General features: G+C 34.8%; 47 protein-coding genes, 1 tRNA gene, 1 other RNA gene, 2 pseudogenes and 1 riboswitch. Of the genes and pseudogenes, 33 read left to right on the forward strand and 18 right to left on the reverse strand.

Going from position 1 to position 55,257, the window contains the following annotated elements; genetic code table 11:
• Positions 1 to 105: 105 nt before the first annotated feature.
• Positions 106 to 339: a hypothetical protein gene (locus KA878_RS04630; protein WP_193839775.1), complete on the reverse strand. Its 234-nt coding sequence runs from the start codon at positions 337 to 339 to the stop codon at positions 106 to 108.
• A 455-nt stretch (positions 340 to 794) separates the two neighbouring features.
• Here KA878_RS04630 and KA878_RS04635 point away from each other — a divergent pair, with 455 nt between their 5' ends.
• Positions 795 to 1,424 (forward strand): LysE family translocator, encoded by a 630-nt coding sequence (locus KA878_RS04635; RefSeq protein WP_193839774.1) that lies wholly within the window; start codon positions 795 to 797, stop codon positions 1,422 to 1,424.
• 23 nt (positions 1,425 to 1,447) lie between these two features.
• On the forward strand, positions 1,448 to 2,026 hold the full coding sequence (locus tag KA878_RS04640) for a histidine phosphatase family protein (RefSeq protein ID WP_193839773.1): 579 nt from the start codon (positions 1,448 to 1,450) through the stop codon (positions 2,024 to 2,026).
• A 241-nt stretch (positions 2,027 to 2,267) separates the two neighbouring features.
• On the opposite strand, the gene KA878_RS04645 is transcribed toward KA878_RS04640, so the two are convergent.
• The 5 genes from KA878_RS04645 to KA878_RS04665 all read right to left on the reverse strand — a co-directional run bounded on the left by KA878_RS04645 (position 2,268) and on the right by KA878_RS04665 (position 8,227).
• Positions 2,268 to 2,894: an NDxxF motif lipoprotein gene (locus KA878_RS04645; RefSeq protein WP_053030267.1), complete on the reverse strand. Its 627-nt coding sequence runs from the start codon at positions 2,892 to 2,894 to the stop codon at positions 2,268 to 2,270.
• A gap of 136 nt (positions 2,895 to 3,030) precedes the next feature.
• A complete protein-coding gene (locus KA878_RS04650; RefSeq protein WP_193839772.1) occupies positions 3,031 to 4,716 on the reverse strand; it encodes a hypothetical protein in 1,686 nt (561 codons plus the stop codon).
• 185 nt (positions 4,717 to 4,901) lie between these two features.
• A complete protein-coding gene (ahpF, locus tag KA878_RS04655) occupies positions 4,902 to 6,425 on the reverse strand; it encodes an alkyl hydroperoxide reductase subunit F (RefSeq protein ID WP_193839771.1) in 1,524 nt (507 codons plus the stop codon).
• A 14-nt stretch (positions 6,426 to 6,439) separates the two neighbouring features.
• Entirely contained in the window at positions 6,440 to 7,009 is a 570-nt protein-coding gene (gene ahpC, locus KA878_RS04660) for an alkyl hydroperoxide reductase subunit C (protein WP_053030264.1), read from the reverse strand.
• A gap of 438 nt (positions 7,010 to 7,447) precedes the next feature.
• Positions 7,448 to 8,227 (reverse strand): 2-keto-4-pentenoate hydratase, encoded by a 780-nt coding sequence (locus KA878_RS04665; RefSeq protein WP_053030263.1) that lies wholly within the window; start codon positions 8,225 to 8,227, stop codon positions 7,448 to 7,450.
• A 157-nt stretch (positions 8,228 to 8,384) separates the two neighbouring features.
• Here KA878_RS04665 and nfsA point away from each other — a divergent pair, with 157 nt between their 5' ends.
• Complete coding sequence (gene nfsA, locus KA878_RS04670) at positions 8,385 to 9,140, forward strand: oxygen-insensitive NADPH nitroreductase (protein ID WP_193839770.1); 756 nt, start codon at positions 8,385 to 8,387, stop codon at positions 9,138 to 9,140.
• 89 nt (positions 9,141 to 9,229) lie between these two features.
• On the opposite strand, the gene KA878_RS04675 is transcribed toward nfsA, so the two are convergent.
• The 4 genes and pseudogenes from KA878_RS04675 to KA878_RS04690 form a co-directional block, all read right to left on the reverse strand.
• Entirely contained in the window at positions 9,230 to 10,618 is a 1,389-nt protein-coding gene (locus KA878_RS04675; protein WP_075108943.1) for an L-cystine transporter, read from the reverse strand.
• Between the two features lie 429 nt (positions 10,619 to 11,047).
• A pseudogene (locus KA878_RS04680) lies at positions 11,048 to 11,551 on the reverse strand (DNA-binding protein); the annotation flags it as partial.
• A gap of 118 nt (positions 11,552 to 11,669) precedes the next feature.
• Positions 11,670 to 12,338, reverse strand: a complete 669-nt coding sequence (locus tag KA878_RS04685) for a hypothetical protein (RefSeq protein WP_053030259.1) — start codon at positions 12,336 to 12,338, stop codon at positions 11,670 to 11,672.
• A 148-nt stretch (positions 12,339 to 12,486) separates the two neighbouring features.
• A complete protein-coding gene (locus KA878_RS04690) occupies positions 12,487 to 12,894 on the reverse strand; it encodes a general stress protein (protein WP_075108940.1) in 408 nt (135 codons plus the stop codon).
• Positions 12,895 to 13,111: 217 nt separating this feature from the next.
• Positions 13,112 to 13,214: riboswitch (purine riboswitch) on the forward strand.
• Positions 13,215 to 13,472: 258 nt separating this feature from the next.
• Between KA878_RS04690 and xpt the strand changes: the two are divergent.
• The 5 genes and pseudogenes from xpt (at position 13,473) to KA878_RS04715 (ending at position 19,048) form a co-directional block, all read left to right on the forward strand.
• A pseudogene (xpt, locus tag KA878_RS04695) lies at positions 13,473 to 14,053 on the forward strand (xanthine phosphoribosyltransferase).
• On the forward strand, positions 14,050 to 15,318 hold the full coding sequence (gene pbuX / locus KA878_RS04700; RefSeq protein ID WP_053030256.1) for a xanthine permease PbuX: 1,269 nt from the start codon (positions 14,050 to 14,052) through the stop codon (positions 15,316 to 15,318). Before xpt ends, pbuX begins: the two are co-directional and overlap by 4 nt.
• A gap of 39 nt (positions 15,319 to 15,357) precedes the next feature.
• Positions 15,358 to 16,824: an IMP dehydrogenase gene (gene guaB, locus KA878_RS04705; protein WP_053030255.1), complete on the forward strand. Its 1,467-nt coding sequence runs from the start codon at positions 15,358 to 15,360 to the stop codon at positions 16,822 to 16,824.
• A gap of 172 nt (positions 16,825 to 16,996) precedes the next feature.
• Positions 16,997 to 18,538 carry a glutamine-hydrolyzing GMP synthase gene (gene guaA / locus KA878_RS04710; protein ID WP_053030254.1) on the forward strand — a complete coding sequence of 514 codons (1,542 nt, stop codon included), beginning with the start codon at positions 16,997 to 16,999 and terminating at the stop codon, positions 18,536 to 18,538.
• A 78-nt stretch (positions 18,539 to 18,616) separates the two neighbouring features.
• On the forward strand, positions 18,617 to 19,048 hold the full coding sequence (locus KA878_RS04715; RefSeq protein WP_193839769.1) for a GNAT family N-acetyltransferase: 432 nt from the start codon (positions 18,617 to 18,619) through the stop codon (positions 19,046 to 19,048).
• Positions 19,049 to 19,054: 6 nt separating this feature from the next.
• On the opposite strand, the gene KA878_RS04720 is transcribed toward KA878_RS04715, so the two are convergent.
• Both KA878_RS04720 and KA878_RS14635 read right to left on the reverse strand, forming a co-directional pair.
• Positions 19,055 to 19,483, reverse strand: coding sequence for a GNAT family N-acetyltransferase (locus KA878_RS04720; protein ID WP_193839768.1), 429 nt, complete (start codon positions 19,481 to 19,483; stop codon positions 19,055 to 19,057).
• A gap of 540 nt (positions 19,484 to 20,023) precedes the next feature.
• The gene (locus KA878_RS14635) at positions 20,024 to 20,086 is read right to left on the reverse strand and encodes an alpha family phenol-soluble modulin (RefSeq protein ID WP_089046351.1); all 63 of its coding nucleotides are present in this window, start codon (positions 20,084 to 20,086) and stop codon (positions 20,024 to 20,026) included.
• Between the two features lie 519 nt (positions 20,087 to 20,605).
• On the opposite strand from KA878_RS14635, the gene KA878_RS04730 reads away from it, so the two are divergent.
• From KA878_RS04730 to KA878_RS04770, 9 genes are all read left to right on the forward strand, one after another.
• On the forward strand, positions 20,606 to 22,105 hold the full coding sequence (locus tag KA878_RS04730) for an NADH dehydrogenase subunit 5 (protein WP_193839767.1): 1,500 nt from the start codon (positions 20,606 to 20,608) through the stop codon (positions 22,103 to 22,105).
• A gap of 15 nt (positions 22,106 to 22,120) precedes the next feature.
• Complete coding sequence (locus tag KA878_RS04735; RefSeq protein WP_193839766.1) at positions 22,121 to 24,691, forward strand: DUF2309 domain-containing protein; 2,571 nt, start codon at positions 22,121 to 22,123, stop codon at positions 24,689 to 24,691.
• Positions 24,692 to 24,760: 69 nt separating this feature from the next.
• Complete coding sequence (locus tag KA878_RS04740; protein ID WP_011276808.1) at positions 24,761 to 25,123, forward strand: Na-translocating system protein MpsC family protein; 363 nt, start codon at positions 24,761 to 24,763, stop codon at positions 25,121 to 25,123.
• Positions 25,124 to 25,324: 201 nt separating this feature from the next.
• Positions 25,325 to 26,017 (forward strand): GNAT family N-acetyltransferase, encoded by a 693-nt coding sequence (locus KA878_RS04745; protein WP_193839765.1) that lies wholly within the window; start codon positions 25,325 to 25,327, stop codon positions 26,015 to 26,017.
• Between the two features lie 60 nt (positions 26,018 to 26,077).
• Positions 26,078 to 26,767, forward strand: coding sequence for a phosphatase PAP2 family protein (locus KA878_RS04750; RefSeq protein WP_193839764.1), 690 nt, complete (start codon positions 26,078 to 26,080; stop codon positions 26,765 to 26,767).
• A 32-nt stretch (positions 26,768 to 26,799) separates the two neighbouring features.
• Positions 26,800 to 27,657, forward strand: a complete 858-nt coding sequence (locus KA878_RS04755; RefSeq protein ID WP_193839763.1) for a patatin-like phospholipase family protein — start codon at positions 26,800 to 26,802, stop codon at positions 27,655 to 27,657.
• Positions 27,658 to 27,724: 67 nt separating this feature from the next.
• Entirely contained in the window at positions 27,725 to 28,456 is a 732-nt protein-coding gene (locus KA878_RS04760) for an alpha/beta hydrolase (protein ID WP_193839762.1), read from the forward strand.
• A 14-nt stretch (positions 28,457 to 28,470) separates the two neighbouring features.
• Positions 28,471 to 28,719, forward strand: coding sequence for a hypothetical protein (locus KA878_RS04765; RefSeq protein WP_053030242.1), 249 nt, complete (start codon positions 28,471 to 28,473; stop codon positions 28,717 to 28,719).
• A 646-nt stretch (positions 28,720 to 29,365) separates the two neighbouring features.
• On the forward strand, positions 29,366 to 30,694 hold the full coding sequence (locus tag KA878_RS04770) for a sodium-dependent transporter (RefSeq protein WP_075108928.1): 1,329 nt from the start codon (positions 29,366 to 29,368) through the stop codon (positions 30,692 to 30,694).
• A gap of 53 nt (positions 30,695 to 30,747) precedes the next feature.
• Here KA878_RS04770 and KA878_RS04775 read toward each other — a convergent pair whose 3' ends face one another.
• Together KA878_RS04775 and KA878_RS04780 are read right to left on the reverse strand one after the other, a co-directional pair.
• Complete coding sequence (locus tag KA878_RS04775; RefSeq protein WP_075109144.1) at positions 30,748 to 31,287, reverse strand: hypothetical protein; 540 nt, start codon at positions 31,285 to 31,287, stop codon at positions 30,748 to 30,750.
• 127 nt (positions 31,288 to 31,414) lie between these two features.
• Positions 31,415 to 31,945: a pentapeptide repeat-containing protein gene (locus KA878_RS04780; protein ID WP_075109145.1), complete on the reverse strand. Its 531-nt coding sequence runs from the start codon at positions 31,943 to 31,945 to the stop codon at positions 31,415 to 31,417.
• Positions 31,946 to 32,226: 281 nt separating this feature from the next.
• On the opposite strand from KA878_RS04780, the gene KA878_RS04785 reads away from it, so the two are divergent.
• The 3 genes from KA878_RS04785 to KA878_RS04795 all read left to right on the forward strand — a co-directional run bounded on the left by KA878_RS04785 (position 32,227) and on the right by KA878_RS04795 (position 35,686).
• A complete protein-coding gene (locus KA878_RS04785) occupies positions 32,227 to 33,123 on the forward strand; it encodes a PLP-dependent cysteine synthase family protein (RefSeq protein ID WP_075109159.1) in 897 nt (298 codons plus the stop codon).
• Between the two features lie 5 nt (positions 33,124 to 33,128).
• Complete coding sequence (locus KA878_RS04790; protein WP_053030238.1) at positions 33,129 to 34,274, forward strand: bifunctional cystathionine gamma-lyase/homocysteine desulfhydrase; 1,146 nt, start codon at positions 33,129 to 33,131, stop codon at positions 34,272 to 34,274.
• A gap of 422 nt (positions 34,275 to 34,696) precedes the next feature.
• Entirely contained in the window at positions 34,697 to 35,686 is a 990-nt protein-coding gene (locus KA878_RS04795; RefSeq protein ID WP_193839761.1) for a LysM peptidoglycan-binding domain-containing protein, read from the forward strand.
• Between the two features lie 156 nt (positions 35,687 to 35,842).
• On the opposite strand, the gene KA878_RS04800 is transcribed toward KA878_RS04795, so the two are convergent.
• Entirely contained in the window at positions 35,843 to 36,121 is a 279-nt protein-coding gene (locus KA878_RS04800) for a hypothetical protein (RefSeq protein WP_053030234.1), read from the reverse strand.
• Positions 36,122 to 36,248: 127 nt separating this feature from the next.
• On the opposite strand from KA878_RS04800, the gene KA878_RS04805 reads away from it, so the two are divergent.
• Entirely contained in the window at positions 36,249 to 36,638 is a 390-nt protein-coding gene (locus tag KA878_RS04805; RefSeq protein WP_075109147.1) for an NUDIX hydrolase, read from the forward strand.
• A 7-nt stretch (positions 36,639 to 36,645) separates the two neighbouring features.
• Complete coding sequence (locus KA878_RS04810; RefSeq protein ID WP_193839760.1) at positions 36,646 to 37,110, forward strand: GNAT family N-acetyltransferase; 465 nt, start codon at positions 36,646 to 36,648, stop codon at positions 37,108 to 37,110.
• Positions 37,111 to 37,250: 140 nt separating this feature from the next.
• Here the strand turns inward: KA878_RS04810 and KA878_RS04815 are convergent, their stop codons facing one another.
• From KA878_RS04815 to gltC, 3 genes are all read right to left on the reverse strand, one after another.
• Positions 37,251 to 38,060 carry a YibE/F family protein gene (locus tag KA878_RS04815; protein ID WP_193839759.1) on the reverse strand — a complete coding sequence of 270 codons (810 nt, stop codon included), beginning with the start codon at positions 38,058 to 38,060 and terminating at the stop codon, positions 37,251 to 37,253.
• The gene (locus KA878_RS04820; protein WP_398577042.1) at positions 38,057 to 39,139 is read right to left on the reverse strand and encodes a YibE/F family protein; all 1,083 of its coding nucleotides are present in this window, start codon (positions 39,137 to 39,139) and stop codon (positions 38,057 to 38,059) included. Before KA878_RS04820 ends, KA878_RS04815 begins: the two co-directional genes overlap by 4 nt.
• A gap of 161 nt (positions 39,140 to 39,300) precedes the next feature.
• On the reverse strand, positions 39,301 to 40,188 hold the full coding sequence (gene gltC, locus KA878_RS04825; protein WP_193839758.1) for a glutamate biosynthesis transcriptional regulator GltC: 888 nt from the start codon (positions 40,186 to 40,188) through the stop codon (positions 39,301 to 39,303).
• A gap of 163 nt (positions 40,189 to 40,351) precedes the next feature.
• Here gltC and gltB point away from each other — a divergent pair, with 163 nt between their 5' ends.
• The 11 genes from gltB (at position 40,352) to recR (ending at position 54,890) form a co-directional block, all read left to right on the forward strand.
• Entirely contained in the window at positions 40,352 to 44,872 is a 4,521-nt protein-coding gene (gltB, locus tag KA878_RS04830) for a glutamate synthase large subunit (RefSeq protein WP_193839757.1), read from the forward strand.
• An 18-nt stretch (positions 44,873 to 44,890) separates the two neighbouring features.
• Positions 44,891 to 46,354: a glutamate synthase subunit beta gene (locus KA878_RS04835; RefSeq protein WP_193839756.1), complete on the forward strand. Its 1,464-nt coding sequence runs from the start codon at positions 44,891 to 44,893 to the stop codon at positions 46,352 to 46,354.
• Positions 46,355 to 46,467: 113 nt separating this feature from the next.
• Positions 46,468 to 46,560: transfer RNA gene (locus tag KA878_RS04840), tRNA-Ser, on the forward strand.
• A 191-nt stretch (positions 46,561 to 46,751) separates the two neighbouring features.
• On the forward strand, positions 46,752 to 48,200 hold the full coding sequence (gene treP, locus KA878_RS04845) for a PTS system trehalose-specific EIIBC component (protein ID WP_075109154.1): 1,449 nt from the start codon (positions 46,752 to 46,754) through the stop codon (positions 48,198 to 48,200).
• A gap of 259 nt (positions 48,201 to 48,459) precedes the next feature.
• Entirely contained in the window at positions 48,460 to 50,094 is a 1,635-nt protein-coding gene (treC, locus tag KA878_RS04850) for an alpha,alpha-phosphotrehalase (RefSeq protein WP_193839755.1), read from the forward strand.
• Positions 50,095 to 50,115: 21 nt separating this feature from the next.
• Positions 50,116 to 50,841: a trehalose operon repressor gene (gene treR, locus KA878_RS04855; RefSeq protein ID WP_193839754.1), complete on the forward strand. Its 726-nt coding sequence runs from the start codon at positions 50,116 to 50,118 to the stop codon at positions 50,839 to 50,841.
• A 91-nt stretch (positions 50,842 to 50,932) separates the two neighbouring features.
• An RNA gene (gene ffs, locus KA878_RS04860) (signal recognition particle sRNA large type) lies at positions 50,933 to 51,202 on the forward strand.
• A gap of 304 nt (positions 51,203 to 51,506) precedes the next feature.
• Entirely contained in the window at positions 51,507 to 52,034 is a 528-nt protein-coding gene (locus tag KA878_RS04865) for a GNAT family N-acetyltransferase (protein WP_193839753.1), read from the forward strand.
• Positions 52,035 to 52,102: 68 nt separating this feature from the next.
• A complete protein-coding gene (gene dnaX, locus KA878_RS04870) occupies positions 52,103 to 53,815 on the forward strand; it encodes a DNA polymerase III subunit gamma/tau (RefSeq protein WP_193839752.1) in 1,713 nt (570 codons plus the stop codon).
• A gap of 155 nt (positions 53,816 to 53,970) precedes the next feature.
• Complete coding sequence (locus KA878_RS04875; protein ID WP_193839751.1) at positions 53,971 to 54,288, forward strand: YbaB/EbfC family nucleoid-associated protein; 318 nt, start codon at positions 53,971 to 53,973, stop codon at positions 54,286 to 54,288.
• 5 nt (positions 54,289 to 54,293) lie between these two features.
• Positions 54,294 to 54,890 (forward strand): recombination mediator RecR, encoded by a 597-nt coding sequence (recR, locus tag KA878_RS04880; RefSeq protein ID WP_053030221.1) that lies wholly within the window; start codon positions 54,294 to 54,296, stop codon positions 54,888 to 54,890.
• Positions 54,891 to 55,257: the final 367 nt, after the last annotated feature.

Raw genomic sequence — 55,257 nt, forward strand, 5'->3', positions numbered from 1 at the left:
AGCAAAGAGAATTTCATCAAGAAATTCTACAAGCAAAGCAAGCTGGGAGTGGGACGACGAATTCAAAAGAATTCCGTCCCGCTCCCTTTTTTTGTTTTATGCAATTTAGTTAATCAAAGCTTGATGATTGTGAATCGCATCATAATCATAGTTCTTAATAATCTCGCATCCTAATGGATGTCTGCCATTATCAACATGTTGATTAACTTCTTCTAGTATTTCTAAAATTTCATATTCTGGTGTTTCAATATTAAATGAATATCTAAATATATGTCCGTGATCAGATTTAACAGTTGCCATGAGTTCGTCATTAATCATTTTATAGCCTAGCAATTCCATTATTGATTCCCCCCAATAAGTGTGATTACTTAGTTATAATGTAGCATGTAAAAATGCATGATGACAGTAATTTTACTTAAATGCTAATGATTATCATTTCGGTGTTTATTTTGTGAGGAGTACTAGGAAAAGGGATTAAAATTGGGCATAAAAAGAGGGTGACGTCGGGTTAAGGCGTCACCCAGGAGTATTATGTTCATGAATATAAAAGACTTTGTAGTTATTATTTAACTACACCCTTATACTACCATGTAACCGACCATAATGACAATGAAAAGTACTTAAAATATTAAAAAATTTCGTTTAGTCCTATGATTTGTAAAAGTCGTATTTAAGTTAAGTATTAAACGCTAAAGAATCGTGCTACTTTTGGAATTTTAGACTACCCGTAGACTTACATTTACAATTTAAGTATGCCATAATCTATATAATATTAAATTGAAGTGGGTGTGTATATGGAAGGTATCTTAACCTTTATTACTATTACGTTACTTATCATTATAGTGCCTGGTCCCGATTTTTTAATTGTTATGAAAAATACAATCCATTCGGGTAAAGTAAATGGGGCAATGTCAGCATTAGGTATCACTTTTGCACATGTCATTTATTCGTCATTAGCTGTGTTGGGCATTATATATATCCTTACAAGTTTATATTACATATTTTTGATCATTAAAATACTTGGTGCGTGCTATCTAGTGTATTTAGGCGTACAAAGTATTCGCACCGCACGTCAGTCGATGAATTTTAATACAACTCGTATTGGCATAGATGATGTGAGCTATTTTACTTCGTATCGTCAAGGCTTTATTAGCACTATTTTAAATCCTAAAGCACTACTGTATTATGTGAGTGTTTTACCTCAATTTCTATCAACGGGTGGTATTGAAGTAAAGTCACAAGTAGCCGTTTTATCTATAATTGTCATCATCGTTATCTTAATTTGGTTTTTATTCTGTGTATTTGTATTTCAATATATTAAGTTACTATTCAGTCAACCGAAAATAAAAGCTGCATTCGATTATATGGTAGGTATCATTTTAATTGGGTTATCCATTCATTTATTATTAAGCAAGAGTAGTTAAATTAAAGTAAAGGATTGTAGTATATGAAACTATATTTAGTGAGACATGGTGAATCACAATCAAATTATGACAACAAACATAAAAGAGCTTATTTCTGTGGTCAATTAGATGTACCACTAACTAAAAAGGGTATTGAGGGTGCACAAAATTTAGAAAGTTATTTTAAAGAAAGACAAATTGATCACGTCTATGTATCCGACTTAACGCGTACGCAAGAAACCTATCGCTATATCTTTCCTTATGAGATACCGACGACAATTACGTCATTGCTTCGTGAACGTTCACTTGGCGTGTTTGAGGGCGAGTATAAAGATACGTTGATGCATGATGCGGAGTATCATCGTTACTTTAATGATCCGGAGTATAAAGATTTCCGTCATAGTTTCACTCAAAAAGCGCCTGAGGGTGAGAGTTATAGAGATGTATATCAAAGAGTTCATCTATTTTTTGAACAATTGAATCGTCATGATGATAAAACAATTGTGATTGTAGCACATCAAGTCGTTATTCGTTGTATATTTGCATATTTCAATATGATTGATGAGGATGAAGCATTAGATTACAATGTCGACAATTGTAAGCCATACTTTTTAGAAATATAATATGTATGAAAATAATTGCTTAACAATTAAAAGAGGTTGGGACATACATAATATAATGGTGTTATTTTGTAAATTCGCAGTAGCTGATTGAACTGAAAAAGCGCTTAAATCAAGCTTTTTCAGTTCTAGTCAACCTTGCGGGCGGGCTTCACCAAAGAGAATTTCACTAAGAAATTCTACAAGCTAAGCAAGCTGAGAGCGTACAGTCTACTTCTCTCTACAGCTAATCTTAGTATGTTTTTTATTTATCTAATACGTCAGACTTAATATTTTTATCATCTAGGAATTTTTGGATTTTATCTTGTTGTTTACCATTCACATCACCTGCATAATGCGTAGGCACATCGACGACATTAATTGTATTTTGAGGTTCATAATTAAGTTGTTCAATACTCTTATCTACATCCGCAATCGTACTATTTAAGGCGTGGAAGTAGTTAATAATTCGCTCCGTATTTTCTTTATAACCAGAAGGTAACGTATTGTTTTTTACGAAATCTTTGAAATGTATATCGTTTTTAACGGCCAAATTTGATAAGTTGCTAAGTTTTTTGGCTTGTTCATCCGTAACGTGTGTTTGACCTGTACTTTGACGGTCAATTTGGCTTTGCATTACATATTTATTATCTAAAATATCACTATTTACATCTAAATATTTTTTAATGGCTTTATTCATTTCATCTTCAGTTAGTTTTTGATTCTTTTTATCGGAAGTGAAAATATCGCTCTCTTTCAACGCTTTAGCATTTTTAGGTGCATTAACACCATTACTATGATGGTCTGTTGAATCATTATTCTCCTTAGGTGCACAAGCACTTAATGTTAGTAATAATGATAAAAAGAGACCTATTATTAAACTTTTCTTCATAGGTTTCTAAAATCTCCTTTATTAGTAACGCAACTATAATTTTACATAGTAATAGATTATCATTTATTGAAAAATAATTGAATGTTAAGTGCTTAAAATCACAATTATCTATGAACAATTTGTGGCATTTATCCATCTACATATTTTGTATTTCTACTATTGTATTACCTTTTGCAAACCAAAGTCTTAAATGAGTCCAAACCTGTTCTACTTGCTCGGTTAGTTTATCCTCGGGAATAGGGTACAGCATATCTCCTGCAATCATAACTTCAATAGCCATAATCGCTTCATCTAAGTCTGAAGATGAACGTAATTCGTGGAATAACATAGTCATATCCGTGTGTATCTCTTCTTTATCATCAGTAGTGAAGTAGTGTTTTATGAACGTTTTAAATTCTTTAATCACTTTGTCCGCTTTATAATATTCATGGACATCGAAAGAAAGTAACTCTTTTAATGTCTTTGGTTCATAATAATCAAGATCTAATGATTCAACATAAGTTGGATCAATATAATTTGCCATTACTGGATGGACTAAATACCCTTGCTTAATAACTGTGAAGTGATGCATATTTAAAGATTGAATATGGAATTTAATTTCATTGCTTGATTTTGATGTGTTTAATAATCGTTTTAATAATTTTGAAACGAATTGCAGTGATACGACACCATATAAATTTGTTGCTGCAGTATAAAATCTAAATAAGGTAATTTCTTTATCACTTTTATTTTGATCCTTCATTTCGCTTATTTTATATTCAACATGTGCTTCTTTTAACAAATTATTAACACTATTCGTAAATGTAGAATCTAGAATCTCATCGCTTAATAATTTTTCTAAATCATGCTCATCGATGTTTTCAACGCCCATATCTATAAGTTTGTTAATATGATCGCTATTTATATCGAATAAAAGATTCAATTCTTCATCAATATAGTCATCTTCATCTAAGAAGGGGACGTCGTTATTAATAGTCAGTAAATCGGGCAAAAGATTATCTAACCCACCAATATCATTCACATATTGTGAAAAATGATTCATAACATCCTGTGGTATGATAATAACTTCGCTACGTATATCAAATCTTAAAATAAATAGATGTCTTTCTAAGACCTGGAAATCCATACCTAAGTATGCATTTAATGCATTGAAGTCATAATTCGTATCAACATTTTTACCAGATTTATATGTATCTACAAAGATATCTAGTATTCTACGGGGCATTCGTCCGAATTCCTGTTTTAAAATTGAAAAATCTCGGAAGAAAGCGTCATTTATTAAATCGATAATTGAGGCTTTGTTCTTATTAGAGAACCCTTTAATTTTATAAGAACGACAAATATCTTTTAGACTTTCCATATTATATTCAGCCATTTCCTCTTTAAGAGAAACGTTTTTATACTTTTCAATTGCTGTATATTGCCCATGAAGTTTCATAACATAATCTTCTTCTCTGATGGTTTTTGGTGGAAACTCAGGGTACTTTTTGTTTAAAACCACTTCGTTCAACATAGTCAGTATGAGATTATTTACGACAAACGTATCTTCTTTTACAAATGTAACAATGCCATATTTATAACAAATAGGTAACTTTTTTAATTTTCTCTTATTAATTAGAATGAGTGATTCACCATTTTTTAAAAAAGTACTAATATAATTTTTCTCAGATTGACTCATCTCATTGTAAAGTCGCGTTAATGTTTTAGGTTGTGAAGCGAGTTCAAACAACATATCGGCTTTGCTGTAATAAGATGGTGGATTTACAAGTTGCTTCAAGTTACTCGTTTGTTCCTCTGAAATTAGAGATAGCGATTCATACATAAAGAAGACCTCCAATGTTATTTATCTGCATAAGTTTAGATTATCATAGATAATATGAAAGTCACACAAAAAACAGAGACCCTTACATGGGTCTCTGTTATATATGAAGATATTTGATAGGTTAAGTGATTGATAGGGATAAGAAGCAAGGTCATAAAGACCTTACACCTATCCTTAGATAGTAATTAATTTCTAATGATATAATCGAATGCATTTAATGCCGCATTGGCACCAGCACCCATAGAAATAATAATTTGTTTATTTTTTTGGTCAGTAACGTCACCAGCCGCAAATATACCTGGAACGTTTGTATTGTTATTACGATCAATAACAATTTCGCCACGGTTATTTAATTCTACTGCGTCACCAATCCAATGTGTGTTTGGTACTAATCCAATTTGTACGAAGATACCATCTAAGCTTAATTCTTTCATTTCGCCAGTAGTTAAATCTTCGTAACTAATACCAGTTACATGATCTTCACCTAATACTTCAGCAGTTCTTGCACTCGTGTGAATGTCTACGTTTGATAGTGAACGTAAACGATCTTGTAATACTGTGTCTGCTTTAAGTTCTGATGAATATTCAAATAAAGTAACATGTTTAACAATTCCTGCTAAGTCGATAGCAGCTTCAACACCAGAGTTTCCTCCACCGATAACTGCAACGTCTTTATTTTCGAATAAAGGACCATCACAGTGAGGGCAGAAAGCAACCCCTTTATTAATTAAACGATCTTCACCAGGAATGTTAAGCTTACGCCAACTTGCACCTGTTGAAATAATAGCAGTCTTAGTTTCTAAAACAGCATCATTTTCAAGTGTGACACGGATGGCTTGATCTGTCTTCTCAATATTAGTAGCACGGATGCCTGTCATTGTATCAATGTCATATTCATCAATGTGTGCTGCGAGATTAGCTGAAAATTGAGAACCTGTTGTTTCTTTTACAGTGATAAAGTTCTCGATACCAGCAGTATCATTAACTTGACCACCAATACGGTCAGCAATAATACCAGTACGTAGTCCTTTACGAGCAGTGTAAATGGCTGCACTACCACTAGCTGGACCACCACCGATGATTAAAACATCGTAAGGGTCTTTACCTTCGAATTCAGAAGCGTCTTGTGTGCTGCCTAATTTAGTTAAGATATCTGAAATGGTCATACGTCCATTACCAAATTCTTCACCATCTAAGAATACTGCAGGAACAGCCATGATATCTTCTGACTCTTCACGGAATACAGCACCATCAATCATCGTATGCGTGATGTTAGGGTTAACAACACTCATTAGGTTTAATGCTTGGACAACATCAGGACATTTTTGACACGTTAAACTAACGTATGTCTCGAAGTTGTATTTACCTTCTAAACCTTTAATTTGATCAATGATAGATTGTTTCTCTTTAGGGGCACGACCACTAACTTGTAAAATTGCTAATACAAGTGAATTAAATTCATGACCTAAAGGAATTCCGGCAAACGTGATACCAGCTTCTTCATCAGGTTTGCTAACTGAGAAACTTGGCGTACGTTTTAATTCTTTTTCTACGATTGTAATGTGCTCAGACATTTCAGCGATTTCGTCTAAAAGTGCTTTAAGCTCTTTAGATTTATCATCAGAACCGATACTTGCTCTGAATTCTACATCGCCTTCCATAAGTCCTAAAAGTTGCTGTAATTGTTGTTTTAAATCAGCATTAAGCATTCTTTAATGCCTCCTTAAATTTTACCTACTAAGTCTAATCCTGGTTGTAATGATTCAGAACCTTCTTCCCATTTAGCTGGGCAAACTTCACCTGGATGTTGACGTACGTATTGAGCGGCTTTGATTTTATTTACTAATGTGCTTGCGTCACGGCCAATACCATCTGCATTGATTTCAGCTGCTTGAACAACGCCGTCTGGGTCAATAATGAATGTACCACGTTGAGCTAATCCAAGTTCTTCGTCTAATACGTCGAAGTTACGAGTGATTGTTTGTGAAGGGTCACCAATCATTTGATATTGGATTTTGCTGATAGCATCTGAATGATCATGCCAAGCTTTGTGTACGAAATGTGTATCAGTTGATACTGAGAATACATTTACACCTAAGTCTTGTAATTTGTCATATTGGTTTTGTAAATCTTCTAATTCAGTTGGACATACGAATGAGAAGTCAGCTGGGTAGAAACATACGACACTCCAAGAACCTTTTAAATCATCTTGGCTTACTTCTTTGAATTCGTCGTTTTTAGGATCATAAGCTTGCGCTGTGAATGGTAAAATTTCTTTATTGATTAAAGACATAACTTAAATTCCTCCTGATTATCGTGAATATTAATTAGAACTACATAATAATAATTGCTTGTTTATAATAATTCTAATTTCTTAAGTATTATTATTACATGCTATTTCTTATTCGTCAACTTAATGCACTTATAAGTGATAAAATGCTATTTTAACATTGTTAAAACGGGTTTTTTAACACGTCGTTAAGAAAATGAAGAAGTGATTAAGTTTTAGTTTTTAATTTGAAAAATAGGTGTCATCATTTTTTCTGAATATCAATTAACCTTTTTCATTCTCAACTAAACATATATTTTTGATCATGCAAAATAAAATAAATATAAAAAGAACGGAATAGAAACCACATATAGTATGAAGATTTCATTGTTCCGTTCAATAATAATGAATAGGGTGTATAAATGATTTATTTAAGACTCAGGATAATGTTGGAACATATGGTTAATCAATGACTTTAACTGTGACTGATCCTACTTTGTCATAGTCAGCAGTATACGTACCTTCTTCTAAATTTAAAGGAGAAATAAAGGTTCCAGAAGAAATAAATTGTCCTCTTTTTAAAGATTTGCCATGAGAATGTAATTTTTTATTTAACCATTTCACGGATTCAATAGGGTTTCCAAGCACTTCACTAGAGTGACCAGTTTCAATTTGCTGATTATCTTTGAATAATTTTAAATTAATATCTGCGAATGCTTCATAATCGAGAGGTGTGATACGTTCGCCCACTACGATGAGTCCTGTAGCAGTATTATCAGAAATCAAGTCACCTAGAGTGAAATTAGGGAACCAATCTTTATAACGTGCATCTGGAATTTCGATTCCTGGTGCGATTTTCACACTTTCTAATATCGTTTGCGTGTCAGCATCTTCAGGTAAGTCGGCAGTTAATTCAAAAATAATTTCAGGTTCTAATAGTGGCGCAAATAATGTAGTGAGTGATACGCCATGACCATTTTCTACAACTTGATGAGATAAAATTGTACCGTAAGCTGGTTCGTTAGTATTAGCGATGGCTTGAGTTGCAGCACTTGTCATACTTACTTTATAACCTTTGATAGGGACCTGCTTCTCAGCTTGAATTTGCTGAATAAGATCATCTTGTGTTTGATAAGCTTCAGGTTCAGTAAGCGTGTGTGTGTTACTTACAAATTCAATAGGTTCCTTTGACATATATGCTTGAAATAAGGCGTTTGATACTTCTTTATTTGCTTGGCTCATACTATCTCTCCTTAAATATCTGAAAATTGTTACTATTATGATAACTATAAAATGACCATCATGCAAATGGTTTATGGAAGATAAGTAATTCTTTATAAAAGCAAAATAAAAAATAAATTGTTACGATGTAGTCAATAGGATTGAAGGAGTGGATACAATGACAGACTATGTTTACAATTTAATGAAAAAACACCATTCGGTAAGACAATTTAAAGATAAACCGCTAAGTGACGACACAGTTAGAAAGTTGGTAGAAGCAGGTCAGAGTGCATCAACGTCTAGTTATTTACAAACATACTCAATCATTGGTGTAGAAGACCCAAACATTAAAGAACAATTAAAAGAAGTATCAGGACAGCCATATGTTGTGGATAATGGCTATTTATTTGTCTTTGTTTTAGATTATTATCGTCACAATTTAATCAATGAAACTGTTGATTTTGACATGCAAACTTCTTTTGAATCAGCAGAGGGGTTATTAGTAGGCGCAATCGATGTGGCTTTAGTGTCTGAAAATATGGCTTTGGCTGCAGAAGATATGGGTTATGGTATTGTTTATTTAGGTTCACTACGAAATGATGTTGGTCGTGTTAAAGAAATTTTAGATTTACCTGAATATGCATTTCCATTATTTGGAATGGCTGTGGGAGAACCGGCAGAGGATGAGAATGGTGCACCTAAGCCACGTTTACCGCTTGATCATGTATTCCATAAAAATGTTTATAATAGTAATGCGAAAGAACAAAGAGAAGCGATTCAAAAATATGATGAGACAGTTAGTAACTATTATAAAGAACGAACGAATGGAAAACGCCAAGAAACATGGTCAGAACAAGTCGCTGGGTTCTTAAGTGGAAAAACACGTTTAGATATGTTAGAAGAATTGAATAAATCAGGATTAATGAAGAAATAATCGCGTTTTAATAAAGAAAGCGTAGCTAACGATTACAATTGTTTGAAATAAACACAATAACGTTTGAGCTACGCTTTTTAAAATATGAATTAATTTGTTGATAAATCTCCATATTCGTTTGAGTTAAACTTATCTTTGTCCATATTACCAGTCAGCTTAGCTGTACCAGTACCTGCTAATATTGAATCATTAACGTTCAATGCAGTACGTCCCATATCGATGATGGGTTCGATTGAGATAAGTACCCCTGCAAGTGCTACTGGAAGGTTTAACGTTGATAATACGAGGATGGATGCAAATGTTGCGCCACCACCGACACCAGCTACACCAAATGAACTGATAATAACAACGCCAATTAAAGTAAGTATAAATGGTAGATCAATATCTACGTTTGCAACTGGTGCTACCATGATAGCTAGCATCGCAGGATAAATACCTGCACAACCATTTTGACCTATGGATAAGCCAAATGATGCTGAGAAATTAGCAATCCCATCTGGTACACCTAATCGCTGCGTTTGCGTTTGAATGTTTAATGGTAATGCACCCGCACTTGAACGAGAAGTGAATGCGAATACAAGCACTTCGAATGTTTTCTTAACGTAACGAACTGGATTGATACCCATAATTGCTAATAATATTAAATGGATAATGTACATTGTGATTAATGCTGCATATGATGCAACCATAAATTTACCTAATGTCCATATCGCTTGGAAATCACTTGTAGCGATTGTTGATGCCATAATCGCAATGATACCGTATGGTGTGAGTCTTAATACAAATGTCACGATAGACATGACCAATGAGTAAATTGCATCGATACCACGTTTTAATAAACTACCACTATCCGGTTGTTTGCGAGCCACACGTAAATAAGCAAAGCCTACAAAAATCGCAAAGATAACCACTGCAATTGTAGACGTTGTTCTTTGACCAGTGAAATCTAAGAATGGATTACTTGGTAATAATTCTAGAATTTGTTGTGGTAACGTATTAGCAGTTATATCTTTCGCTTGATTACTAATTTCGCTTCCTCTTGAATTTTCTGCACTGCCTAAATCAATGCTTGAGGCATCGAGGCCAAATACAATGGCATAAAAAATTCCTACGATAGCAGCAATAGCTACAGTTCCAATTAAAAACATAAAAATATAAGTACCGATTTTAGCGAATTTATCACCAATTTGTATTTTGCTGAATGCAGATACGATTGAAATGAAAATCAGTGGCATTACAATCATCTGTAGTAATGCAACATAGCCGTCTCCTACAATACTGAACCAATCTGTAGTTGTTTCAAGTACTTTAGAGTTAGCACCATAAATGAGATGTAAAGCAATTCCAAACACGATACCCAATCCTAATGCGGTAAATACTCTTTTAGGAAATGAGACGTGTTTTTTAGCCATTATAAATAACCCAATTAAGAATACAATCATAATGACAATATTAATAACTGTAAAAAAAGTCCCCATAATGAATCTCCTTATAATATTCTAATTCCGACATACTTTATAAGGATAATACTATTTATTTTATATTTCAATACTTTGAAATAAAAAGCATAAATTATAAGTTTTTGAAAAGACACAATAGCTAATTAAATTAAAACAATTTAAAGTTTTAAATTATTAATCATATAAAAAAAGGGTGAGGCAGTGGATTCAAAATGAATGCTGTCTCACCCTTATATTAATAGTATTGTGACAAATTGATAGTGTCACAACTGTTCGCTTTATTTGAAAGATTTATAAGTTAAATAATCGTGCAAAGAAACCTTTCTTTTCATCGTTAGGTCTACCAAGAGGAGATGACTGAGATTGTGTCGTAATATCCTCTTTTAATGTATCGATAGATTGTTGATTTTTATCATTAATTTCTTTAACTAAATCATTTTTAGTGTATTCAGATTGCTCTTTTTGAGCCGTTTGAATGGCTTCTTGAGCATTTTGAATAGCTAATAATGATTGATTATTAACATCTAATTTTTCAGTGATTTGATTTTGAAGTTCTTTTAATTCTGTTTGTTGTTGATGAACTTGACTGATCATTTGACCAAGCATTTGACGTTCTTCACGCATTTTTTGAATTTCTGTACGTAATTCTTCTACTAATTGCGTAGCGCTTTGATCCGCAGGTAATTGTTCATTGTCTTCTTTAACAATGACTTGTAAAAAGTCTTTTTCCTTTTCAAGCTCTTCAAAAGCTAAATCATAACTATTTGTTTGTTTTACTTTTTCAGCGATATCTTGGAAAAGTTCAATATCTTCTTCTTTAAAATCAGTAGCTTCACGGCCACGGTATTCAGTCTTACTAAGTTGATAGCCACGTTCTTCTAAATGTTGGACTATTTTACGGACTTGTTTTTCACTTAGTTCGACACGCTGAGCGAATTCTTTGGTTAACATAGCTGAAAGTCCTTTCGTTCATTGATTTATGTACACTGACGTTTGTCTTCTGTCAGTGAAACGTCAGTCTAACCTCGACTATTAGTTTAACCCTTTATATCGCTCATTTCAAGTGTTCCTAGTGTGGTAGGCGTAAATTCATTTTTACTAATAAAGGATAGATAATATCGCGTGAAATACCATTAGCAAATACATATTTTAAAATATAATTTGATTTCACACTTGCTGGGTATATATCTTTAGTTAATTCAATGTTTGATTTAATGAATAAATCTACTTTAAAAGGCGATTCAATTTTTGAGTAATTTGGATGTATATAATCAATTTCACTTTGTCTTTCAAAGCCATTAGATAGCAATAATTGCTGGCGTTGAGTGACTGCTTGTTGATTAATGTCTTGTAATGAGTGATCTGTTTTAGGCACTTCAACCATTACAAAATTAATATCACGAGCATGCACCTTATTAGAAAGTAGGTTTAATTGATGCTCAATTTCTTGTAGTGTGCTAACGAGGACATCTTCATAATCTGAAGTGTTATTCGCAATTAAGTGTATTAAAAAGGCTGAATTTGTTGTTGCTTCATAATGTGCTGTCGCTAAACTAATGATTTCATCATCTCGTATGCCCACGAGAAAAGTATAATCATTTTCTGTTTTATTATTTTTTAAGGATCGCTCAATAATATAGCTATCTTCATAAAAATTTACATCTAATTGTTGATTATAAAAAGCGATTGCTTTGTCATAATACGCATCTTTAATTGATTGAATCACATGAAATTTCATAATATCACCCCCACGAATATTTGTTTAAGTATAGCATATTTAGATAATAAGACGTCATTAATAAAACGTTATGAGACGAAAAAAGGCCGTAAGATAAACGCACTACTATAGCGCATCTTACGGCTTCAAAGTTTAAATCCAATCGTGATTATGATTTTGGACCTTTAGATTCATTCGCATAATGTGTGATATCAATTTCTTCGTAAGCTGAGTTATTTTCCTCAACTTCGTCATGTGAAGATTCATCTTTGTTAGCAACTACTAAAAATTTGCCGTCTAAGATTTCTTTTTTGTATTTTTCTTTTTGATCCTCAGATAAATCATAACGAGCTAAAACAGCTTCTTCACCGTCTTCGCCAGTTAATAATTTAGACATGCGATCACTAAATGAACCACTTGTGGCAATTAAAGTCACTTGAGAATCATGTAAATCATCTAAGTGTAATTTACTTTTACTTACAACGACTAATTCATTTTCTGAATATCCTTCAGCTTTTTTCTTTTGTACAACGTTATAAATTTCATCTTGCTTATCTAATACGGTAAAATCTGCCATATCAATCGCCCTCCATCTTTTCGTCCTACTTTTAATAAAAATATACCCTTAAGAATATTTATAAAACGCAACTATAGTTATTATATAATTAATTAAGAAGTGTTTACAAATAGTGTTGAGCAATATTTAGTTAAACGCTTACACGACAAAATATTATTGTGAAAGGGCTTATAACCATTTCTATGATATTGAAAATCAAGCAAAAGTTTGCTATTATCGTAAAATAATTTATATCACTCATATAATCTAAAGAATATGGCTTTAGAAGTTTCTACCATGTTGCCACAAACGACATGACTATGGGTTCAGAATCAATACATAAAATGGACGATGTTTATTTAAATGACTATCTAGAAATACTGTATAAGGTTGTTTCACTTTGGAGGTTGTATATTCATTCACTTCATCCTATGAGATAAAACAAATTTAAAATTATAAAGTGTTTAAAGAAGAATACATTTAAATATACGACTTCTTGAAATTTTAAAATGATATGTATTGCCTGTTCGCTCATGGATCCTGAAACTTTCTCGTAAAGTTTGAGGCTTTTTTTGTATACAAATTTAGGAGGTTTTGACGTGGAATCGCTTAGACAGAAAGTCAAAGAAGATGGCGTAGTAATTGATGAAAAAATATTAAAAGTTGATGGTTTTTAAATCATCAAATCGATGCAAAACTAATGCATGAAGTAGGCAAAACATTTTATGAGCAATTTAAAGATAAAGGTGTTACTAAGATTTTAACAATCGAGGCATCAGGCATTGCTCCAGCTATTATGGCGGCATTACATTTTGATGTCCCATGCTTATTCGCTAAAAAAGCGAAACCAAGTACGTTGAAAGATGGTTTTTATAGTACGGATATCCATTCGTTTACAAAAAACAAAACAAGTACAGTGATTGTCTCAGAAGAATTTCTAGATGAGAATGATACAGTTTTAATCATTGATGATTTCTTAGCAAATGGCGATGCCTCACTAGGATTATATGATATTGCACAACAAGCTAAAGCTAAAACAGTTGGTATTGGCATTGTTGTTGAGAAAAGTTTCCAAGATGGCAGACAAAGACTAGAAGAGGCAGGTTTAAATGTGTCTTCATTATGTAAAGTAGCCTCATTACAAGGCAACCAAGTGACTTTACTAGGTGAAAATGAATGAAGACGTTCATTTTAAGTTTACAACACTTATTAGCAATGTACGCCGGTGCAATCTTAGTACCAATCATCGTTGGTACGAGTTTAAAGTTTACACCAGAACAAATTGCGTATTTAGTCACAGTGGATGTTTTCATGTGTGGTGTAGCAACATTTTTACAAGCTAACAAAGTAACAGGTACAGGTTTACCCATTGTACTAGGATGTACGTTTACTGCAGTTGCACCTATGATTTTAATCGGTCAAACAAAGGGTCTGGATGTGCTATATGGTTCATTATTTATATCAGGTATTTTAGTTGTTATTATTGCACCATTCTTCTCTTACTTAGTTAAGTTCTTTCCACCTGTTGTAACAGGAAGTGTGGTTACAATCATTGGTATCAATTTAATGCCAGTTGCAATGAACTATTTAGCTGGTGGAGAAGGCGCTAAAGACTATGGAAATCCTAAAAATTTAATTTTAGGTGGCGTTACACTTATCATTATTCTTATCTTGCAAAGATTTACAAAAGGGTTCTTAAAATCTATTGCGATTTTAATCGGACTGGTTGCAGGAACAATATTGGCAAATCTGCTTGGTTTAGTAGATATTAAGCAAGTGGGAGAAGCCCATTGGTTAGGCATTCCTCAACCGTTTCGTTTTTCTGGTTTCGGTTTTGATTTAGGTGCGATACTGGTATTTACGATTGTAGCAATCGTAAGTTTAATAGAATCGACTGGTGTATATCATGCGCTAAGTGAAATTACTGGCAAAAAATTAGAAAGAAAAGATTTTCGTAAGGGTTACACTGCGGAAGGTCTTGCTATTGTATTAGGATCAATCTTTAATTCATTTCCTTACACGGCATATTCACAAAATGTTGGGTTAGTATCTTTATCAGGTGCGAAGAAGAATAAAGTGATTTACGGTATGGTAGTTTTACTACTCATTTGTGGTTGTATTCCTAAATTAGGTGCTTTAGCTAATATCATTCCATTACCTGTATTAGGCGGTGCAATGATTGCGATGTTTGGTATGGTGATGGCTTACGGTGTTAGTATTTTAGGTCATATTGATTTTAAGAATCAAAATAATTTATTAATCATTGCAGTATCTGTAGGATTGGGTACAGGTATTAGTGCAGTACCACAAGCGTTTAAAGCTTTAGGTGAGCAATTTGCATGGCTAACTCAAAACGGTATTGTATTAGGCGCGATTTCTGCAATTATTCTTAATTTCTTTTTTAATGGTATAAAGTATAAACAAAGCGAAGAAAATGTGAAATAATAGAAATAACTATATATAAAAATGGAGGCTGTATTATCAATGTGGGAAAATAAGTTTGCTAAAGAATCTTTGACGTTTGACGATGTTTTATTAATTCCAGCAGCATCAGATGTGTTACCTAGTGATGCGGATCTTAGTGTTGAATTATCAGAACGAATTAAATTAAATATTCCAGTTATATCAGCTGGTATGGATACAGTAACCGAATCTAAAATGGCAATTGCAATGGCACGTCAAGGTGGTCTAGGTGTCATTCATAAAAATATGGGCATCGAAGAACAAGCTGAAGAAGTTCAAAAAGTTAAACGTTCAGAAAACGGTGTTATCACAAATCCATTCTATCTAACACCTGATGAAAGTGTATATGAAGCAGAGGCGTTGATGGGTAAATACCGTATTTCAGGTGTACCAATTGTGAGTGATAAAGAATCAAGAGCATTAGTAGGTATTTTAACTAATCGTGATTTACGTTTTATAGAAGATTTTTCAATCAAGATTTCTGATGTGATGACTAAAGAAAACTTAATTACAGCTCCTGTAGGCACAACATTGGATGAAGCCGAAACAATTCTACAAGAACATAAAATTGAAAAATTACCTTTAGTGGAAAATGGCCGTTTAGAAGGTTTAATTACAATTAAAGATATTGAAAAAGTCCTTGAATTCCCTCATGCAGCTAAAGATGCGCATGGTCGTTTGCTCGCTGCAGCAGCTATCGGGACATCTAAAGATACAGAAATTCGCGCTCAAAAATTAGTCGAAGCTGGTGTAGATGCATTAATTATCGATACAGCACACGGTCATTCTAGTGGCGTGATTCAAGAAGTTAAAAAAATGAAAGAAACATATCCTGAAGTTACTATTATCGCAGGTAATGTAGCGACTGCTGAAGCAACACGTGCATTATTCGAAGCTGGTGCTGACGTAGTTAAAGTTGGTATTGGACCAGGATCAATTTGTACAACACGTGTCGTAGCAGGTGTAGGTGTACCTCAAATTACAGCGATTTATGATTGTGCAACGGAAGCACGTAAATTTGGAAAAGCAATCATAGCAGATGGCGGTATTAAATTCTCTGGTGATATTATTAAAGCGTTAGCAGCTGGTGGACATGCAGTAATGCTAGGAAGTTTATTAGCTGGTACTGAAGAAAGCCCAGGTGCCACTGAAGTATTCCAAGGTAGACAGTATAAAGTGTACCGAGGCATGGGTTCTTTAGGCGCAATGGAAAAAGGATCAAATGACCGTTACTTCCAAGAAGACAAATCTCCTAGAAAATTTGTCCCTGAAGGTATTGAAGGTCGTACAGCTTACAAAGGTCCATTACAAGATACAATTTACCAACTTATGGGTGGCGTAAGAGCTGGTATGGGTTATACAGGTTCACCTGACTTAAAAACATTACGTGACGAAGCACAATTCACACGTATGGGTCCTGCTGGTTTAGCAGAAAGTCATCCACATAATGTACAAATTACTAAAGAATCACCTAACTACTCATTTTAAAATTAACGTAGTGTGATGATGGCAGTTTGTTAGAAAGAATGGGGAGCACTTTTCAATTCAAATATGTTTGTCTCAGAGTTTGTTCACTTTAAAACATAATCTTGGAGCAATACATTTGGAAAGTGTCTCTCTATTATTTACATAAAATTCAATTTAAAGGAGATCCACAATTATGGAAATGGCTCAAGAGCAAGAGTTGATTCTTGTCTTAGACTTTGGTAGTCAATATAACCAATTGATTACACGTCGTATTCGTGAAATGGGCGTATACAGTGAATTACACGATCACGAAATTTCAATTGAAGAAATCAAACGTATGAATCCGAAAGGTATCATCCTTTCAGGTGGTCCAAACTCAGTTTATGAGGAAGGTTCATTTACGATTGACCCCGACATTTATAATTTAGGTATTCCTGTACTCGGTATTTGTTATGGTATGCAGTTGACGACGAAACTTTTAGGTGGAAAAGTTGAACGCGCTAACGAACGTGAGTATGGAAAAGCAATAATTAATGCGAAATCAGATGATTTATTCTTCGGTTTACCATCTGAACAAACAGTATGGATGAGTCATTCTGATAAAGTGATTGAAATTCCAGAAGGATTTGAAGTTATCGCGGATAGTCCAAGTACAAGTTATGCAGCAATTGAAGACAAAGAACGCCGAATTTACGGTGTTCAATTCCACCCTGAAGTACGTCATACAGAATACGGTAATGATTTATTAAGAAACTTTGTGCGTCGTGTTTGTGAATGTACGGGCGAATGGACAATGGAAAACTTTATTGAAATTGAAATTGAAAAAATTCGTAACCGTGTTGGCAATCGTAAAGTCTTATGTGCGATGAGTGGTGGTGTAGATTCATCAGTTGTAGCAGTCTTATTACATAAAGCGATTGGCGATCAATTAACATGTATCTTTGTTGACCATGGATTACTTCGTAAAGGCGAAGGGGACATGGTTATGGAACAATTTGGTGAAGGTTTCGACATGAATATTATTCGTGTGAATGCACAAGAGCGTTTCATGGATAAATTAAAAGGGGTATCTGATCCAGAACAAAAACGTAAGATTATTGGTAATGAATTTGTATACGTGTTTGATGATGAAGCGGCTAAATTAACAGATGTTGATTTCTTAGCACAAGGTACACTTTATACTGATGTCATTGAATCAGGCACTAAAACAGCGCAAACAATTAAATCTCACCATAACGTAGGTGGATTACCAGAAGATATGGAATTTGAACTTATTGAGCCTATCAATACATTATTCAAAGACGAAGTACGCGCTTTAGGTATTGAATTAGGTATTCCTGAACATTTAGTTTGGAGACAACCATTCCCAGGTCCAGGTTTAGGTATCCGTGTGTTAGGTGAAATTACAGAAGATAAATTAGAAATTGTGCGTGAATCAGATGCGATTTTACGTGAGGTTGTGCGTGAAGAAGGTCTTGAAAGAGATATTTGGCAATACTTCACAGTTCTTCCTGGCATTCAATCTGTAGGTGTAATGGGAGATTATCGTACGTATGATCATACTGTAGGTATCCGTGCAGTAACATCTATCGACGGTATGACAAGTGACTTCGCCCGCATTGATTGGGAAGTCTTACAAAAAATCTCAAGCCGTATTGTAAATGAAGTCGATCACGTTAACCGCGTAGTCTATGACATTACGTCTAAGCCACCAAGCACTATTGAGTGGGAATAAGAGTCAACAAATAAGTATAGGCTAGAAACACCTTTATAATAGGGTTTCTAGCCCTTTTTAATATGAGAGGTTATATAAATGAAATTAAATAAAATGAAGCTTCAAGGAGAAAATTATTCTAAGGCATTAGCCATTTGGGAACGTTCAGTTATAGCTACACATGATTTTTTAAAAGAGAAGGATAGAATACAACTTAAAAAGGAAATACCAACATACTTCCCATATGTTGAAGCATATTTATGGTTCGACGGGAACGACATCATTGGCTTTTCCGGGACTCATGATTCAAATTTAGAAATGTTATTTTTAGATCCTAAGTATTTTAAACAAGGATATGGCACGGCAATACTTCAAAGTCTAATTCGAGACCATAATGTTCGGTATGTGGATGTAAACAAAGATAACCCCGGTGCCTTGGCATTTTATCGCAAGAACGGATTCATAAAATATGATGAATCTGCAAAGGATGGACAAGGTAGGGATTATCCAATCGTGCATCTTAAATTGTAAATGGTTTTACTTCTTCCATGCCATTAATAATTCATTATGGTTTGTTTTATCAATATTGGCGTCGATTTTTATGAAACCTAAATCCGTATAAAAATGAACGGCGCGATGGTTTTCTTCAAATACTTTTAAAGATAAATAATCATATTCAGATTGTAAATGCTTAATGAGTGCATGCCCAATCCCTTGGTCTCGAAATTCTTCTTTTACAAACAAGCCGGCTATGTAAGTGTTATTAAGCCCGCAAAATGCGACAATGTCCTTACCATTTTTATAAACGTAAACCTCAGCATACTTAAGAGCATCAAGTACAGTAGTATAGTTGTCTATCCAATAAAAACTATCAATAAAGGTATGTGTATCTAAATTTGCATTAAGCCAAATATTGCCTAATACTTTTATTGTTTTGCGATTTTTCTTTTTTAAATGTTCAATCATAGTAGACACCAACTTTAAATGTTTAATAGGTTATATCAAAGTGATAAAGGTATTAATGCTATAGTCTGGGACGACAAATTTAGAAAGAATTCTGCCCCACTCCCCCTTGTCTAAAGATACGAATTCGATTCGTTCGTCATCATAAACGGTGATTGCGATAGTCAATGAAGATGATCTGATTATGTATTAATCACAACATATCTGATGATGTACATCTCTAGTATTTGATTCACTATTACCCTAAATTTACGTGTATTGTTCTGAAATGAACATATTATTAAGAAAAATTCACTAAATATTAATTAAATCAATAATTATAAGAGGTTTTTTAAAATATTTTTAAGCGGTTTCACAAAATTGTTACATGCATGACTGTTAAAATATGTTACTTTATAGTTAAACAAAATAAATTCATTTTATCCACTGACGTTCAATCTTTATCCATATAGAGATTGAGCGTTTTGTTTATTAACGCATAAAAAGAGTGAAATCTAATGATTTCACTCTTTTTATGGAATGTTTATGTGCGTTATGCGAGACTTATTTTTTAGTTAAGTCGATGATGAATTTAACAAGTTCAATAATACCAGAAATGATTCCCATTTTGAGTACCTCCTTATTAAATGTTAAATAAAGTATAACGTGACTTTGAATATCTGTGGGCGATAGTTCCTAACTCAATGAAAGCGTTTCGTATTCGTTAGATTTCAGACAATTAGTAACGATAAATCATGCCTATCTGAATGATTAAAGGTCGATAATAATATTGGATAAACGAAATACCCTTCGAATACGTTAATAGATTGACTTTTTAGCAATAATTTTTTATATTGTATGTATTGTGCTGAATTTTTACATAGGTCTTTATCAAGCAGTTGTGCAAGGGTACGCAGTATTCATTGTTCAATTGAAGGATGAGACATATGGTTGATGATACATATAAGGTAGCTTGAAAGAGCATTTATACATATTAAGTAAATGAGTTCTCATAGAAACCTACAATAGTTAGTAAATATCTGATATCTAAGGATAAAACTAGACTATTGTAGGTTTTTTCTTATATTGTTTATAGTATAAGGGAACTTTTTTAATGAAATAGATTGAAGACATGGAGGAGCGGCAATGTTAAGTTCAGGTTTTTTACTAACATTATTTTTCGTAACGCTTGTCATTGCAGTGTTAAGTGGCTTGATTTTTTTAGTGCCATCGGTTCCTGTAAAATACATACGTTTACATTTAACTTTACTTCTATTACCTGTCATTGTAGGAGTAATTGGCTTAATCACTATTAATGGCAGAGATATCGTAGGCATCTTTGCGCTAGACAAATTAGCTTGGTTAGTAGGTGCCTTTGTACTCGCTTTAGGGTTTATAATTCAAAAATTCTCTACACGTTACTTATTAGGTGATCGTAATTATCGTAAATACTTCCCGTTATACACATTTACAACGGTATTTGCGTCTGTAGGTTGGCTAAGTAATGATTTACGTTTAATGGTTATTTGTTGGGGATTGACATTATTTTGTTTAACGCAACTGATTCGACTCAATCGTTCATGGAAAGTACCAGCTGAAGCAGCAAAGGTTTCAGCACGATCATTTATCATTGGTTGGGTAGCATTACTTTTAGCTGTCGTTGTATTTTATATTGGTACAGGCGATTGGGTTATCGACCCATCACAAGATTATGATGTTGCAATGAGTTATGGACTGAAATTAATTGTAGATTTATTACTCGTTATTGCAGTTATTATTCCAGCAGCACAGTATCCATTCCAAAGCTGGTTAATTGAATCTGTTGTAGCACCCACACCTGTTTCTGCAATTATGCATGCTGGTATTGTAAATGCAGGTGGCATCATTTTAACGCGTTTTTCACCTGTGTTTGATAATAGTATTGCCTTAACGTTATTACTTATTATTTCAAGTATTTCTGTACTTATCGGTTCAGGAATTAGCTTGGTGCATGTTGATTATAAAAGACAGCTTGTAGGTTCAACAATGAGCCAAATGGGTTTTATGCTTGTACAATGTGCGTTAGGTGTTTATTCTGCTGCGATTATTCACTTGATTTTACATGGCGTCTTCAAAGCAACGCTATTCTTACAATCAGGATCAATTGTTAAACGTTTTAATATCCCAACACCACCTAATGTTAAACGTTCTTATGCTTGGACAGTGTTAGGGAGAACATTAGCAATTGTTATTGCAGTTATTTTCTTTTTAACAAGTTCGCACACACCTTATACATTAATTAGTGCATTTATTTTAGCATGGTCGTTATCTGTATCGTGGAATCAGATGGTTGCGCTAAATAGAGGAATGATGGGTAGGATGATTGGCATAGCAATGCTCATCATTGTAGCGCTTGTTTATGTTGTGACCCATGACGTATTTGTCAATATTTTAAGTAATGTATATATGGTTGCGCCACACCCACCATTCATTAGCGTGGTCATTTGTATTGCCATTCTAGTATTAGGTAGTATCTTTAGCATTTGGGTAGCACGTCGTCGTTCGTCAACAGCTTTTGCTAAAGTATATTTATGGCTTGTGAAAATTGGGGAAGCAAAATTTAAATCGGTTGAAAGTCATCCGAATTATTTAAAAAAATATTTATAAGAGGTGGCATCAAACATGACTATAACTAAATTTAACATAGAGGACACAGTCAAAGCGGCACGTCGTGTGATTACACCACTATCTCCGATCTCTATCTTTGCTGCACGTAATCCGTGGGAGGAAATGGAACATGAAACGTTTGATCAAGTTGCTCAATGGTTTAAACATGTTCGCGATATAGATTTGTACCCAAGTCATGCATCGGTGATGACTGCTTTGGAAAATGGAGAGATAGATCAAACACTCGTAGAAGCAGACGTTCAACAAGCTATTAAAGCTTACGATACATCAGTGCCAAAATCACATATTGATACTTATTGTAAGAACGCAATGCGCATTAAGGATGTGCCTACAAACCTAATAACTAAAGAAGCCTATTTAAAGATTGAAGTTTCTAAGCTTAAACGTGTATTTGAAGATGAACCTTTTAAATACGCACGTTCAAAAAGTGCGAATGCGTTTAATGCTAAAGGCGAATCTTTAATGGATGAACTGAATACACATATTATTAAGTGGTCTAAATTATATTTGGATAACTTCCAATCAAGTTGGACAATGCCGAAAAGAGAAAAAGGATTTTATATCTCTTGGTTGCATCTCGCACAGCACGATCCCATGTTGAGTAAGACACAACGTAAAATGGTTAAAACATTACCTCAAGATTATAGAGAAGCTTTAATTATGGCATTGAACCATTTAGATATAGCGGAAGATGAACGAGAGTCTTATTTAACAGGACATTTCTTATCGTTACCAGGTTGGGCTGGAATGATGTATTATCGTGCCGAACAACATGAGCATGAAGCGGACTTATTAACACAGTATCTTGCTATACGATTAACGATGGAATGTATTTTATTAGATACTGAAAAAATGAGTCGCCCGGCAGTCTTAAATGTGGAAAGACGAATTAAAGAATTGGTAAGTAAGTGGTTATATTATGGAGAAATGTCTATTGATGATTGGGCATCGATGTCTATTGAAGATCAGTTAGAACATTTAAGATTTGCACATGATTTTAACCCGCTTTATTTCAAAAAATTATGGCTTGAAGCATGGGAAGAAACGCATGAACGTGAGTTAGTGGAAGCGATATATGATAAATCTGTTAAACCAGTTAAACAAGAAACACAAGTTCAATTAGCCTTTTGTATTGATGTGCGTTCTGAACCATTTCGTCGTCATTTAGAAAGTGAAGGACCATTTGAAACAATCGGCATTGCAGGTTTCTTTGGACTTCCAATTAGAAAAGAAGTGCTAGATGAACAATTTACACATAATTCATTGCCTGTTATGGTATCGCCGGCTTATGCCATTAAAGAGTACGCGGATCGTCATGCTCTAAATACGTATAATCAACAGCAACATTCGGTTACGTCTATGTTCTATACATTTAAATTGATGAAACATAATGTTTTACCAAGTTTACTATTACCGGAATTAAGTGGACCATTTTTAAGTTTGAATACGATTGCGAGTACATTGATGCCGAAGAAGACAGGGCATTTTGTTCGTAATTTTACCAAGAATTGGTTGAAGAAACCTGAAGCTAAACTAACAATAGACCGTGAACATGAAGTTTATAGTGATTTACCAATCGGTTTCACAGAAGAAGAACAAGTTGCCTTTACAAGACAAGCATTACAATTGATGGATTTAACGACGAACTTTGCCCCTTTAATTGTATTAGGGGGTCATGGAAGTGTGTCTAATAATAATCCGTACCATGCCTCGCTAGAATGTGGTGCTTGTGGCGGTGCATCAAGTGGCTTTAATGCTAAATTATTAGCAATGATGTGCAACTTGCCTCACGTTCGTAAAGCTTTAAAAAGTGAAGGTATAGTGATTCCAGATTCAACGGTCTTTGTGGCTGCAGAGCACAAGACGTCTATCGATGACTTAGAATATATTTATATGCCTGAATTAACGACAGAAGCACAACATGCATTGGATATGTTAAATGAAGCTATGCCGCGTGTAAGTTATAAGGCAAATTCTGAACGTCTAGCAAATCTTCCTGGCTTAGATCAAGAACATTTAAAAGACCCAGTGGCAGAAGCACATCGCTTTGCGAATGACTGGAGTGAGATTCGTCCAGAATGGGGCTTAGCACGTAATGCGGAATTTATTATTGGCCAACGTAGTATTACTGCAGGCACTGATTTAGAAGGGCGTGCTTTCTTACATAATTATGATTGGAAGAAAGATGCTGATGGACAATTATTAAACACAATTATTTCAGGACCAGCGCTAGTAGCCCAATGGATTAATTTACAATATTACGCATCGACGGTTGCGCCGCATTTTTACGGAAGCGGAAATAAAACGACGCAATCTGTTACGTCTGGTGTCGGTGTCATGCAAGGGAATTCAAGTGATTTACTTGCCGGGTTGCCTTGGCAATCAGTTATGGCAGCGGATAACAAGATTTATCATTCTCCAATTCGATTACTGGTCGTTATTCAAGCGCCGGATCAATATATCAAAGACTTACTTGAGAATAATGTTAAGTTCAAGCAGAAAGTGGATAATCACTGGGTACGTTTGGCTAGTATTGATGAGAACGATAGCTGGAAAGACTGGTAGGGAGTTCGGTTTTTCCGAAAAAAATGATAAAATAAGGTTAATCAATCAATAGGAGATAAAAGATTAATCATGGCTAAATCTAAAGGTGCTTATGAGGCAGAAATTAGTAAAGCAATTACGCAATGGGAAAAGGACTTTCTCGGACGTGGCTCACTCTCAGTAAAAACGGATATATTACGCGATATGATTATCGTCAATTTGCAAGGCGTATTAACACCAGCCGAGTATAGAGTATGTAAAACGCAAGAAGGTTTACTTAACATTAAACGTACGCGTTCAGAACTGGTGGAATCCGGTCAAGATGATTTGATGCAATTAATCTTAGATATTACTGGGGTTAGTGTAAGTAGTTTCCATAGTGATTTAAGTACGATTACAGGTGAACGTGTGATTGTATTTAAACTAGATACTAATTTGGAAAAGCAACTTTAATATTCAACAACAAGCATTGTAATATAAATTTAGAAAAGTACCCTATCTAGTCAGCAATAGAAACTGACCTTCAGGGTACTTTTTATTTATAGGAAGGTTAATGGATGCATGATTCATTTATATTTTATAATTTCTAATTAAGAGATTATTTTAGTGGTTTAGTGTACAATTTACACAAAGGTAATCTAGGAGTTGAAAGTGATGCGCGTAAATGAATTTAAGCAACCCATTGGAGAAGCATTAGATGATTTTGTGACGCCGCCTTTTCCTAATAAACAATTATTAGAAGGGCATTATGGCAGCTTAGCAAAGTTGAATAGTCATCACACAGATGATTTGTATGATGTGCTATGTGATGTTGAATCAAGACATATTTGGACGTACCTTTATGAAGGCCCTTTTGATTCTAAGTCGGAATTTGAACAATACATTAACCAACTGATTGATAGTGAAGATAAATATTTCTTTACGATTATAGATAAGGTGCAGTACAAACCTCTAGGTATTGTGGCATTAATGCGCATAAATCCAGAACAAGGATCGATAGAAGTGGGCAATATCATTTATTCTAATCAATTACAGCAAACACGTGTAGCTACAGAAGTTCAATATTTGTTAGCAAAATATGTATTTGAACAACTAGGTTACAGACGATATGAATGGAAATGTGATAATTTAAATGCGCCTTCTAAGCATGCTGCACAACGATTTGGCTTTACATACGAAGGGTTATTTAGACATTCTAATATTTGTAAAGGTCGTAATCGCGATACGGCTTGTTTCTCAATGTTAGATAGCGAGTGGCCAGATGTGAAACTAAGATTCGAACATTGGCTTGCACCGTCTAATTTCAATAAGGATGGACAACAAATTAAACATTTAAATGACTTTTAATGAAGTGATTTAAATGAATGCGAATTACAGAAAACAATGAAATTAGGGACTGATGAACGTATGAGGAAACAAAAAAGAGAAATATCACCTATGACGACGGTACCTATGTTCATGATTGGGTTAATTATTTTTATTATTGTAGCAATAAATGTCAGTCGTGATACATTAATGGTTCAATATATCGATAAAGGATCATTACATTGGCTAACCGATTACTTTGGTGAACCAAAACGCAGATTTGGTGACGGCATTTGGCATAATTTTATGACGTTTTGTGCTGAAATAGGAGAAGTAAAATCTGTTATCTATATCACGTTATTTTTAGCTATCATTTTATTATTTAAACATTTTAAGCTAGCTATTTGGATGCTTTTAACGGTATCCAGTGGTACGTTATTAAATTATTTGATTAAAGAGCTAATTGAAAGACCACGTCCATATAATCATTTGATGCGAGATCATGGTTATTCCTTTCCAAGTGGCCATTCTAATGCGAGTACGCTATTAGCGTTAATGTTATTCATTATCTTAATTCCACTAATCAAGTTTAAAGCTATCAAGATTATAGCCAGTATTATAACCATTATCGTATGGATAGGTGTATTGTGTTGCCGACTATATTTTCATGCGCATTATATAACGGATGTAGTTGGAGGTGTGACATTAGCTATAGTGTGGATAGCATTGTTTTTAATGATACTACCACTGTTTAACCTTAATCTTCGTCATAAATCTAATAATAATGAATAGGACAACATCTTTTTAACAAAGGGGAGATGGCAATGCCAAAAGATAAAGCATGTACTTTAGTTCTTGGTGGTGGCGGTATTACAGGGATTGCATGGGAATCAGGCGTCTTAGCTGGATTGATTGAAAGTGGTGTGAGTTTAGATTTAGCAGATAGAATCATTGGCACATCAGCAGGATCATTTGTAGGTGCAGTACTGGCGAATGGTGATGATATGCGCACATATTACTATGAATTAAATGAGCGCAGAGATGATAGTGATCGGGCGACGGTTTCTTCAGATATTTATCGTTTATGGCAGAATGCCTTTATTGTAGGTCGTGATGATGCTGTAAAAGTAGGGCAAATGATGGGAGACATTATATATACGAGACCCTCTCGTGTCGATTTATCTAAACGTAAGCAAGCCATACGACAGCGTTTAGGAGATGTAGGGTGGCACGATAATTTGGAAATTACCGCTATGAATGCTAAAACAGGTGAAGTTACTACATTTCATTCACATAGCGATGTAACACTTGAAGAAGCTGTGACAGCAAGTGGCGCAGTACCGGGTATTTGGCCGCATATACATTTGAATCATCGTGACTGGATTGATGGGGGCATGGTTTCTCCTACTAACGCAATGTTAGCAGAAGGTGCTGATAGTATCATTATATTGGCACCGTTAGCGGATGGCTTAGGTATGATACCGGGGGCATTTGATGATGCTAAACGATTGCGTGAACATAGCCATGTTCTAGTGATAAGTCCAGATAGTAAGAGTAGAGTAGAAATTGGAGATAACATTTATGATCCTAATAACATCTTAAAAATAGGGAATGCGGGGTATGAGCAAGGCAAATCCCTCGCACAACGCATTCATATGGAATTTAGCGAGTGGGTTGAATGATTTTTCACATTTAAGACTACGCGCAATGTCATCATGTGTTTATTTTTAAAATAAGGAGAGATTAAGAATGAAAGTAAAATCACCACGCCCCATTCATTTACAAGGGACACGTGAAGAAGCAGTATTATTGCTGCATTCATTTACTGGTACAATTCGTGATATTAAACCATTAGCACAGACACTTAATAATGAAGGTTACACATGTTACGCACCTAATTACAAAGGGCATGGGTTACCACTCGACCAGTTTACACAATATACTGTTCATGATTGGTGGAATGATGTCCTTGATGGTTATCAATTCCTAAGAGATGCAGGGTATGACACAATTTATGCAACTGGCGTATCTTTAGGCGGTCTATTCACTTTAAAATTAGCTGAAACGGTAGATGTTGCCAAAATTGCAGTCATGTCCGCACCAAGTGAAAAGGAAGAAGCGGGTATTGTATGGCGTATGGAACGTTACGGTCAACGCATGAATGAGTTAATGAATGTAGATGGTGATGCCGCACAGGCGCAGCTAAATTATATAGAAGACTATCGCGCTAGCGTTCGTGTATTTAAAGATTTTATTTCAAATATTACTGCTCATTTAGGCGATATTACAACACCGGCAAGCATTCTTTATGGAGAAAAAGATGAACAATCTTATCAAGATAGCGCACATTATATTTATGAACATATTAGTAGTGCAGATAAAGATTTAACACCTCACCCTTTATGTAAACACCTTATGACACATGGTGAGGGTAGTGATAAAGTAGAATCACAAATTGCAGCATTTTTTATGACTAACTAAATGGAGTGTAAAGAATGAAACGTACATTTTTATTAACATACATAACGACGTCTGGTAAAAATTATACTGAATTTAAAACATTTCAAAATGGCCCTGATCATGATACATGCGTACAACGTCTTATTGATGAATTTGATGAACTGGCTTATTTATTTTTAAAAACGGGCCAACAATCGCATTATATTAACATTGATCATATTGAAAGTTTAAGCATTCAAGAAGTCGTGGACGGACAAGAAGTGATGTACGATTTTGAAGATTAATCTATTCATTAATCGCATAATATAAGTAGTATATATTTTGAAATACTAAATAAACATTGTCTGGATACAAATCATTTTATTAATGGAGAAAATTAGAAATAAAATAAATTCATTGCCGGTCCCCAGCATGCTTAGCTTGTAAAATCACTTTCGTGATTTTTTATGGAGAAAAGCTTGAATTAAGCGCCTTCTCAGTTCAGTCAGTTACTGCGAATTTGCAAAATAGCTTCATTATATTATTTTTGTCCCAGCCTATTTTTTCTTTCATGAACACACGCATTGATATATATTGTGGTCTTTATCAATTATTTTGATACCATTAGGGACGATGAATAACATAACGTCCCGAATATGTTGATAAGGTACAAACACTGAACCGCCTTGAATGTTAAATGGGGACGTAAACCTGAATCCCTCATCCTCAACACAATATAACCACCTATAACTTCTATACCTTTCCAATAATTAGCGCTAATCTTTTGTGAAGCAATGTCGTTATACGCCTTCGTTCGTCATTAGGATTAGTTAAATTTTACTATAAATTTAAAAAAATAAAAAAACTATGTATATTGCACTTATAAGCAAGACATGTTACAGTATTACTTAAGTGCATAAACGCTTTAACGCGCTAAAGGGAGTGGAACGATTGAGCAAAGAATCACAATGGAAGACATCAACTGGATTTATTTTAGCGAGTGCGGGATCGGCGATTGGCTTGGGCGCAATGTGGAAATTTCCGTACATGGCAGGCATCTATGGTGGAGGTGCTTTTCTACTACTATTCTTAATATTTACTATATTTGTAGGCTTACCACTATTAATTATGGAATTTACAGTAGGTAAGATGGGGAGAACTTACACTACTCAAATATATAGCAAGTTAACTGGTAAGAAGTGGCTAAATATTATTGGGTGGAATGGTAATTTAGCAGTATTTATATTATTTGGTTTTTATAGTGTTATAGGTGGATGGATCATTATTTATATCGGTAACGTGATATTACAAATGTTATCTATCGAGAAGACATCTTTAACCAGCATTAATTTTGAAGCAATTATTAGTAATCCATGGTTAACCGTTTTGGGCCAAGGGATTTTTATCTTTTTAACGATGATTATCGTAATGTTAGGCGTTGAAAAAGGATTAGAAAAAGCATCAAAAGTGATGATGCCGTTGTTATTTATTTTTCTAATTATAGTTGTGGTGAAATCTTTAACTTTAGACGGTGCGGTAGACGGTGTTCGCTATATTTTACAACCACGTTTAGAAGATATTTCTATGGAAGGTATTTTATTTGCGTTAGGGCAATCATTCTTTACATTATCGTTGGGAACAACGGGAATGATTACTTACGCTAGTTACGCGCCTAAAGAAATGACTATTAAGTCATCAGCAATTTCAATTGTGATTATGAATATTTTAGTATCCGTACTAGCTGGCTTAGCTATATTCCCAGCTTTGAAGACATTTGGCTATGAACCTCAAGAAGGTCCAGGCTTATTATTTAAAGTATTACCTTTAGTGTTTAATCAAATGGGCTTTGGTGTTACGTTTTACTTCCTATTCTTAATCTTATTCTTATTTGCAGCATTAACATCATCTATTTCATTATTAGAATTAAACGTATCAAACTTTACTAAAAATGATAATTCTAAACGTAAATCTGTAGCGTTTATCGCAAGTATACTGATATTAATGATTAGTATTCCAGCGACTTTATCGTTTAGTAGTTTAAGCGATATTAAGTTTGGCGCAGGAACAATTTTTGATAATATGGATTTTGTCGTATCAAATATTTTAATGCCATTAGGTGCGCTTGGAACAACGCTAGTAGTGGGTCAATTGTTGGATAAAGATGCCTTAAAAGAAAGTTTCGGACGCGACAAGTTCAAATTCTTTGCACCTTGGTATTTTTTAATTAAATTTATCATGCCAGTCGTTATCATACTTGTGTTTATCGTGCAGTTATTCTAAGAAATATATTAAAATAGAGGTTAGCCACATACATGTGGCTAACCTCTTATTTTTTACTTGAAACGAGCATTGATAAAGTCGCGCTCAATTTCTAATAACGTTATATAATCTTTAGACATTATTTCTTTGCCAATCTCAATATTTTTAGAAATAATAAAGTCGGCAAGTTCACGATTATCTTCCTCAGAATCAAAGAATGTGAGTGCCCGTTTTATTGTATCCTTTTCGGAAAAGAGAATTAACGTCCGTCCGTAGGTTAAGTCCTCTTTACTTCTTTGATACGAAGCTTCTAAAAACGCAAATATTTTTGCGCCATCATTGTATTCAAAAGCTGTATTGATATCACTTTGAACTTTATCAGCAATATTTGACAATCGTGATTGTTCTGCTGGTGCTTCAGGCTTATAGTGATCTCTTACATATTCTTTCCATTTTGTTAGTTCAGTATCAATATGTTGTTTTAATTCTGAGTTATTATTTTTTGTATTGAATGTATCAACTCGTTGTTGTAAGTCGCTTAAATCCATTAAATCGTCACGATGAAGTTGACTCTGTTCAAATGCTTTATAGTGATCATTTTCATGAGTAGCCATTAATCATTCCCTCCCTTTGAAATACTTTAATGATTATTCCTTTAATAGTTTTATTTGAAACATATGTTTTAGAACGTTAAGGAGATCATTGATAAGTTAGGAAGTGTATAGGTGTAACTGCTCAAGGTTACATATTTTCAAAATGAACGTCTTGTTTACGTAATTCTTTCATGACTTTCTCAGAAATTGCAGAATTATTAATTGAAACATTTTTAAAAATGCAATCTTTAATTTTTACGCTATCTAGTTGGCATAAATCTAATGCTACATTTTCAAAGACTACTTTCTTTAAAACAACATCCTTGAAAGTAACGTTACGTAGGCTACAGTCTTTGAAGGTCGTATGTTCTATCGTTAATGCGTTGAATTCACTATTATCGAAAGTAGTTACACTGTAATTCACTTTACGCATTAGTGTCTTAAAGCAATTAATATTCACAAAAATACTACTGCTAAAATCACAATTAATTAACTTAGTATTAACTACGGAATGGACATTTTTAAATATACCTTCTGAGAAGTCGCAATTTTTAAAATAACTTTTATTGACTTCTAAATCGTCATACATCGCGTTTCGGAAGGTACTATGAGTATATTTTTTACTTTTAAACTGTTCATTAGTGAACACAGATAAAGATAAATCGGCTTTTGATGTCATTATGATTCTCCTTTAAGTATGATTCATATAAATCATCAGTTATTGCTTTTGCATCGTTATTATCGTAACACGAGTATTAAGTTGAACGATAGTTATTGAGATACGAGTACATGTATGATTACATAGGAAATTTTAAAATTTGTAGTTTTGCATAAATCTTAAGATTATCGTATAATTCATAGTGATTGAGTAAGAATTTATAAAACAGTATTGGGAATCATGAATATTTTAAACAGAAGGTAGGTTGAGTCAAAGCGAATAAAGCGCTTTAGATGATTAATATGATTGCATTTGACTTAATAGGACAAACACCATTAGTATTACTGGAAAGTTTCAGCGATGAAAATGTTCAGATATATGCAAAATTAGAGCAATTTAATCCGGGTGGCAGCGTGAAAGATCGACTAGGTAAATATCTTGTTGAAACAGCTATAAAAGAAGGTCGTGTGTCATCTGGCGATACAATTGTTGAAGCTACGGCAGGTAATACAGGAATAGGACTTGCAATTGCTGCTAATCGATATCATTTAAATTGTGTTATTTTTGCGCCGGAAGGTTTTTCGGAGGAGAAGATATCCATCATGCGTGCATTAGGCGCTGATATTAAACGTACACCGAAAGCGCAAGGAATGATTGGTGCGCAAACTGAAGCAAGACGTTATGCTCGAGATTTCGAAGCGGTATATATGAATCAATTTGAAACTGAGCACAATCCAGCTGCATACACCCATACATTAGGGAAACAATTGACAGATGCTTTACCAAACATTGACTACTTTGTTGCTGGTGTTGGTTCGGGAGGCACATTTACAGGTGTTGCACAGCATCTTAAACAATACAATGTAAAGAATGTGATTGTTGAACCCGAAGGCTCAATATTGAATGGTGGCGAAGCACATGCACACGATATTGAAGGTATTGGTTCAGAGAAATGGCCGATCTTTTTGGAACGTAGCTTAGTTGATCACATTATTACAGTGAGTGATAACGATGGCTTTGAGAATGTGAAACGCTTAGCGCAACAAGAAGGATTGTTAGTAGGTAGTTCATCAGGAGCTGCGCTACAAGGTGCTTTAGACATTAAAAATAAAATCGATAAAGGCGTTATTGTGACCATTTTTCCAGATGGAAGCGATCGTTATATGTCGAAGAAAATATTTGATTACAAAGGAGAATAATGATTATGAAGAAAAAAACACAAATGATTCACGGTGGACATACAACAGATGATTTTACAGGTGCAGTAACAACACCAATTTATCAAACAAGCACGTATTTACAAGATGACATTGGCGACTTGAGACAAGGGTATGAATACTCTCGTACCGCTAATCCAACACGTAGTGCTATTGAAAGTGTGATTGCTAATTTAGAAAATGGGAAACATGGTTTTGCTTTTGGTTCAGGCATGGCAGCCATTAGTGCGGTTATTATGTTATTAGATAAGGGCGACCACCTTATTTTAAATTCTGATGTATATGGTGGAACTTACCGTGCCTTAACTAAAGTGTTTACGCGTTATGGCATCGATGTTGATTTCGTAGATACAACACATATCGAAAATGTGAAGGACTATATTAAACCAGAAACTAAAATGTTATATGTTGAAACACCATCTAACCCATTACTACGTGTAACGGATATTAAACGTACTGCAGAAATTGCAAAAGAAAATAATTTAATTTCAGTAGTAGATAATACATTTATGACACCTTATTATCAAAATCCATTAGATTTCGGCATTGATATTGTATTACACTCAGCTACTAAATACATTGGTGGCCACAGTGATGTAGTAGCTGGCTTAGTTGCTACTGCAGATGACGAACTTGGTGAACGTTTAGCATTTATTTCAAATTCAACAGGTGGTGTGCTTGGACCACAAGACAGTTACCTATTAGTCCGTGGTATTAAAACATTAGGCTTACGCATGGAACAAATTAATCGTAACGTTGAAGCGATTGTTGAAATGTTACAAAATCATCCAGCCGTTCAACAAGTCTTCCATCCAAGTATTAAAGACCATTTAAATCATGATATTCATGCTTCTCAAGCTAGCGGTCACACTGGTGTCGTAGCGTTTGAAGTAAAAGATACAGAAGCAGCCAAACAACTTATTCGTGAAACACATTACTTCACATTAGCTGAAAGTTTAGGCGCAGTTGAAAGCTTAATTTCAGTGCCTGCTTTAATGACACATGCGTCTATCCCTGCTGATGTACGTGCTAAAGAAGGTATCACTGATGGACTCGTACGTTTATCAATCGGTATTGAAGATACTGAAGATTTAGTTGAAGATTTAAAACAAGCCATCGATACTTTGGAATAACTATTAAATACAAATTCATAGTAACTAAAGTGAAAATCATTCTTGTATTCATTTTCAGTTTTTAGTCATTTATACAGGAGTAGGACAGAATTCATAAAGAATTCTGTCCTACTCCTGTAATTTTTATATCAAACACGATACATTAATCGGTGAAAATGTGTTATACACTTATGAAAAGTAAATTATATTTCTAAGGATATTATTTGAAATTTTATAGTAGTGCACAAAAAATTCATAGACATGTAATCAAAATGAAATGGAATATCATGCTAAATTGTATTAATTTAGTATAAGTACACTACTTGAACGGATAAAAGAAAGAAGTATGTAATAAAGATTTAATACAGATAAGTGTCTAGTACAACTAGAAATAAGTGGTGAGTAACCCAATGAACAAGCATAAGATTAAGGAGGCGCTTTGTATGAATAAAAAAATTCTAGCAACAGCAGTATTAGGGACAGGAGCACTTAGTACACTATTTGCTCATCAAGCTGAAGCATCAACAACGCACACAGTTCGAAGTGGTGAATCTTTATGGTCTATTTCAAACCATTATGGTATCACTGTATCTAAATTAAAATCATTAAATGGCTTATCATCAAATCTTATTTTTCCAAACCAAGTATTAAAAGTATCAGGATCTTCTAATTATTCAAGTCGTTCAAATTACGGTAATTCAAGTAGTACATATACTGTGAGAGCAGGGGATAGTTTATCATCTATTGCTAGCCGATATGGTACAACATATCGTCATATTATGAATTTAAATGGATTAAATAGTTTTTTAATTTTCCCTGGTCAACAATTAAAAGTATCAGGTTCTGCTAGCTCTAATTCTCAATCAAGTTATAATTCAAATTCAGGTGCATCATCAAGCACTTATACAGTACGTTATGGTGACTCACTGTCATCTATTGCTAGCCGATATGGTACAACATATCAACATATTATGAAATTAAATGGATTGAATAATTTCTTTATTTATCCTGGTCAAACATTAAGAGTGAGTGGTTCAGCTTCTTCAAACACGTATACAACACGTTCAACGCAATCAACTTACTATTCATCACCAGTATTTAACCATAGTAACTTATATGACTGGGGACAATGTACTTGGCATGTATTCAATCGTCGTGCTGCTATTGGAAAAGGAATCAGTACGTATTGGTGGAATGCTAATAATTGGGATAATGCGGCAGCTAGAGATGGATATCGCATTGATAGCAATCCAACAGTAGGTTCAATTGCACAATCAGATGCTGGTTATTACGGCCATGTGGCTTTTGTAGAGCGCGTAAATAGTAATGGTAGTATTTTAGTTTCAGAAATGAACTTTAGTGCTGGTCCAGGGGTTCTAACATATCGTACAATTCCTGCGTACCAAGTACGTAATTATAAATTCATTCATTAGAAAGCTTGAAACAAAAATAATAATTTGGCTATGTAGCCAATTTGCAGTAGTTGACTGAATTGAGAAGGCGCTTAAATGAAGCGTTTCTCAACTCAAGTCATCCTTGCAGGGCTGGGAAGACGAATTCAATAAGAATTCTGACCCAGTCCTTTTATTTTATTGAAATTGATAATCTTCTTTAACTTTTCTGAAACTTGAAGCTAAGCGTGTAACATTAATAATGAATGAAACGAATGAAAATAACTTACGGAATTTGTAAGGAGATTTCATTGATACTACGAAATCTAAAAGTGTACCCACTGTACTTAGGCCTAAAGATAAATAAACTAGGTTTTTATTTTTTGCATCAAATTTAATACCGTTGTAACCATCAACGATAAAGCCTGCAGTGCTTACTAAATTTGAAACGCGTGTTAATTTTGATTTCTTTGCCATGAATAATACCCTCCGAATATCAAAATGTCACTAAACGGACATTTAGTATATTAATATATGTTAACATCATACTAAATTAACATATATTTTTGAAGTACAAAACATTTAATAGAAAAGGTGTGCAGGTATGATCAAATGTGTTTGTTTAGTGGAAGAAACAGATGACCAAATCTTATTAGTGCAAGTAAGAAATAGAGAAAAATATTATTTCCCGGGTGGTAAAATTGATGCGGGTGAAACGCAATTAGAAGCGATACAACGAGAAGTTAAAGAGGAATTACAATTGGCGTTTGAACAAAGTGACTTTACATATTTAGGTACAGTTGTTGGGGATGCTTACCCACAAAAGAACACGTTAACGGAGCTAAATGGATTTAAAGTTCAACAGAAAATTGATTGGGATAGTGTGGAAATTGATAATGAAATTACAGATATTCGTTGGTTCGATAAATCTGATACAACCTTAATCGCACCAGCTGTTGTAAAATGGATTGAGACCTTTTCAGAGAGAAAGTAGGGAGAAAATGGAAATACGACCATATACAATTCACGATCAACCACTATTAAATGCGTTTGAAATATTAGCAGAAGATAGAAAATTCACTCGAACGCCTAATGATAATATTGCATCGGCTAAAGGGGACAATGAGCGTCATCCGACACTTGTTATGTTAAATGATCAATGCGTGGGCTTCTTTACATTACATGAAGGTCAAGGGGTTAAACCGTATAGCAATCATCAAGATGCTATATTTTTCCGTTCATTTAGTGTAGATGCACGATATCGTGGTCAAGGTGTTGGAAAAGCTGTGATTCAACAACTACCAAGCTATATTAAAGCAACGTTTCCCTATATTAATGAAATAGTATTGACTGTAAATACTGACAATGACAAAGCAATATCGTTGTATAAACAAGCCGAATATTCAATAACTGGAGAGACGAGCTTAGAAGGTCGACCAGTTCATATTATGAATTTGAACATATAGTTTTTATAAATATGCGCATTAAAAAAGTGCCATTACAATCAATATGAAATAAATGAGGTAGGACAAGACATTCATAAAGGCTTCTGTCCCAATCTCGATAACTTATTTCAAGATTGTATGGCACTTGTTGTTTTATCAATTTAATGATTGATGTTTTGCTCTGAAGTTTGTGAAACTTCTTGTGAAGGCTGTGTACTTAATTTAGGATGCTTAATTAATAATGCAGTAATCCATGCTGTGATAGGGATACTAATCGCTACAGCAATTCCACCGAGTAAGATAGAAATGAATTCTTGCGCAAATATCTTTGAGTTAATAATGTGTCCAAAAGAATAATGTAATTGGAAAAACCAAAAGAATAGTGTTAATTGACCCCCAAAATAAGCTAAATATATTGTATTGGCAGAAGTTGCTAAAATTTCTCTCCCTACACGCATACCTGACTGGAACAATGCCTTGCGTGAAAGATTAGGATTGGTTTCATTGAGCTCATACATAGGTGAACTTATCGTTATCGTTAAGTCAATGACAGCTGCAATAACAGCTAAAATAACCGTAAATACTGAGAATTGAACCATATCGATACCGATATTCATTGAAAAAATATAGGTTTCATCTTGTTGTTCCGTAGTAAACCCTTGTAGATGACCAATACTTATAGATAAATAAATGCCTAATATTAATAATATCGTAGTTAATATTGTAGCAATAAAAGCAGCCTTGGTTTTAATATTGTAACTATTTAAAATAAACAAGTTACAAGCAGCAATGACGATACAAAATATCAATGAAACTAAATAAATAGGTGTTCCAAATAAAATGAACACAATACTGATCAGTAAGATTATAAAGTTTAGGAATAATGTTAAGTATGAAACTAATCCTTTTTTACCGCCGAAGATAAGCATTAAAATAAATAAAATGAGTGCTAGTAGGACGACTGCATTCATCTTGTCACACCCTTCCATTTCATCCACATAACCATCAGGCTAATCGTAATTGGAATCGTGAGTACGATACCAATACCACCTGTTATAGCACGAGCGATTTCTAAAGACCAATTCATCGAAATCGTATATGTAAATGTGTTAGCATTTTTTAAATAAATTAGGAACATTGGCAAACTTCCTGATAAGTAGGAGAAAAGTAAAATATTTGTCATAGTTCCCATAATATCTTGTCCTATATTACGACCTGCTAGAGCCCAACGCGATAAAGAAATGTTAGGCGTACGTTGTAAGATTTCATACATACCACTTGATATTGTAATGGCGACATCCATTACAGCGCCTAAAGATCCAATAAGCACGGATGCTAAGAATATATCTTTAGGTGGTAATGTTAGAAAACTCATTGTTTCATATTTAATACCAGATCCATTGGTTAATTGAATAATGATTTGAGTGATACCAATACATAAAAATGTACCTAATAACGTACCGATTGTTGTGATCCAAGTGCGCATATGCCAACCGGTTACGAGCAATAGCGTGACAATGGTAGACAGCACGATTGCCACACTCATTAGAATGAATAGGTTAGTAGATGGATGTTTATCATGGATTGCAATAGCTATTAAAATAGCACCAGTGTTAAAGATAAGTGACAGGATAGACTGTAAACCTACATTACGTCCAACGAGTAATAGGGACATAATAAATATACCTACAATTGCTACAGTAAGACTATCGCGTTTTTTCTCTAAGATTGTTGCATCTTTCGGGCTGTTTTGAATGTGCATTAAGACCTTATTATTTTTACTAAAGTGCTCTGAATCTGCTTGCGATTTGACATAGGTATTATCTATCGTAGTGGATTCACCTTTATATTTACCATTTAATATTTCTATTGTTAAATGTTGTTTGTATTTGAAGTCGGTATTATGTTGTTCATCAACGACTTTGTGAGCGTTACTCGTTTCTACATGTGTCACTTTTCCGATAGGGGTGTTATAGAAACGTGCATTGAAAAACGTAAAAATAAAGGCGCCGATGATAAATAATCCGATAATTACAATAATGGTATTCATTATACGATGACTAAAATAGTTGCGATTTTGTGCATTCATTATATTTAACCCTCATTTATAACTCGAAATTCTACGCTTTAATAAGTCAGAGTGATTATACGCTCCTCAACTGTATTATTCAAATAGTAACTATTTGAATTATGACATATCACCTCATACTGTTAATGGTATGTCGACACTTTACTTAGAAGTTGATGTATTAAATTCGATAAATTGAGAATATCTACTTTTTTATTATCTTTTTTGAAGGCGACGCAAAAGGAGCGTTTTAATTCTGTATGCGCTAATGATATATCACATAATGACTCCATCTCATTCTCCAATGATAAGTAATCAGGCAAGATGACATAGCCACGGTGATGTTTAAGTAAATAGTGTGCTAGGGATTTCGTTCCAATGATATGAATTGGTAACTTTAAAGTATGTTGTAAACGGCTTTCTATAGTTGTTGCTAAAGGTTTCAAAGTGAATAGTTGTGTTTCAGCTAGTTGAGTTAGTGGCGGATTTATAGATAAAGCAATCACATCATCTTTAGGCACATAAACATGGTATGTTTCTTCAAATAATGGTTTGAGTGATAAATTAGCGTTCTTCTGAAGAGCCGTGTTTATTTCAACCAATCCAATATCAATTTTACCAGTATATAGCGCTTCAGAAATCTCAGATGATGACATCATATGAGGAACAATTATGCTATCATATTGGCGCTCAAACGCTTGAATGATGGCAGTAATCATTTGAGAAATATAGCTCTCTTCAAACCCAATATTAAGTATGCGCGCATTTTTGTGATTAGTTTGTTGAAATAATGCTACTGTTTCGTCTAACTGCTCCAAAATCTGAGTCGCCTGAGTGAGTAACGCTTTACCATGTGACGTTAAATGGATGTTTCGCCCTTGCCTATTAAATAAAGTAACTTGTAGTTCTTGTTCTAACAATGTGATTTGTCGACTTATTGCAGATTGGGCAATATTCAACTCGAGTGCTGCTTCAGAGAGATGTTCTCGACGTGCAACTTCTACGAAATATTTTAATTGTTTAATTTCCAAATGAATGCTCCTTTCTACTGTGCGCATAAACATTTTATTGTCGATTGTTCTAATTTTTAGAATTAAGTCATCTAATTAATATATTGTTCAGATAAATATTTTACATTATATTAATTATTATTAACAGTAAATTTTCTGAAAATTCTCAAAAGGAGTGGGCATCATGTTTGATGAAAGATTAAAAAGAGGATTATATGATTACCGTGAGGAACATGATGCATGCGGTATTGGTTTCTACGCAAACATGAATAATTTAAGGTCGCACGATATTATTGAAAAATCACTCGAAATGTTACGTCGACTTGACCATCGTGGTGGTGTTGGTGCGGATGGTATAACAGGTGATGGTGCAGGTATTATGACCGAAATACCATTTCAATTTTTTGAAGCACATGTCGATTTAGACTTACCTAATGAGGGCGGTTATGCGGTAGGTCTTTTTTTCTCTAATGAAAAGATACAAGGTACGACACACGAATCGCAATTTAATCATTACTTTCAAAGTGAAGGCCTAAAAGTAATTGGCTATCGAGATGTACCTGTTGATGTCAACGCCATAGCACCTCATGTTGCATCTACAATGCCACACATTCAACAAGTGTTTATAGATATTCGATCAGTTGCAACGCCAGTTAAACCGTTATATATAGCAAGAAAGCAAATAGAACAATATGCAGAACAGCAAGACTTAGGTCTTTATTTTACAAGCTTATCCCATAAGACGATTGTATATAAGGGATGGTTACGCTCAGATCAAATAAAAAAATTATATTTAGATTTAAATCATGAAGATTATCAATCTAAGCTAGGTTTAGTACATTCAAGATTTAGTACAAACACTTTTCCGAGTTGGAAACGTGCACATCCAAATCGTTTATTAATGCATAATGGTGAAATCAATACAATTAAAGGTAATGTGAATTGGATGAGAGCACGTCAAAGACAATTAATTCAAACATTATTTGGCGAAGAGCATAGTAAAATACAGAACATTGTTGATGAAGATGGAAGTGATTCAGCAATTGTAGACAATGCGCTAGAATTTCTATCATTGGCAATGGAACCTGAAGAAGCTGCGATGTTGCTTATCCCTGAACCATGGTTATATAACAAAGAAAATGATGCGAATGTTCGTGCGTTCTATGAGTTTTATAGTTATTTGATGGAACCATGGGATGGTCCAACGATGATTTCGTTCTGTAATGGAGATAAAATTGGTGCATTAACTGACCGTAATGGATTACGACCAGGTCGCTATACAATTACAAAAGATAATTTTATTGTCTTTTCATCCGAAGTAGGCGTTGTGGATGTACCAGAAGACAATGTTGCTTACAAAGGACAACTTAATCCTGGAAAGTTACTTCTTGTAGATTTTGAGTCACGTCAAGTAATTGAAAACAATGAGTTGAAAGCGCGTATTGCCAGTCAATATCCTTATAAGAAGTGGTTAGATAACAATAAAATAGATTTACAATTAGAAGCGCAAATCTATCGTCAGTCTTCACTGAATCACAAGATATTATTTAAGTTACAACGTCAATTTGGATATACCAAAGAAGATATATATAAATATATGGCTGAGTTAGTGAAAGGTAAGAAAGATCCAATCGGTGCGATGGGGTATGATGCACCACTTGCCGTATTAAACGAGAGACCAGAATCATTATTTAATTACTTTAAACAGTTATTTGCACAGGTAACCAATCCGCCTATTGATGCCTATCGTGAAAAGATTGTAACGAGTGAATTATCATATTTAGGTGGAGAAGGTAACTTATTCCATCCGGATGAAACGGTATTGAATCGTATTCAATTAGCAAAACCGGTCCTGACTTTAACGCAACTCAATAGGATTAAACAAAGTAAGTTTAACGTGAAACACTTGTCTACACTGTATCAAGATCATCTTGAAGTGGCATTGGAAAGATTAGGTGACGCTGCAATACAAGCTACACGAGAAGGTTATACGATATTAGTCCTAGATGATAGTGAACTCATTGATTGTCATATCGAGGATGGGGCATCGAAACAACGCTACGCTATGCCAATACTTCTGGCTATCAGTCATATTCATCAGTTATTGATAAGAGAAGGCTTACGCATGGATACGAGCTTAGTAGCGCTATCTGGTGAAACGCGTGAGGTACACCATGTGGCATGTTTATTAGGATATGGTGCGAATGCGGTCATTCCATATTTAGCACAACAAACCATTGCCCATTTAACTGAAACACATCGTTTAGAAGGCACGATTTCAGATAATGTTGAAACTTACACACGTGTTCTATCAGAAGGTGTTATTAAGGTGATGGCGAAAATGGGTATCTCTACTGTTCAAAGTTATCAAGGGGCTCAAATCTTTGAAGCGGTTGGTTTATCCCAAGATGTAATTGATGCTTATTTTACTGGAACACAATCCAAATTATCAGGGTTAAGTATTCAACAAATTGACGTAGAGAATAAAATGCGTCAACAAAGACATAATGAGTACCTTGATTCGGGAAGTGTCTTCCAGTGGCGCCAACAAGGTCAACATCACGTATTTAATCCTACAACCATACACTTGTTACAACATGCATGTCGTGAGAATGACTATACACAGTTTAAAGCTTTTTCTAATGCTGTACATGATCAAAGAAATGATCATTTACGTGATTTATTAGAATTTAAAGTACAGCGACCGGTTCATATTAGTGAGGTTGAGCCAGTAGAAACCATTGTTAAACGTTTTAATACAGGTGCGATGAGTTACGGTTCTATTTCTGAAGAAGCACATCAAACATTGGCCCAAGCCATGAATCGTCTTGGTGGTAAAAGTAACAGTGGTGAAGGTGGCGAAAATCCCAAACGGTATGAAATTCAAGCGGATGGTAGTGTGTTATCAAGTGCGATTAAGCAAGTGGCTTCAGGGCGTTTTGGTGTAACGAGCGAGTACTTACAACATGCAAAAGAGTTACAAATTAAAGTTGCTCAAGGTGCTAAGCCGGGTGAAGGTGGACAGTTACCTGGAACGAAAGTTTATCCATGGATCGCTGAAACACGTGGTTCAACGCCAGGTATTGGGTTGATTTCACCACCGCCTCATCATGATATTTATTCAATTGAAGATTTGGGGCAACTTATTCATGATTTAAAGAACGCGAATAGAAATGCAGACGTAGCAGTTAAATTAGTCTCAAAAACAGGAATCGGAACCATTGCATCAGGTGTTGCTAAAGCATTTGCAGATAAAATTGTCGTGAGTGGGTATGACGGAGGTACAGGTGCATCGCCTAAGACAAGTATTCAACACGCTGGGTTGCCTTGGGAACTTGGCTTAGCTGAAACACATCAAACATTGAAATTAAATCATTTACGTAGCCGTGTCCGATTAGAAACAGATGGTAAGTTGATGACGGGTAGGGATGTGGCGTTAGCATGCGCATTAGGTGCTGAAGAATTTGGATTTGCGACTGCGCCATTAGTTGTTTTAGGGTGCGTCATGATGCGTGTTTGTCATAATGATACATGCCCAGTAGGTATTGCGACACAGAATAAAGATTTGAGAGCACTATTTAGAGGTAAGGCTGACCACGTTGTTAACTTTATGCATTTTATTGCTGAAGAGTTAAGAGAGGTCTTAGCTTCATTAGGATTAAGAACGGTTGAAGAATTGATCGGACGTACCGATTTATTACAACGTTCAAGTCGAATCGATGAACGTTCGAAAGCAGCAACATTGGATATCGAAAAGTTATTGGATTCAGTTGATGGGCCTAACGCAAAAGAAATCAATCAAAATCATCATTTAGATATCGGTTTCGATTTAAATTATCTTTATAAAGATGCTAAACAAAGTATTGAGGATGGAAAAGTATTTAAAGGGAACTATGTGATTAATAATGAACAACGAGATGTAGGGGTTATTACAGGAAGCTATATTACACAGCAACACGGTGCTAATGGCTTACCAGAAGCAACTATTGTAGCTAAAACGCACGGACATGCAGGACAGAGTTTAGCGGCATTCGCACCGTCAGGATTGTTAATTCAACATACAGGTGATGCAAATGATTACGTTGGTAAAGGTTTATCAGGCGGTATAGTTGTTGTTAAAGCGCCAAATAAAGAGCGAGAACGTGAAATTATAGCTGGAAATGTATGTTTCTATGGCGCTTCAAAAGGTAAAGCCTTTATTAATGGTAGTGCTGGCGAACGCTTCTGTATTCGAAATAGTGGCGTTGATGTGGTCGTCGAAGGTATCGGTGATCACGGTTTGGAATATATGACTGGAGGACATGTAGTCAACTTAGGGGATGTTGGTAAGAACTTTGGTCAAGGCATGAGTGGTGGTGTTTGTTATGTATTCCCAAGTGATATTGAATCATTTAAACATAAGAATCAATTGCCAACCTTAGCGTTTAAGGAAGTGACGCATAATGAGGAGAAAACGTTACTTAAAGCTATGTTAGAAGAGCACTACCACTATACGCAAAGTACAAAAGCAGCAGCAATTTTAAATGATTTTGAACATGTGGCAGATAAAGTTGTCAAAGTAATTCCAAAAGATTACGAACTAATGATGCAAAAAATCGAATTACAAAATCGTAATTTATTACAAATAGATGAAGCTAAACTAGCAGCATTTTACGATGACCGTACGGCAATTGACAAAGAATTACAACCAGCAGTGATTTATTAAAGAAAGGAGGGGTCTGTTATGGGGGAATTTAAGGGATTTATGAAATATGAAAAGCAATCATTATCTGAACTGTCTTTAGTTGACCGTTTGAAGCATCATGATGCTTTTCAACAGCGTTTTTCTCGTGAAGAAGCGTCCATTCAAGGTGCACGATGTATGGACTGTGGGACACCATTTTGTCAAACAGGTCTTCCTTTCGGGAGAGAAACTATTGGTTGTCCAATCGGTAACTATATCCCTGAATGGAATGATTTAGTTTATCGACAAGATTTTGAGTCTGCCTATCATCGTTTGAGTGAAACAAATAATTTTCCTGAATTTACGGGCCGTGTCTGTCCAGCACCTTGTGAACAGTCTTGTGTTATGAAAATTAATCGTGAATCAGTTGCCATTAAAGGTATTGAGCGTACGATTATTGACGAAGCCTATGAACACGGGTGGGTTAAGCCTAAATACCCTAAGCGACGATTAGAACAATCTGTAGCAATTGTAGGAAGCGGTCCAGCCGGTCTTACTGCTGCCGAAGAGCTCAATTATAAGGGGTACCAAGTGACAGTGTTTGAAAGAGCTGCTGAAGCGGGTGGCTTACTTATGTATGGTATTCCAAATATGAAATTAGATAAAGAGGTTGTACGTCGTCGTATCGCATTAATGAAAGAGGCGGGTATTACCTTTAAGACGAATACCAACATTGGTGTAGATATATCACGTGAAACATTAGAGCAGACGTATGACGCTATTATCTTATGTACGGGTGCTCAAAAAGCGCGTGACTTACCATTAGAAGGGCGCATGGGCCAAGGGATACACTTTGCTATGGATTATTTAACTGAACAGACTCAGTTATTAAATGGTGAAATAGATGAACCGACAATAACGGCTAAAGGGAAAAACGTCATCATTATTGGGGCTGGTGACACTGGCGCAGACTGTGTCGCTACCGCATTACGTGAGAATTGTAAGTCAATAGTACAATTCAACAAATATACAAAAGCACCTGAAGAAATCGCATTTGAAAGTAATACGTCATGGCCATTGGCATTACCTGTCTTCAAAATGGATTATGCACATAAAGAATATGAAGCACGTTTCGGTAGAGAACCGCGTGCCTATGGTGTTCAGACGATGCGATACGATGTAGATCACATTGGTAATGTTCGTGGTGTATACACACAAATTTTAGAAGAAACACCAGAAGGAATGGTTGTTGTAGATGGTACTGAAAGACATTGGCCAGCAGATCTTGTGCTTTTATCAATAGGTTTTGAAGGTACAGAACCAACTGTCCCAAGGTCATTTGATATTGCAACACAACAAAATAAAATTATCGCCAACGATAAAGACTATCGTACTAATAAAGAAAAGATTTTTGCCGCTGGAGATGCGCGAAGAGGTCAAAGTTTGGTAGTTTGGGCAATTAAAGAAGGGCGTGGCGTTGCTCAATCAGTAGATCACTTCTTAAAACAAAAGGTCTTCGTGTAAGTTCAATGGCGTATAAGCGCGTACTAAAAATAAAAATGAATAATTTTACAATTTGACTATAAAAGTGATTGACTTCCAATGAACCGTGGTATATGATATTTATTGTGTTCATTGGAGGAATACCCAAGTCCGGCTGAAGGGATCGGTCTTGAAAACCGACAGGGCCTTAACGGGCCGCGGGGGTTCGAATCCCTCTTCCTCCGCCATTATAATTAAAATCCAAGACTAATAAATATAAAAAAGACAAGTACTCAATGTTTAATATGTTGAGTACTTGTCTTTTTTATTGCATTTAGCGCCCATTCTAGAATGAAAATTCAACAATATTATGAAAGCCTTTACAAAACTTGTCTAGACAAGTTATACTTGGGTTATTAAAAATAAGGGAGTGAAAGTCGTGGCTGTAAAAAGAAAAGATGTGCAGGATATCGTCAAAGCAATAGGTGGGCAAGAAAACATTGAAACTGCAACGCACTGTGTTACACGACTGCGTTTAGTGTTAAAAGATGACAATAAAGTTGATAAAGATGCATTAGACGATAATGCACTTGTTAAAGGTCAATTTAAAGCGGATAACCAATACCAAATCGTTATAGGACCTGGTACCGTGGACGAAGTGTATAAACAATTTATTCAAGAGACAGGTGTAGCAGAATCCTCAAAAGATGAGGCTAAAGCTGCTGCAGCGAAAAAAGGCAATCCTTTACAACGACTTATAAAACTATTGGGAGATATCTTCATTCCGATTTTACCGGCATTAGTTACAGCAGGTCTCTTAATGGGGATTAATAATTTACTTACTATGGAAAAATTATTTGGTCCTAAACCACTTGTTGAACAATATCCTCAGTTGGGTGATATATCGAATATTATTAACGTCATCGCAAGTACAGCGTTTATCTTTTTACCAGCATTAATTGGTTGGAGTAGTATGAAAGTGTTTGGTGGTAGTCCAATATTAGGTTTAGTACTTGGACTTATCCTAATGCATCCACAGTTAGTTTCACAATATGACATTGCTAAAGGCCATATTCCGACATGGAATCTTTTTGGGCTTGAAATCAAACAATTAAACTATCAAGGCCAAGTCTTACCAGTTTTAATTGCAGCTTATGTCTTATCACTCATTGAAAAAGCATTAAATAAAGTTGTTCATGACTCAATTAAAATGTTAGTTGTCGGACCGGTAGCATTACTGGTCACTGGATTCTTAGCATTTATAATTATTGGTCCGATTGCACTTGTGATAGGTACTGGTATTACTGGTGCAGTTCAATTTGTCTTCGAACATGCTGGTTGGTTAGGTGGTGCGATTTATGGATTTTTCTATGCACCACTTGTTATTACGGGATTACACCATATGTTCTTGGCAGTTGACTTCCAATTAATGGGAAGCAAACTGGGCGGTACATATTTATGGCCGATCGTTGCAATATCTAATATCTGTCAAGGTTCGGCAGCGTTTGGAGCGTGGTTTATCTATAGACGACGCAAAATGGTAAAAGAAGAAGGTTTAGCCTTAACTTCAAGTGTATCAGCATTTTTAGGTGTTACAGAACCTGCAATGTTTGGTGTGAATTTACCGTTAAAAGTACCTTTCTTTGCTGCTATTTGTACATCAAGCGTTTTAGGTGCTATTATCGGCGCTAAAAAGGTATTGGGTAGTGTCGGTGTAGGTGGTGTTCCAGCCTTCATTTCAATTCAAAGTGAATTTTGGTTTATTTATATGCCAGTTACATTACTTGCTATGGCAATACCAGCTATTTTGACAATTGTCTTTGCAAGATTTACAACAATTAAAGCTAAGAAGATGGTTGAAAACCCTGAAGAAACAACAGCTAAATAAATTTACAAATAAAGACGCTGAAATATAAATAATATAAAATGCTATTTTGCAATTTCGCAGTAGCTGACTGAACTGAGAGAGCATTTAAATCAAGGTTTTTCGGTTCTAGTCATTCTTACAGGCGGGCTCTGCAGAGAGACTTTCATAAAGGAATTTGACAAGTTAAGTAAACTGGGAGGGGGATAACGAATTCGAAAAAATTCTATCCCACTCCCTTTAAATCACATTAATACGATTAATAAGCGAAAGGTGAGTATACATGGCACAAAAAGATTGGAAAAAGTCTGTCGTTTATCAAATTTATCCCAAATCATTTAACGATACAACAGGTAATGGTGAGGGAGATTTAAAAGGAATTATTGAAAAATTAGACTATATTCAATATTTAGGTGTTGATTACATTTGGTTAACACCTGTTTATGAATCACCGATGAATGATAATGGTTATGATATAAGCAATTACTTGAAAATTAACGAACGCTTCGGAACGCTAGAAGATTTTGAAACATTAATCAGTGAAGCACATAAGAGAGACTTAAAAGTCATGATAGATATTGTTATTAATCATACATCTACAGAACATGAATGGTTTAAAGAAGCAATCCGTTCGAAAGACAATCCGTATCGTGATTATTATTTCTTTAAACCATCACGAGATGGGCCTCCAACTAATTGGGAATCGAAGTTTGGTGGTAATGCTTGGCAATACGACGAGAAGACAGATGAATATTATTTACATTTATTCGATGTCACACAAGCAGACTTAAATTGGGATAATGAAGCAGTGAGGCAGGCTTTATATGATGTTGTTAACCACTGGATTGAATTTGGTGTAGATGGTTTCCGCTTTGATGTAATTAATCTTATTTCTAAAGGTGAATTTAAGGATTCTCCTAAAATTGGAAAAGAGTTTTATACTGACGGACCACATGTACATGAGTATCTACATGAACTCAATCGTCATACATTTGGAGATAAAGATATGATGACGGTAGGAGAAATGTCATCAACAACCATTGATAATTGTATCAAATATACAAAATCTGACCGACAAGAATTAAGTAGTGTCTTCAACTTCCATCATCTAAAAGTAGACTATGTTGATGGAGAAAAGTGGTCAAATGCGAAATTAGACTTTTTAAAACTAAAAGAAATATTGATGGATTGGCAAATTGGAATATACGAAGGTGGCGGATGGAATGCGATTTTCTGGTGCAATCATGATCAACCACGCGTTGTATCTCGTTTCGGTGATGATTCTACAGAAGAAAATCGACAAGCAAGCGCTAAGATGTTAGCTATCGCATTGCATATGTTGCAAGGTACACCATACATTTATCAAGGCGAGGAAATCGGTATGACGGATCCGCGCTTTGATTCTATTCAACAATATCGTGATGTTGAGTCACGTAATGCCTATGATAACTTAAAACAACAAGGTATAGATGAAAGTGAAATTTTAACTATTCTAGGGCAAAAATCACGTGACAATTCTAGAACACCTATTCAATGGACATCAGGTGAACAAGCAGGTTTCACTACTGGTACGCCTTGGATCGATATACCAAACAATGCGCAATATATTAACGTAGAAGCAGCAATTGAGGACAAAACATCCGTACTACACACGTATCGCGAACTGATTCGATTGCGTCATGAACATGATATTATCACTTATGGTGACATCGAGCCGTTATATATGGAACACCCACAATTATTCATGTACCGTCGAAATTATGACGGCCAAACATGGCTCGTGGTTGCTAACTTTTCAAAAGAAGCAGTAAAATTACCTGAAGACATCAATAGACAAGGAACAGTTATTATTCAAAATGGCACAATAGAAAATGGTGAAATATCTCCATTTGGTGCAATTGTCATTGATGTTCAATAGATTGATGTAATGGAGAAGGACATGGCAACACAAAAATTCATAACGATATATGAACAACTCAAGCAACAAATACATGAAGATGTATATACCGATGGACAACAACTTCCGTCAGAACATGAATTGGTAACACGATATGGCACATCGCGTGAAACTGTTCGAAAAGCACTGGACTTGTTAGCAAATGATGGTATGATTCAAAAAATTAGAGGTAAGGGGTCTATTGTTATTGATCAAGGTGTTACGGAGTTCCCATTTTCAGAATTAATTAGCTTTAAAGAGGTGCAAGAAGAACTGGGTTTGAAACATGAAACTGAAGTACTCATTAACGAGCGGATTAAAGCTAACTCGGTACCTTATGTTAAAACGCAATTAAACCTTAAAGGTGATGAGGAGCTGATTCATGTTGTACGTACAAGAAGTATCAATCATAGAGTGAAGATTTTAGATGAAGATTACTTTTTAGCTTCAATCGTTCCGGGTATTACGAATTCAGTAGCAAAAGATTCTATTTATCATTATTTAGAAACGCAATTAGAATTAGATATCAGTTATTCAAGCAAATCGATTACGTTTGAGCCTTTTACTGAAAGTGCCTATGATGTTTTCGGTAAAATACAACCACCATATACTGCAACAGTGAGAAGTGTCGTTTATTTAAATAACACAACGCCATTCCAATACAATGTGTCTAAGCATTTAGCAACAGAATTTAAATTCCAAGAATTCTCTAGACGACATAAATTATGAGATGGCATCAAGCTATTTTTGAGTCGATGATATGGAGAATTAAAACTTTACACTTGCAATAGGGAGAACGTTTATAGTATTATAAAACTTACCGTGCTAGGTGGGGAGGTAGCGGTTCCCTGTACTCGAAATCCGCTTTATGCGAGACTTAATTCCTTTGTTGAGGGTGTGTTTTTGTGAAGTCTGCCCGAAGCACGTAGTGTTTGAAGATTTCGGTCCTATGCAATATGAACCCATGAATCATGTCAGGTCCTGACGGAAGCAGCATTAAGTGGATCCTCATATGTGCCGTAGGGTAGCCGAGATTTAGCTGTCGACTTCGGTAACGTTTGTGATACACACTCGATTCGAAGGTGCACGGTTTTTTAATACGTTAAATTAACCGAAATAAATCAAATTTTTAGTACAAATTTAAAAGAGAGCTTGTAATATAAATAATGTAATGATGCTACTTTGCGAGTTCGCAGTAGCTGTCTAAATTGAGAAGGCGCTTAAATCAAGCATTTCTCAGTTCTAGTCATCCTTAAGGGAGTGGGACAACGAATTTAAACAGAATTCTGTCCTGCTCCCATTTTTTTGTATAAAATATAGATAAATAAAAACGGGAAAGCGATATGTCCGAGTGTCGAACGGGGAACACTTTGACGCATTAGAGGGGTGTCAATATGCGATTATTCTTAAGTACATTAACGGAAATGGATTATAGCGAAACTTTGAATAGAATAGAATCAAGTTATGATGAGAAACATCAAGGTGCTGGTCAAAGACAACGTGCACTCATTTCAAAATTACGTCAAGCAGCGAATTATAATTATGAACTCGAAGTCATTGCTAAAGATGAATCGGGCGATATTATAGGACATGTCATGCTTAGCGAGATCAATTTGAATGCTGAAAATCAGCGTTACAAAGCACTAGAATTAGCGTCCCTTATAGTTGAACAGCCATATCGTAATGAAGGGTTGGGCAAAGCCTTAGTCCAAGCTGTTGAAGAACGCGCGAAATCACAACAATATACGACTATCGTTGTGGGGTGTTGTCCAGAGTATTTCGAAGGGTTAGGTTATGAATCGGCAGACAAACATCATATTTTCTCAAAAGAAACAGATGCGTCTATGTTACGGGTTAAATTTCTATGGAATCAACTGGATGATTATCCACATGGTATTGTGCAAGACGCAGATATGACATAATAAATTCATTGAAATTAAGGCGATAATGCGTGATATAATGTAGAGTAATTGTTAACGGAGGTGCGGATGTGAATTATCAAGCTTTGTATCGAATGTTTAGACCCCAAAGCTTTCAGGATGTTGTGGGGCAAGAACATGTAACTAAGACGTTACGAAACGCCATTTCCAAAGGTAAACAATCACATGCCTATATCTTTAGTGGTCCTCGTGGAACTGGTAAAACGAGTATTGCTAAAGTGTTTGCTAAAGCAATAAATTGTTTAAATCCTCAAGATGGCGAACCATGTAATGAATGTGCGATTTGTAAAGGTATTACACAAGGTACGAATGGCGATGTGATTGAGATTGATGCTGCAAGTAATAATGGTGTAGATGAAATTAGAAACATTAGAGATAAAGTTAAATATACGCCTAGTGAGTCGAAATATAAAGTATATATTATTGATGAGGTGCACATGCTAACAACTGGTGCGTTTAATGCGCTATTAAAAACACTTGAGGAACCACCGGCACATGCTATTTTTATTCTTGCTACAACTGAACCACATAAAATCCCGCCTACGATTATTTCGCGAGCGCAACGTTTTGACTTTAAAGCGATAGGCACAGAACAAATTACAGATCGCTTGCGCTTTGTAGCTGAAGAACAACATTTAGATTATGATAATGAAGCCCTTGAGTTTATTGCTAAAGCATCTGAAGGTGGTATGCGTGATGCGCTAAGTATTATGGACCAAGCTATCGCATTTGGTGATGAGCATCTTACACTACAAGATGTATTAGATGTAACGGGTAGTGTGGATGAAGCGGCATTAAATGAATTATTTAAAGACGTTGTTGAAGGGAATGTTAAAAATGCATTTACACGCTATCATCAATTTATTTCAGAAGGAAAAGAAGTAAACCGCCTTATTAATGATATGATTTATTTTGTTCGCGATACAATTATGAATAAAACGGTCGATAATCATGCAGAATTCGATGCGCTAATGAATTTTAATTTAGATACGCTTTATCATATGATTGATATCATTAACGATACTTTAGTATCGATACGTTTTAGTGTGAACCAAAATGTGCACTTTGAAGTATTACTAGTAAAAATTGCTGAAATGATGAAATCACAGTCTGACACTGTAACCAATGTTGCGACAACACAAGTTGCGTCACAACCTAATAATGACGTGTTGTTACAACGTATGGAACAACTAGAAAATGAACTAAAAACACTCAAAGCTCAAGGCATCCCTCAAGCAAATTCAAAACAGCATGCTACACAAACGAACACGCGTGGTAGACGTCAGAATAAAGGTACTTTCTCAATGACGAATATTGCTAAAGTATTAGACGAAGCAAACAAAGAAGATATTCAACTATTGAAGAAACACTGGCTAGAAGTAGTAGACTATGCGAAAAAGAATGATAAGAAATCATTGGTAAGTTTATTACAAAACTCAATTCCTGTAGCAGCTAGTGAAAAACGCGTATTAGTTCAGTTTGATGAAGAGATACACTGTGAAATTGTTAATAGAGATGATGAAAAACGAACTAGTATTGAAAATGTAGTGAGAAACATCATTAATAAGAATGTTGAAGTAGTGGGCGTCCCTTCAGATCAATGGATGAGAGTAAGAACTGAATATATTAATAGTAGAAAGCAACAAGATAAAGATAATCAAACAACACCAACTAATGGTGAAGAAAGTAAGCAAGACACAGATGTAGCACAGAAAGCCCGTGACTTATTTGGTGAAGAAACTGTTCATTTAATAGATGAATAATCCTTTTTGTTATATTAATAGTAAGAACTTGATTTGAGTATAGGATTGTTGAATTGATTCTAGAAACAGAGATACATGACAATAAATATAAACGTATGTATAATAAAATATAAATTAAAAGATAATGTCGATACATTCAAGGAGGAAATGATATTATGCGCGGTGGCGGAAATATGCAACAAATGATGAAACAAATGCAAAAAATGCAAAAGAAAATGGCTCAAGAGCAAGAAAAATTAAAAGAAGAACGTATTGTTGGTACTGCAGGTGGTGGCATGGTAGTTGTTACAGTTACTGGTCACAAAGAAGTTGTAGATGTTGAAATTAAAGAAGAAGCGGTAGATCCAGACGATATCGAAATGCTACAAGATTTAGTTTTAGCAGCAACGAATGAAGCGATGAATAAAGCTGACGAATTAACTCAAGAACGTTTAGGTAAGCATACACAAGGCTTAAATATTCCGGGAATGTAATATAGATGCATTATCCTGAACCTATATCTAAATTAATAGATAGTTTTATGAAACTGCCAGGCATTGGTCCCAAGACGGCTCAACGTCTGGCATTTCATACTTTAGATATGAAAGAAGACGATGTAGTCCAATTTGCTAAAGCCTTGGTAGATGTTAAACGTGAGCTTACTTATTGTAGTGTATGTGGTCATATAACTGAGAATGACCCTTGCTATATTTGTGAAGATAAGCAACGTGATCGCTCAGTTATATGTGTAGTTGAAGATGATAAAGATGTTATTGCGATGGAGAAGATGAGAGAGTATAAAGGACTTTACCATGTACTACATGGCTCAATCTCTCCAATGGATGGAATAGGGCCAGAAGATATTAATATACCGACATTAATTGATAGATTAAAAGATGATGAGGTTAAAGAATTAATATTAGCTATGAATCCTAACTTAGAGGGAGAATCAACGGCGATGTATATATCAAGATTGGTGAAACCTATTGGAATTAAAGTCACTAGATTAGCCCAAGGACTCTCAGTAGGTGGAGATTTAGAATACGCTGATGAAGTTACTTTATCTAAAGCAATAGCAGGAAGAACAGAAATGTAAAACATAGAGTCGCTATTAGCAAATTGATAGCAAATATAGCTATAACAGTTATATTTCGATTTGCAATAGCGTTTTTTTAATTTATTTTAAAAAAATGTAAATTTTTTAAAGTTTGTTATTTGAGTGATTAAAACGAATTAAAATGGGTAACAAAAACGATATAATGCATAAAAACGAACTATTTAATACTTATTATTAATTAAAGTTCGTTTATTGAGTATTTTAGAACTTTTTGTACTGAATAAAGTGTAATTTTTACTGTTGTTAAAATGGATGAATGCCTGTATAGTATATATTTGTTGAGCGGAACAAATCAACGAACATTAAAACACTTCAAAAATTAATGAAAAAAGTTATTGACTTTATT

The organism is Staphylococcus sp. GDY8P57P (assembly GCF_017892585.1).
Lineage (GTDB): Bacteria > Bacillota > Bacilli > Staphylococcales > Staphylococcaceae > Staphylococcus > Staphylococcus borealis.

What these genes read in the sequence shown, in the direction of transcription:
- pbuX (WP_053030256.1), top strand. Translation starts at nt 14,050, where the DNA reads ATGAAGACGTTCATTTTAAGTTTACAACACTTATTAGCAATGTACGCC.
- KA878_RS04735 (WP_193839766.1), top strand. Translation starts at nt 22,121, where the DNA reads ATGACTATAACTAAATTTAACATAGAGGACACAGTCAAAGCGGCACGT.
- KA878_RS04755 (WP_193839763.1), top strand. Translation starts at nt 26,800, where the DNA reads ATGCCAAAAGATAAAGCATGTACTTTAGTTCTTGGTGGTGGCGGTATT.
- KA878_RS04865 (WP_193839753.1), top strand. Translation starts at nt 51,507, where the DNA reads ATGCGATTATTCTTAAGTACATTAACGGAAATGGATTATAGCGAAACT.
- KA878_RS04685 (WP_053030259.1), bottom strand. Translation starts at nt 12,338, where the DNA reads ATGAAATTTCATGTGATTCAATCAATTAAAGATGCGTATTATGACAAA.
- KA878_RS04750 (WP_193839764.1), top strand. Translation starts at nt 26,078, where the DNA reads ATGAGGAAACAAAAAAGAGAAATATCACCTATGACGACGGTACCTATG.
- guaB (WP_053030255.1), top strand. Translation starts at nt 15,358, where the DNA reads ATGTGGGAAAATAAGTTTGCTAAAGAATCTTTGACGTTTGACGATGTT.
- KA878_RS04635 (WP_193839774.1), top strand. Translation starts at nt 795, where the DNA reads ATGGAAGGTATCTTAACCTTTATTACTATTACGTTACTTATCATTATA.
- KA878_RS04645 (WP_053030267.1), bottom strand. Translation starts at nt 2,894, where the DNA reads ATGAAGAAAAGTTTAATAATAGGTCTCTTTTTATCATTATTACTAACA.
- recR (WP_053030221.1), top strand. Translation starts at nt 54,294, where the DNA reads ATGCATTATCCTGAACCTATATCTAAATTAATAGATAGTTTTATGAAA.
- KA878_RS04665 (WP_053030263.1), bottom strand. Translation starts at nt 8,227, where the DNA reads ATGAGCCAAGCAAATAAAGAAGTATCAAACGCCTTATTTCAAGCATAT.
- KA878_RS04800 (WP_053030234.1), bottom strand. Translation starts at nt 36,121, where the DNA reads ATGGCAAAGAAATCAAAATTAACACGCGTTTCAAATTTAGTAAGCACT.
- KA878_RS04675 (WP_075108943.1), bottom strand. Translation starts at nt 10,618, where the DNA reads ATGGGGACTTTTTTTACAGTTATTAATATTGTCATTATGATTGTATTC.
- KA878_RS04780 (WP_075109145.1), bottom strand. Translation starts at nt 31,945, where the DNA reads ATGACATCAAAAGCCGATTTATCTTTATCTGTGTTCACTAATGAACAG.
- treR (WP_193839754.1), top strand. Translation starts at nt 50,116, where the DNA reads ATGGCAACACAAAAATTCATAACGATATATGAACAACTCAAGCAACAA.
- KA878_RS04820 (WP_398577042.1), bottom strand. Translation starts at nt 39,139, where the DNA reads ATGAATACCATTATTGTAATTATCGGATTATTTATCATCGGCGCCTTT.
- ahpC (WP_053030264.1), bottom strand. Translation starts at nt 7,009, where the DNA reads ATGTCTTTAATCAATAAAGAAATTTTACCATTCACAGCGCAAGCTTAT.
- guaA (WP_053030254.1), top strand. Translation starts at nt 16,997, where the DNA reads ATGGAAATGGCTCAAGAGCAAGAGTTGATTCTTGTCTTAGACTTTGGT.
- KA878_RS04785 (WP_075109159.1), top strand. Translation starts at nt 32,227, where the DNA reads ATGATTGCATTTGACTTAATAGGACAAACACCATTAGTATTACTGGAA.
- KA878_RS04745 (WP_193839765.1), top strand. Translation starts at nt 25,325, where the DNA reads ATGCGCGTAAATGAATTTAAGCAACCCATTGGAGAAGCATTAGATGAT.
- KA878_RS04875 (WP_193839751.1), top strand. Translation starts at nt 53,971, where the DNA reads ATGCGCGGTGGCGGAAATATGCAACAAATGATGAAACAAATGCAAAAA.
- KA878_RS04730 (WP_193839767.1), top strand. Translation starts at nt 20,606, where the DNA reads ATGTTAAGTTCAGGTTTTTTACTAACATTATTTTTCGTAACGCTTGTC.
- KA878_RS04790 (WP_053030238.1), top strand. Translation starts at nt 33,129, where the DNA reads ATGAAGAAAAAAACACAAATGATTCACGGTGGACATACAACAGATGAT.
- KA878_RS04805 (WP_075109147.1), top strand. Translation starts at nt 36,249, where the DNA reads ATGATCAAATGTGTTTGTTTAGTGGAAGAAACAGATGACCAAATCTTA.
- ahpF (WP_193839771.1), bottom strand. Translation starts at nt 6,425, where the DNA reads ATGCTTAATGCTGATTTAAAACAACAATTACAGCAACTTTTAGGACTT.
- KA878_RS04835 (WP_193839756.1), top strand. Translation starts at nt 44,891, where the DNA reads ATGGGGGAATTTAAGGGATTTATGAAATATGAAAAGCAATCATTATCT.
- KA878_RS04715 (WP_193839769.1), top strand. Translation starts at nt 18,617, where the DNA reads ATGAAATTAAATAAAATGAAGCTTCAAGGAGAAAATTATTCTAAGGCA.
- KA878_RS04740 (WP_011276808.1), top strand. Translation starts at nt 24,761, where the DNA reads ATGGCTAAATCTAAAGGTGCTTATGAGGCAGAAATTAGTAAAGCAATT.
- KA878_RS04640 (WP_193839773.1), top strand. Translation starts at nt 1,448, where the DNA reads ATGAAACTATATTTAGTGAGACATGGTGAATCACAATCAAATTATGAC.
- gltB (WP_193839757.1), top strand. Translation starts at nt 40,352, where the DNA reads ATGTTTGATGAAAGATTAAAAAGAGGATTATATGATTACCGTGAGGAA.
- KA878_RS04765 (WP_053030242.1), top strand. Translation starts at nt 28,471, where the DNA reads ATGAAACGTACATTTTTATTAACATACATAACGACGTCTGGTAAAAAT.
- KA878_RS04795 (WP_193839761.1), top strand. Translation starts at nt 34,697, where the DNA reads ATGAATAAAAAAATTCTAGCAACAGCAGTATTAGGGACAGGAGCACTT.
- treC (WP_193839755.1), top strand. Translation starts at nt 48,460, where the DNA reads ATGGCACAAAAAGATTGGAAAAAGTCTGTCGTTTATCAAATTTATCCC.
- KA878_RS04760 (WP_193839762.1), top strand. Translation starts at nt 27,725, where the DNA reads ATGAAAGTAAAATCACCACGCCCCATTCATTTACAAGGGACACGTGAA.
- nfsA (WP_193839770.1), top strand. Translation starts at nt 8,385, where the DNA reads ATGACAGACTATGTTTACAATTTAATGAAAAAACACCATTCGGTAAGA.
- KA878_RS04630 (WP_193839775.1), bottom strand. Translation starts at nt 339, where the DNA reads ATGGAATTGCTAGGCTATAAAATGATTAATGACGAACTCATGGCAACT.
- KA878_RS04720 (WP_193839768.1), bottom strand. Translation starts at nt 19,483, where the DNA reads ATGATTGAACATTTAAAAAAGAAAAATCGCAAAACAATAAAAGTATTA.
- KA878_RS04690 (WP_075108940.1), bottom strand. Translation starts at nt 12,894, where the DNA reads ATGGCAGATTTTACCGTATTAGATAAGCAAGATGAAATTTATAACGTT.
- KA878_RS04775 (WP_075109144.1), bottom strand. Translation starts at nt 31,287, where the DNA reads ATGGCTACTCATGAAAATGATCACTATAAAGCATTTGAACAGAGTCAA.
- KA878_RS04815 (WP_193839759.1), bottom strand. Translation starts at nt 38,060, where the DNA reads ATGAATGCAGTCGTCCTACTAGCACTCATTTTATTTATTTTAATGCTT.
- KA878_RS04650 (WP_193839772.1), bottom strand. Translation starts at nt 4,716, where the DNA reads ATGTATGAATCGCTATCTCTAATTTCAGAGGAACAAACGAGTAACTTG.
- KA878_RS04810 (WP_193839760.1), top strand. Translation starts at nt 36,646, where the DNA reads ATGGAAATACGACCATATACAATTCACGATCAACCACTATTAAATGCG.